Source organism: Micromonospora sp. NPDC049004, assembly GCF_040649315.1.
Lineage (GTDB): Bacteria > Actinomycetota > Actinomycetes > Mycobacteriales > Micromonosporaceae > Micromonospora.
The window spans coordinates 462,018-518,496 of the sequence record NZ_JBEZFG010000001.1; the positions used below are offsets into that span (position 1 = coordinate 462,018).

The window sequence follows — 56,479 nt, forward strand, 5'->3', positions numbered from 1 at the left end:
GCCCGCCCCTCGCGCCATCTTGCCTCACGGACGGGGGTTGACGACACGCCAGGTCGGTTCTAGCGTTCGGCTGAGTTGCGGAAATATTCCGGAAATTGCGGGGGGCGCCATGCACACGGACCTGCCCGAGGCGCAGCTACGCGAGTACCGCGGCGTGGTGCGGGACCCGGCCGACTTCGACGAGTTCTGGGCCGACACCCTGGCGCAGGCCCGCGACGCCACCTGGCCGGTCCGGCTCGAACCCGTGGTGACCGGCCTGAAAGCCATCGACGTGTACGACGTGACGTTCCCCGGGTTCGCCGGTCAGCCCGTCCGGGCCTGGCTGCGGGTGCCGCACGGCGCCGGCACGGCGCTGCCGACCGTCGTGCAGTACGTGGGCTACGGCGGCGGGCGCGGACACGCGCTGGAGAACCTGCTCTGGGCGTCGGCCGGGTTCGCCCATCTGCAGATGGACACCCGGGGGCAGGGCTCGGGCTGGAGCCGGGGCGTCACGGCGGACCCGGGCGCCGCCGGCCCGGAGGCGCCCGGCGTGGCGACGCGGGGCATCGCCGATCCCCGCACCTACTACTACCGACGGTTGATCGCCGACGCGGTCCGGGCGGTGGACGCGGCCCGGACCCTGCCGATGGTCGACCCGACCCGGGTGGCGGTGCTCGGGCACAGCCAGGGTGGCGCGCTGGCGCTCGCGGCCGGCGCGTTGGCGCGCGGTGTGCGGGCCGTGGTCGCCCTCGTGCCGTTCCTCTGCGACATTCCGCGTGCCGTGGTGGTCACCGACGCCCACCCCTACCGGGAGATCCGCGACTACCTGGCGATCCACCGGGACGCCGAGGAGCGCGTGTTGTCCACCCTGTCGTACGTCGACGGCGTCAACTTCGCCCGACGCTGCCGCCGGCCGGCCCGCTACTCGGTGGCGTTGATGGACGACATCGTGCCGCCGTCGGGGGTCTACGCCGCCCACAACGCCCACGCCGGGGCGACGGAGCTGTCGGTGTGGCGGTACAACGGCCACGAGGCCGGCGGGATCGACGACGACGAGGCGGCCCTGCGCTTCCTCGGCGCGCACCTGGTCGAAACCCCCGACCCGGCGCCGGCCATTGCCGATCCGGCTCCGGTCCCGGCCGGCGGTTGAACGGGCTCGCCGCGGCCGGCTGTTGATCCGGCGCGCGGCACCTGCCGCTGCTGATAGACAGGACGGGTGCGCAGGTCAGGGTGGGTGAGCGGCGGCGTCGTGCTGGCGCTCGTCGCGGTGCTCGGCGGCTGCTCGCATCCGCAGCCGCGTCCGGGCCCGGCGGCCCCGCTCCCGCCGACGGCGAGCCCCGTACCGTCGTCGGTGACCCCGACCCCGACCCCGACCCCGACCCCGACGGCGACCGGCGGGTTGCCGGGCTTCGTGGTGCTGACCGACGTCGACCCGCGCATCCACGCCGACATCCGCTACGCCACGGCGCACAACTTCGTGGGCCGGCCGATCGCCGGCTACCCCGAGCCGCTGTGCCTGCTCACCCGCCAGGCGGCCGAGGCGCTGCGCCGGGTCCAGGACGCCGCGCTGGCCGGCGGCCACAGCCTCAAGGTGTACGACTGCTACCGCCCGCAACCGGCGGTCGACGACTTCGTCGCCTGGTCGAAGCGCCCCGGCGAGCAGCAAACCAAGGCCGAGTTCTATCCGGACCTGGCCAAGGACCGGCTCTTCGCCGACGGTTACATCGGAGCGCCGACCGCCCACAGCCGGGGCAGCACGCTGGACCTCACGCTCGTCGACGAGCCACCCGCCGACCAGCCCGCGTACGTCCCGGGGCAGCGGTTGGTCCCGTGCACCGCGCCGGCGGGACGGCGCTTCGCCGACAACAGCATCGACATGGGCACCGGGTTCGACTGTTTCGACGTCCGGGCGCACACCGACGATGCGCACGTCACCGGCACGGCACGGGACAACCGGCAGTTGCTGCGACGGTTGATGACCGCCGCCGGGTTCGTCAACTACGACCGCGAGTGGTGGCACTACAGCCTCCGCGACGATCCGCACCCGCGCACGTACTTCGCCGCGCCGGTGGCCCGCTCCTCGGTCGGCTGACGCGTGGCCCGACACCACCGCCGGCGGCACCGTCCGGCATGATCACGTCAATGACCACCGAACGGATCGGCCCCCCGCTCACCGGCGACGAGCGCGAGACGCTGCGCGCCTTCCTCGACTTCCACCGGGCGACGCTGGCCCTCAAGTGCGCCGGCCTCACCGACGAGGAGTTGCGCCGGCGGTCCATGCCGCCGTCCACGCTGTCCCTGCTGGGCCTGGTCCGGCACATGGCGGAGGTGGAACGTGCGTGGTTCCGACGGGTCATCGACGGCGAGGACATCCCCCTGGTCTGGTCGGAGACCGGCGACTTCCAGCAGGCGTACGACGCCAGCGCTTCCACCCGGGCCGAAGCGTTCGACGCCTGGGAGCGCGAGGTCGAGCACGCCCGCCGGATCGAGCGGGCAGCCGCGTCGCTCGACGTGACCGGCCACAACGCCCGCTCCGGCGAGACCGTGTCGCTGCGCCTGGTCATGCTGCACCTGATCCACGAGTACGCCCGGCACAACGGGCACGCCGACCTGCTGCGCGAAGGTGTCGACGGCACCGTCGGCGTCTGAGGGGCGCGTCAGGTCCAGTAGAGGATGCGGCAGGCCGGGACCCGGGCGGTCAGCTCGTCGGTGAACCAGCTCCGCAGCTCGGCCATCGTGTCGCGGGGGTAGACGTACTTCACCGCGCCGAACCTGCCGTGTTTGCGGCTGCGGGCCTCCTCGTCCATCTCCAGACGGGTGCGCGGGTACCAGCCGAGCAGCACCTCCTTGCTGCCCGGTGTGAACCGGTGGGTGATCAGCTCGGCGGTCAGGTCCAGCTCCGGGACCCCGTCGACCGCCGCGCGGACCTGGTCCAGCAGCTCGCCGTAGCGTTCCCGCCAGTCGGGCAACGCGATGATCGGCGCGATGGTCAGCCCGACGGGGTAGCCGTCGAGCGCGAGCCGGCGCAGCGCGGCGAGCCGGTCCGGCACCCGCGCCGTGCCGCCCTCGAACCGTTCGCTGACCGGGGCGCAGTTGACGCTGAACCGGACCCGGGTGCGGCCGTGGTGGGGCAGCCCGACGAAGGTGTCCACGTCGGCGTACTTGGTGGTCCAGCGCAACTGCACGGGCGCGTCCCACTCGGCGAAGTGCTGCACCGCCCGCCGCCAGCTGCCGGTCAGGTGTTCCAGCGCGAGGGGGTCGGTGTAGCAGGACGCCTCGAAGGTGGTGCCCTCGTCGGCGCGGCGCGCGTTGCGGCTGGTCACGGTGCCGCGCCCGGCGTACGGGGCCAAGCCGGCCAGGATGTCGTCGAGGTCCGCGTACACCCGGGTCACCGGCGGGCCGGAGAGCGAACCGGCGAGGTAGCAGTACTGACAGTGCGCGGGGCAGCCCTCGGCGAGATCGACGCGCCAGTCGGCGCTGGGGGCGATGGGTTGCAGGACGCGCCGCGACGGCGGGCTCACGACGATCGCCATGGTCGCCTTGGCGCGGGCGTACGTCTCGGAGTCGGTCTGCCCCCGTACGCCGGTGAGCCGGTTCGACCGCAGCCGTTCCACCTCGATGCCCAGCGCCCGCACCCGGTCGACGATCCGCTGCCCGTGCGGGTGTTCCAGGGCGGCCGGGGTGGCCACCACCCGGCCCGGGGTCCAGCGGCGTGCCGGTTTCGCAGGCGGGGCGAGCCCGGTCAGGTCCCGGGTCGGCACCCGCTCGCCGCTGGCGTCGTGCGGCGCGGCGGGCAGGTCCACGGCGAGCGGCCGGTCGACGTCGACGGCGTCCGGGCTGGTCATCCGGCCGGGGTACCCGCTGCCGCAGGAATCCCACCCGATCGGGCCGGCGGCGATTGACGCACTGGGCGGCACGGCATAACCTTTCGTCTATCTGTAAACCTTGTGAACAGATAGTTCACGTCGACGCGGCGGCGCGCGTCCCGACCGAAGGGACGATCAGGTGATCGCAGAACTTCCCTCCCGTACCAGAAGGATCCTGTCGGTTTTCGTCGCCCTCGTCGTCGCCGTGACCGCCGGCCTCGGCCTCGGCGTCGCGCGCAGCGCGCAGGCCGCGCCGACGTTCAAGGTTCTGGCCTTCTACAACGGCACCTGGGACGCCGCGCACATCGACTTCGACCGGGACGCGCGCGCCTGGTTCCCGCAGGCCGCCGCCCAGTACGGCTTCTCCTGGGAGGCCACCACCAACTGGGGCCTCTTGAACACCGCGAACCTGGCCCAGTACAAGGTCATCATGTTCCTCGACGACGCGCCGCCCGCCGCGCAGCGGCCTGCCTTCCAGCAGTACATGCAGAACGGTGGGGCGTGGATGGGCTTCCACGTCAGCGCGTTCACCACCGACCCGTCGAGCTGGAGCTGGTACTACAACACCTTCCTCGGTTCGGGCTCGTTCCAGACCAACACCTGGGGACCGACCCGCGTCACGATGCGCGCCGACAACCGCACCCACCCGGCCACCCAGGGGCTCCCGGCGACCTTCGCGTCGTCGATCAGCGAGTGGTACTCCTGGAGCAACGACCTGCGCCAGAACCCGGACATCGACATCCTGGCCTCCGTCGACCCGTCCAGCTTCCCGGTCGGCACGGACCCCAACCAGTCCTGGTACGGCGGCTACTACCCGCTCGTGTGGAGCAACAAGCGCTACAAGATGCTGTACGCCAACTTCGGGCACAACGCGATGAACTACAGCACCAACACCGGGCTGTCCTCCACCTTCGACAGCCCGCAGCAGAACAAGCTGCTGATCGACGGTCTGCACTGGCTCGCCGGCACCGGCACGGCGCCCACCCCGACGCCCACTCCGACGGGCACCGCCGGCCCGATCTCGCCGACCGCCTGGCACACGGTCGTCAACCGGGGCAGCGGCAAGTGCGTGGACGCGCGGGCCGCCGGCACCGCCAACGGCACGGCCATCCAGCAGTACGCCTGCAACAACAGCGCCGCCCAGCAGTACCAGTTCGCCCCGACCAGCGGCGGCTACCTGCGCGTCAACAACCGCGGCAACAGCGCCCAGGTGCTCGACGTGACCGATCGGTCGACCGCCGACTCGGCGCCCATCCAGCTCTGGTCCTACAGCGGCGGCAACAACCAGCAGTGGCGGGCCGAGTCCGAGGGCGGCGGCTACTACCGGCTGGTCAACCGCAACAGCGGCAAGTGCCTGGACGTGCCGGGAGCCTCCACCGCGGACAGCGTCCAGCTCATCCAGTACACCTGCAACGGCACGGCGGCGCAGTCCTTCCGGCTGGTGCCTGTGTCATAGCGTCGTCGTACCCTCTGCGCCATGGCGATTCCCGACCTGGTGCCGATCGCGCACGAGCCCGACTACCGCACCAGCACCATCGGTCGGTACGACAAGGGTCAGTTCTTCGGCTCCGTCACCGCCACCCTCAGCGACGGTGGCGGAGCCGACGACGACTGGTACCGCCACAAGCGGTGGTACGCGGTGCTGCACCGGTTCGACGCCGACGGCGTGCACACCGACTCCGACATCTGGTTCGCCGGCACCAGCGAGACCGAGGACGCCTCCATCGACCGGGCCAGGGCTCGCCTCGCCGAGTGGCTGGACGCGCTGCCCGGCCGCGTCTTCGCAGACATCGCCATCGGGCCGTTCCAGATCGAGGTCGACGGGCACACCTTCGGGCTGGTCGACTGGTCCGAGGAGTACGACGGCGACGACCACGCTGAGTTCCTCCCCGACGACCTCGGGTTCGATCCGCCCTGGGACGGCTGCTACGACACCTGAGCCCCGCTCGGCGGCCCGCCCCCACGCCCCCTGGTGCGTGCCCTGTCGAGCTGCCCCACGAACGGGGCAGGCAAGCGAGCGCACGTGTCGGTGTCGTGACCGCCGTCGACCGTGGGCGTGACCGCCGTCGGTCGTTTGCGGTGTCGCGACCGCCGCGGGCGGTGCTTCCTCCGGCTGGCCTCGGTGGAAGCACTGCCCCATCTACCTCCGCCTGGCCTCGGTGGGAAGCACCGCCCCATTTACGGGGCAGCTCGACAGGTCGCGAGAGTGACCCCCGGGGCCAGACCACGGCCAGTCGCGCGGGCGCAATATCCTTTGCGGACAGCTCCTGCCCCGCCTACCGTCATGCGCAGTACGGCCGAGCACACCCCGGGGAGCACGCCATGTCGCAACGCACAGCCACCGACGCCACCTGGCGCAGGCCAGGTAGCGGCGCCGGTGCCGCGTTGCGGTCCGCCGCGTCGTACGACTGTCTCGGCCGGCCCGCGCAGGGGCGACCCCAGGATCGGTGCCAGGGGCGGCGACTTCGCTGACGCCACACGCGTCAGGCGTGGCCGCCCACCCCCTGCGGGTTGGCGGCCCTTTTCCTATCCGACGAACTCTCGCGCCTATTCATGGTGGCGCACGATCATTTCCGGTCATCATCAACGATTGGTGCCGGTCTGAAACAAGGAGACCACGATGGGATTCACCCCCCTCGCCGGCACTCGGGCGCCCGTCCGGGTCTGGACCGACCCGTACGCCATCGAACCGCAGGCCGCGAAGCAGCTGCGCAACATCGGCGCGCTGCCCTGGGTGCAGGGCGTCGCCGTCATGCCCGACGTGCACTTCGGCAAGGGCGCCACGGTCGGCTCGGTGATCGCCATGCGACAGGCCGTCTCGCCGGCCGCGGTCGGCGTCGACATCGGCTGCGGCATGTCGGCGGTGCGTACCTCGCTGACCGCCGCCGATCTGCCGGACGACCTGGCCGGGCTGCGCTCCGCGATCGAGGCCACCATCCCGGTGGGTTTCGCCCAGCGGCAGGAGGCGGTCAACCCGCGCCGGGTCCGTGGCCTGGAGCAGGCCGGTTGGGACGACTTCTGGAGTCGGTTCGCCAGCCTGGACCGGCGGGTGGCGCAGCTGGAGACCCGGGCCCAGCGGCAGCTCGGGACGCTCGGCGGCGGCAACCACTTCATCGAAGTCTGCCTGGAGCAGGGCGGCGCCGACGAGGGCCGGGTCTGGCTGATGCTGCACTCCGGGTCGCGCAACATCGGCAAGGAGCTGGCCGAACGGCACATCGGAGTGGCCCGCAAGCTGCCGCACAACGTCGACCTGCCCGACCGGGACCTGGCGGTGTTCCTCGCCGGAACGCCCGAGATGGACGCGTACCGGCGGGACCTGTGGTGGGCGCAGGAGTACGCGCGGCGCAACCGGGCCGTCATGCTGGCCCTGCTCTGCACTGTGGTGCGCGAGCACTTCCCGCAGGTCGGCTACGACGAGCCCATCAGCTGCCACCACAACTACGTGTCCGAGGAGAGCTACGACGGGGTGGAGGTGCTGGTCACCCGCAAGGGCGCGATCCGGGCCGGCCGGGGCGACCTGGGCATCATCCCCGGGTCGATGGGCACCGGGTCGTACATCGTGCGGGGCCGGGGCAACCCGGACGCGTACTGCTCGGCGTCGCACGGCGCCGGCCGTCGGATGTCGCGGGCGCAGGCCAAGCGGACGTTCAGCACCGACGACCTGGCGGCGCAGACCGCCGGCGTGGAGTGCCGCAAGGACGCCGGGGTGGTCGACGAGATCCCCGGCGCGTACAAGGACATCACCGAGGTGATGGCCCAGCAGGAGGACCTGGTCGAGGTGGTCGCGCACCTCAAGCAGGTCGTCTGCGTCAAGGGCTGACGGGGTACGCGCGGGCCGGGAGCACCGGCCCGCGCGGCGTCCCGTTCTAGAAGCCGACGAAGACCCGGCGCAGGTCTTCCAGGGTCAGCAGCGAACCTGTCACCTGCACCCCGTCCGGCGTGTAGCGCGGCCCGAGCCGGCCGGTCACCAGCCGCAGCCACGCCTCGGCCGGCAGGGACAGCTCGCCGTCGGACTGCTCCGGCGCGTCGGTGAGCGTGATCTGCTCACCCAGTCGCAGCCCGAACGTGCGCTCCGGGTCCCGCAGCCGAACCAGCAGGGTGGCCTCCCGGCCGGCCAGCTCCTGCGGCCGGCTCGTCCAGCCCAGCATGCCGCCGATCTGCTCGATCAGCAGCGGCACCGCCTCCGGCGTCACCGCCGCGTACTGGTTGAACGCCACCTCGGTGTCCCACTGGTGCAGAGCGAACTCGCTGAGCCGGAACCGGGCGGCGGTGGCCACGTCCACCGGCTCCGGCAGGAAACCGAGGTTGATCCGCAACGTCGAGCGGGTGTCGGCGTCCAGCGCCTCGTACGCCTCGACCAGCCGCTGGTTGGACTCCAGGAAGCCGGCCGCGTGCTCCTCGGGGGACATGGCGTCCCAGCGCTGCCAGACGGTGCGGTTGAAGTCGCCGTCCGGGGTGGGCTTGCCCTCGATGGCGGCGGTCAGACCGGCGAGGCCGATCTCCGCGCCGCTGCCGAGGTGACTCAGCACCTGGGAGACCTGCCACTCGCTGGCACCCGAGGGGCGGCGCAGGTCGTCTTCCTTGAGGTCGCGCACGAGCGCGGCAAGCTCCTCGTGGCCCGCCCGTAGCGCGTTGATGATCTGGTCGGCAGCCGTGGACATGTGTCTCCTCAACGGATCTTCGACGATGGTCGGGACGCTACCGGACGAGTGTGCCGGCCGGGCCGCTCCCCGGTCAGGAGCGGCCCGGCCGGCCGTGTCGTCCGGCTCAGCCCATGTGCACTGTGTTGCCGGTGGGGATGTCCTCCTTGCGCACCTTCACCAGGACCAGGGTGGCCAGCCCGGCGAGCACGATCAGCGCCGCGCCCCAGGCGAACGCCACGCGGTAGCCGTGCACGAGCGCCTCGACCTGGGTGATCGGGTTCGGTGCCCGGCCGACCAGGTACGCGGCCACCGCGCTGGTGTAGAAGGTGTTCAGCAGGGCGGTGCCCAACGAGCCACCGATCTGCTGCGTCGCGTTCAGCGTCGCGCTGGCCGCGCCGGCGTCGTGCTCCGGCACCCCGACCAGCGCGAGGCTGGACAGCGGCACGAAGGTGAAGCCGAGGCCCATGCCGAGGATGACCTGGGCGGGCAGCAGGAGGGTGAGGAACGAGGTGTCCACGTCGATCTGGGTGAGCGTCAGCATCGCCACGGCGGCGAGCACGGCGCCGCCGACCATCAGCGGCTTGGCGCCCACCTTCGGCATGAGCTGGCTGGCACCACCCGCGGCGATCAGCACGCCCGCGGTGACCGGCAGCGACGCGAGCCCCGCCTCGAGGGGCTTGTACTGCAGGACCACCTGGAAGTAGAAGGTGAGGAAGAGGAACGCGCCGAACAGGCCGGCGCCGATCAGCGTGGAGGCCAGGTACGCCCCGCCCCGGTTGCGGTCCAGGATGATCCGCAGCGGCAGCAGCGGGTGGTTGGAGCGCAGCTCGATCATCACGAAGGCGGCCAGCAGCACCACACCGGCGGCGATGAAGCCGAGCGTCGCGGTGGCGTCCCAACCGTCCTCGGCGGCCTTGGTGAAGCCGTACACCAGGGAGACCAGGCCGGCGGTGACGACTACCGCGCCGGGCACGTCGTAGCGGGTGTTGCCGTGCGCCCGGCTCTCGGGCACCAGCGGGAGAGCGAAGGCGATCGCGATGGCGGCGACCGGGATGTTGACAAGCAGGCACCAGCGCCAGTCGGCGTACTCGGTCAGCACGCCGCCGAGCAGCAGCCCGACCGCGGACCCACCGCCGGCGATCGCGCCGTACACGGCGAACGCCTTGGCCCGCTCCGTGGCCTCGGTGAACAGCACCGTGAGCAGCGCCAGCGCGGCCGGGGCGAGCAGCGCGCCGAAGGCGCCCTGCAACGCGCGGGCGGCGAAGAGCATCTCGCCGGTGGTGGCCAGACCGCCCAGCGCGGACGCCAGCGCGAAGCCGACCATGCCGACGATGAACGTGCGCTTGCGACCCCAGTAGTCGGCGATCCGGCCGCCGAGCAGGAGCAGACCACCGAAGGCCAGCGTGTACGCGGTGATCACCCACTGCCGGTTCGCGTCGGTGATCCCCAGGTCCGACTGGGCCTGAGGGAGCGCGATGTTCACGATCGTGGCGTCCAGGACGACCATCAGCTGTGAGACCGCGATGACCGCCAGCGCGATCCAACGCCGCGGGTGCGGCGTGCCTGTCGACGTCCCGGCGCCGGGTGCGCCGGGGGCTGTCGAGGTGGTTCCGGGCATGGTGAAGCCTTCCGTGGTGCGGATGTCGATGGATCAGGCCTGGGACGGGCGGTCGTGCTGGTAGCGGAGCACCGGGATCAGCACCTGGTCGACGACCTGGATGAGGAACGAGTCGTCGGCGGGCAGGCCGTGCGCGACGACGCGGGACATGGTGAGCGCGGGCGCCAGGTCGTGGAACAACTCCCGTTCACCGGCATCCGGGGGGATCTCCCCACGGGCGGCGGCGCGGACGAGAATGGCGGTGCTGGCCACCCGCCCGGCGGGCAGCACCTGGTGGCGTACCAGGCGTTCCAGCTCCGGGCTGGTCCGCATGGCGAACGTCAGCGCCTGCATCAGGTCGCAGTCGGCGACGCAGATGGCGGCGGTGGCACGCAGCAGTTCGATCAGGTCGCCCCGCAGCGAGCCGGTGTCGGGTGGGCTGTGCACGCCGACCTGACGGTCGCGCAGGGCGGCGACCACCAGCTCGGCCTTGCCGTCCCACCGCCGGTAGATGGTGGCCTTGCTCACGTGTGCGCGGGCGGCGACGGCGTCGATGGTCATCCGGTCGTAGCCGACCTCGCGCAGCAGGTCGATCACCACGGCGAACAGGTCGCTGGACGTGCAGCGCGCGGCCCGAGCGGCCGGCACCCCGACGCCCGCGCTCACCTGCCGACCATCCAACACTCGACGACCCCCCGCGAAACGATGTCGTACTGACCCTAGTTCGTTGCTGGCCGTTCCTGCAGGCTTTTATGAGCTGCGTCGCACCCGGTGGACGAAACGATTACGTTTCCGCCGCACTGCGGGCGGATGAACCCCGTGGTCAGCTCCCGCTGGGGGCGAGGATCACCGGCACGGCCACGGTGTTGACCCGGGCGCCGTCGCGCGCGGAGACCTCGTACACCTCGATCGTGCCGTGCTGCTCCCGGGCCGTCCGCCAACCGACCACCAGCCGGTACGCGCCCCGGCAGCCACTGCCGCAGCTGGCGGTGCCGAAGCCGGTGGCCACCTCCCGGCCGGCGGCGTCCAACACCCGGATGCTCACCGTGGCCTCGAACACGTCGGCAGTGCCGGTGACGGTGAGCGGGGCGCTGACCCGGTCGCCGACGCTCGGGGCGGTGACCACGATCGGCGCGAGCAGGTCCGGATAGTCGGCCCGGCCCAGCGCCGCGCCGCTGCCGAAGCGGACCAACCGGACGGTGGGGAACTGGGTGAGCGTCCACACCACCTGCGCCTCGCGCAGCCGCCGACGCTGCGCCGCGTCGTCGCCGGACGCGACGGGACCGAGCGTCGCCACGCCGTCGGTGATCCGGGTGACCTCGACACCGGCCGGCACCAGGGTGACCATCCCGGTGGCGGCCTCGGCCGGCGTGGGCCCGGCGGCCAGTTCGGTGAGCGCGAGCCGGGACGTCGTGACGGTGGCCGGCCGGGTGCGCCGGGTGGGGACGAGCAGGCCGTTTCGCACGTACCACAGCTCGATCGTCACCGGGTCCGACCGGTGGGTGGCGGTGGCCGTCGGTGCCGGCGGCCGCGGCGCGGTGCGGGTGGCCGCCGGCGATGACGGTGATCCGGGCGGCGGGGTGGGCGCGGGGCTCGGGCGTCCGGCGGGCGGCGCGCTCGGCGGCGGCGCGGTGGGCGCCGCGCCCAGGACGCCGGAGCGGGGCGTGCCGCACCCGCCGACCAGGAGCACCGCGACCAGCACGGGCACGCCGACCGCGCGCCAACCGCCGTGCCAGCGCGCCCGGACCGCGCCGCGCCAGCGCGCCCGGACCGCGCCGCGCCGGTTCACCCGGCACCGCCCGTCGGGTCGGCGGTCGCCGCTTCGGCGTCCTCGTCGGGGCTCTTCGCGGGGAGTGGCACGCCGCCGGTCGGCCCGGGCGGGCCGTGGGCCGGCAACTCCAGACGGAACCGGGCACCTGCGCCCGGCGCGCTGCGGACGCTCAGCACCCCACCGAGCAGGGCGGCGTGTTCCCGGGCGATGGCCAGGCCGAGGCCACTGCCCGGCGCGGAGCGCGAGGCGTCGACCTTGTGGAACCTGTCGAACACGTGCGCCAGGTGCTCGGCGGGGATGCCCGGCCCCTGGTCGGTGACGTCGAAGACGACGAGCGCGCCCGCCCCGGTCACGGTCGCCCGGATCTCGCCGCCGCCGTGCTCGACCGCGTTGGTGACCAGGTTGGCCAGGACACGCTCCAGGCGACGCGGGTCCGTGCGCAGCGCGACCGGGTCGCCGGTGACCAGCACACGGTCCGACCAGCCGCGCGCCGCGACGATCGTGCGCAACAGCGCCGGCGCGTCCACCGGCTCGACGTTCGGCAGTTCCCGACCGGCGTCCAGCCGCGAGACCTCCATCAGGTCCTCGACCAGGCGGCGCAGCCGGACCACGTCGTCCACCAGCAGCCGCGCGGCCGGCCGGGCGTCGTCGGGCAGCCGGTCCAGCTGCTCGCGCAGCAGCGACGCCGCGGCCACCAGGGCGGTCACCGGGGTACGCAGCTCGTGCGCCACATCGGCGGTGAACCGCCGCTCCCGGGCCTGGGCGGCCGACAGGGCGGCGATCTTCGATTCCAGCGCCTCGGCCATCTCGTTGAACGACGCCGCCCAGACGCTGAACTCGTCGCGCCCGTGGACCGGCAGGCGGGTGGCGAGCAGCCCTTCGGTGAGTGCCCGGGCGGCGCGGCTGGCCCGACCCACCGGCTCCAGGGTGCGGCGGGCCAGGAGATGGCCCACCCCGGCGGCGACCAGCACGACGAGCACCCAGCCGGCCAGCAGCGCGGTGCGTACCTCACCCAGATCGGTGGCGATGTCGTCCTCCACGGTGATCACGTACAGCTCCGCGGTCGAGCCGGGGATGCGTCCGCCGACCACCAGCAGCCGGGGTCGCTGCTCCGGTGCCGAGCGCTGGTAGGCGAGCTGCCCGTCGGCGACCGAGGCCCGCAGTCGCGTGCCCAGGGCGGGGGCGTACGCGGGATGGGAGGCACGGGTCGGGCCGTCGACGAGGACGACGTGCCGCCCGCTGCCCTCGAAGCTGGCGAGCAGTTCGGTGCCGCGTTGCTCGGTCAGGGGCAGGAACTCACCGGCGAGCAGGAGTTGGTAGCGCGCGTCGGCGGCGGCCTGGCGCAGCGAGGCGTCCAGCCAGGACTGCCGCAGCACCACTGCCGCCCCACCGGCGAGCAGGCCGGCGGACACCCCGGCGACCAGCACGAACGCGATCGTCAGCCGGCGCCGCAGGCGGCCCGGCGCCACCGCTCGTCCGGCCATCGCCGACCTCCCGTCAGAGCGTGGACAGCTTGTAGCCGGCGCCGCGTACCGTGCGGATGCGCAGTGGGTGCGCCGGGTCGTCCTCGACCTTGGCGCGCAGGCGCTGCACCGCCACGTCGACGAGCCGCGAGTCGCCCAGGAAACGGTGGTCCCAGACCAGGTCCAGCAGCAGTTCGCGGGTGAAGACCTGGCCGGGCCGTCGGGCCAGCTCCAGCAGCAGACGGAACTCGGTGGCGGTCAGGGTCACCTCCCGTCCACCGCGGCGTACGACGAAGCCGCCCGGATCGATCTCCAGGTCGCCGACGGCGATGGTGGGTGACCCGGCCGGAGCGCTCGCCCGTCGCAGCACCGAGCGGACCCGCGCCACCAGCTCCGGCAGGTCGAAGGGTTTGCGCAGGTAGTCGTCGGCCCCGCATTCGAGGCCGACCACCACGTCGAGCGTGTCGGTGCGGGCGGTCAGCATGAGGATCGGCACCTGGCTCGTTCGCCGGATCTCCCGGCAGACCTCCAGGCCGTCCAGGCCGGGCAGCATGACGTCGAGCACGATCGCGTCGACCGGGTGTGCCCGCCAGGCCATGAGCGCCTGCCGCCCGTCGACGGCGGTGTCGACCCGGAAGCCGGCGCGACGCAGACCGAGGGCGGTGACCTCCCGGATGGAGGCGTCGTCCTCGACCACCAGCACGCGGCCCTCCACCACTTGAGGGTAGACCCGTCGCGACGCTGCGCAGCCCTGGCGAAACGGTCGGTGTCGGCGGCCCGGTCGGTCCCGGTGCGGCATCGGTCGCCCTCGACCTCCGGCAAGTGATCCTCGATCTTGGCTCCGGCTACCATCGGGTCGCCAACCGCACCAACGCGATGGTCGTCGATGGCCGATCCGCACCGGGCCGTCGCCACCGCGTGACCAGTTCACCTGAGAGGACACGACGTGCAACGTCATGGCTGCGTGATCCGGCTCCGTCCGGAGCACCGGGAGACCTACCTGCGCCTACACGCCGAGGTCTGGCCGGGCGTCGAGAAGACGCTGCGCGAGGCGAACTTCCGCAACTACACCATCTTCCTGCACGGCGACCTGCTCTTCGGCTACTACGAGTACGTCGGCGACGACTATGAGGCCGACCTGCGGTACATCGCCGCCGACCCGAAGACGCAGGAGTGGTGGACGTTGACCGACCCGTGCCAGGAATCGCTCGCCGAACCCGGCTCGGGGGACTGGTGGGCCCCGATGCGGGAGGTCTGGCACCTGACCGACGAGGCGACCGGGGAGGCGCCCGAGCAGACCCCGGCGGGCTAGCCCTCCGTGGTCGGGTGCGGCATCCCCTGCTCCTGCGTGACCCGGATGATCGTCTTGCCGGGGGTGCGGCGCTGACGGACGAACGCCGAAGCCGCCTCGGAGAGCGGCCGGACGGCGCTGACGATGGGCTTGAGCCGCCCGGCCCGGACGCGGTCGGCGAGGTCGGCCAGCCGGACGCGATCGGGTTCGACGACGAAGAAGATGGCACGCCCGCCCTTCGGCTGGACGGTGGGCGGCATGGCGATGGTGACGAGGGTACCGCCGGGGCGTACCAGTTCGGTCGACCGCCGGAGGATCTCGCCGCCGATGACGTCGAGCACCACGTCCACCTCGCCGACGTCCCGCAGGTCGTCGGCGTCCAGGTCGACGAAGGCCCGCGCGCCGAGGCTGAGGGCCAGATCGCGGTCGTCGGCCCGGCCGGTGCCGATCACGTGCGCGCCCACCTCCCGCGCGAGTTGGATGGCGATCGTGCCGACGCCGCCCGCCGCGCCGTGGATGAGGACGGTCTGGCCGGTCGTGAGGTGGGCGTGGTCGAACAGCGCCTGCCATGCCGTCAGGCCGGAGATGGGCAGCGCCGCGGCCACGGTGTGGTCGATGTCGGCCGCGAGCGGAGCGAGGTTGCGAGCCTCCACCGCGGTGTATTCGGCAAGCGATCCGTCGCGCGCCCAGTCGGTCAGTCCGAACACCCGCTGGCCCACGGTGAGGCCGGTGGTTCCGTAGCCGAGCCCGACCACGACCCCGGACACCTCGTGCCCGGGGACGCTGGGCGTCCGGTCGCGGCCGGCGCGATCGGTCCACGTCGCCGGCCAGTCGAGCTCGCCGGGGGTGAAACCCGCGGCGTGCACACGCACGATGACGTCGTTCTCCGCGGCGTGAGGGTAGGGCAGGTCGGTGAGGGTGAGCCCGCCGACGCCCGCGTCACGGTCGCGCACGGTGATCGCTTGCATGGTCCATACCTTTCAAGAGAATGTCGTCGCTGTCGCCCGGCGGTGTGGGCTCAGCGCCGGGTCCGACAAGTGACGCCGACCGCGTGAGCCCGCGTCCGGTCAGCTCGGCCAGGGTGAGCCGGTGATGCGCTCGACAGTCGTCACGCGCTCAAGGCCGGGGATGAAGTGTTCGAGGATGTCGGAGTTCACGGTGCCGTTCGTGGTGTCGGGGCGGTTCTTCAGCCCGTCGAACTGCGCTTGGAGGAACTCGTTCTTGAAGTCCCCACGGGGATGAACGGCGAGGATCTCGTCCAACTGGTCGCGGTCCAGCCCGTCCAGGCCGAGGCCGAGCACGTCGGTCAGGACACCGAGGTAGGTGGTGGCGATCTCCGGGCCCATCCGGTCGGGGATGCCCGGTGTGGTGTGCAGCGCGATCGCGGTCCAGACGGTCTCGGCGGCGGCCGTGGAGAACCCCCGCTCCAGGAGGAATGCGCGCGCGTGGTCGGCGCCGTCGACCTCGAAGCGCTGTTCGACGTCGGAGAACGGTGTCAGCAGACCGCTGTCGTGGAACATGGACGCCACATAGAGCAGCTCCGGATCCGGTTGCACGCCAAGCCTGCGCGCGTGCGTCAGGCCGAAGAGAAAGACGCGTCGGGAGTGGTGGTAGATGAGCGGTCCGGTCGTCTCCCGGATGTGCCTGGTCGCTTCGGCGACCGCCGCCGTATCGGGAATCTCCAACCCCGCGATGACCTCTGACATGCCCTCTGACCTTCCCGGCGCTGTCCGCTGACGTCCTTGTGGCCTCCATGCTGCCCACCGATCGTCGTGCGGTGCCGCCCTCATCCGGCCAGGAACCACTCACATCCGGACCGGGGCGTCGCGGGGGATCGACCAGAGCGCCGGTCGCCGTTCGATACGTCGCAGATCAGCAGATCACGCCACGGGCGTCCGCACCCGGCGATATCGCAAGGTGAGCGACGCCTCCAGGAGGATCGCCGTCATCTCCGGTCATGGCGTGCTACCAATACCCGGTGTCCCTGCCGCCCCACCGCGTCGCGATCTTCGTCTACGACGGAGTGACGCTGCTGGATGTCGCGGGTCCGGCGGAGGTGTTCAAGGAGGCGAACCGCTTCGGCGCCGACTACCGGATCGTGCTGCTGTCGCCGACCGGCGCGGACGTCACGACGAGCCTCGGGGTGCGGATCGCCGTCGACGGGGCCGTCTCCTCGGAGCCGGCCTTCGACACGCTACTGGTGGCCGGGTCCGACCACTATCCGCGCGCCCATGTTCCCGCCGACCTCGCGGAGGCCGCACGCCGGCCGGCGGCGGTGGCCGGACGGGTCGCATCCATCTGCACCGGGGCGTTCGTCCTGGCCGCCGCCGGCCTCCTGGACGGCAAGCGCGCCACCACGCACTGGAAGGTCGCGCACGAGCTCGCCGCCCGGCATCCGACCAGCCGTGTCGAGCCCGACGCGATCTACGTGCGCGACGGCACCACGTACACCTCGGCGGGGGTGACGGCCGGCATCGACCTGGCGCTCGCTCTCGTCGAGGAGGACCACGGGCCCGACCTGGCGCGCGACGTCGCACGCGCCCTGGTGGTGTACATGCAGCGCGCGGGCGGCCAGTCCCAGTTCTCCGCGCCGCTGCAGGGGCCGCCGCCCCGCTCGCCGGCACTGCGGCGAATCGCCGACCTGGTGACGGCGAACCCCCGCGGGCGCCACACGCTCGGTGAACTCGCCAAACACCTCAACGTCAGCACCCGGCACCTCACCCGGCTCTTTCACGACGAGCTGTCCACGACACCGGCCCGCTACGTGGAGAACATCCGATTCGACCTGGCCCGGGCGCTCCTCGACCAGGGCCACACCGCGACACAGGCCGCGACCCTCGCCGGGTTCCCCAGTTACGAGAGCATGCGTCGGGTCTTCGCCAGGAAGCTGTCGATCAGCCCCGCCGCCTACCAACGACAGTTCAGCACGGCTCGCCGCCCCCACGCGGGTTAGTGCCCGGCACCGACGGGGCTGCGGACGATCCCGCCTGGCCGCCCGCCTCGGACGGGCGGACGGCCAGGCGAACCACCCCACCGGCTCCGCTCACCACTGGTGGGCGACGTCCAGCACGATACGACTGTGTGTGCCGGGGCCGGCGAGCGTGAACGTGCGGAACGGCAACCGGGCCCGTACGCCTACCGCGAAGGTGCTGTAGCCCTCGAAACTGCCGCCGAAGACGACGTCGCGCAGCGTTGCGCAGCGCAGCAGGTTCGCGACGTGCTCGCCGACCGCGTAGGGCACGGTGCCCTGGTGTTCGGCGTCGTACGCCGGGGCCCGCAGCGAGACCCGCAGCAGCGCGCCCCCGGCGGTGTACGGGCTCAGCGCCAGCCCTTCGCCCTCGGTCCATGCTTCGCCGTAGCCGACCGCGTAACCGTCGACCGGGCCGGCGAACTCGAACACCACCCGGTCGTAGCAGTCGTGCTGCCCGGTCCGTACGTCGACCAGCGGGGCGTCGCTCAGCGCGCCGGCCGACTTCTCCGCGCTGCCCCAGGTGATCCCGCAGGACGCCGACCCGGTAGTGGTGCCGGCCGCGGTGCTGCTGCCCGCGCTGGCGACCAGGCCGGCGAGGACGACCGCCAACGCGGTGAGAGTGCTCCTGATCCTCATGGTGATCTCTCCACTCGATGCCGGGGCCACGTCGCGGCGGCGTTGCCGGTGACCCTCTGCCGTCACCGTCGTCGTGCCACGGCACGCGAGCTTCGCCGCGGCGTAACCACCGGGTAACAGTGGCCGACGGCCGGCCGTCACCGCCCCGGCGTGGCCGTGTCACCCACGCCGTCCCGCAACGCGGTACTGTGCCTGGCAGTCGACACTTTCGAGGTGGACCCGTGCCTACCGTCGTCGTCCTCGCGCTGACCCTCGCCCTCGCGCCCGCGCCGTCCCCGTCGGCCACCTCGGGCCCGGTCGGCGACCTCCTCGGCGGCGTCGGCCGGATCGTCGACGATCTCCTCGACGGCCGTCGGGCGCCGAGCGCGACACCGACGCCGACGCCGGGCGTCACCCCCACCGCGACGTCCGCGCCGACCCGGCCGCCAGCGACCGCCGACCCGAGCCCGACCGCGCCGGGTGCGACCGCCGCGCCCGCCGGGACGTCGGCCGGTGTCCGGGCTCCGGCCGCACCCGGCCGCCCGGCCGGTGGCTCCGGCGCCGACGCCCGCGATGCCGCCGGGCCCGTGCGTACCGTCGACACCCCGGCGCCCGAGGTCCCGCCGGCGCTCGCCAGCCCCGCCCGCCGTGGCTGGCCGCCGGTTTCCTACCTGCTGGTCGCGGCCGTCCTGGCGGTGCTGGCACTGCTGCTCCTGCGTCGCCGCGCGTCCGACCCCACGACCGTTGCAGCGTCGGATCCCGGTCCCGCGCCGGATCCCGACCCGAGGCCGGAACCCGACCCCGGGCCGGACAATGTCCGCCGCCTGCCGACCAGCCTCAACGCCATCTACGAGCTGGGTCGGCTGGACGAGCGGCTTGAGCAGGAACGCGGCCGCCGCACCTGACGTACGGCGGCGGCCCGGTCGTCGGGTTCACGGCGCCGCGTAGGCGCCCTCGCGTCGGGGGATCCCGTCGTCGTACGCCCCGATCGGCCCGCGGTAGCGGACCGTGCCGTTCGGGTACGGCCAGGCCCCGGCGCGGCACCCGTGCAGGCCCAACGTCTGCTGCTGCATCACCGGCGCCGGCCGGCCCCGCCCCGGGCAGCGCTCGTGACCGAACCCGAGTTTGTGCCCCACCTCGTGATTGACCATGTACTGCCGATAGGTGGCCAGGCTCGCGCCGTAGTTCGGAACCCCCATGACCCAGCGCGCCACGTTCAGGACCACCCGGGCACCGTTGCGGCACGACGTGTAGCCGTCCGGCACGTCCTGGCAGAGCGTGTCGCGGGTGCCCGGGGTCGCCAGGTAGATCGTGAAGTCGACGGGTTCGTTCGCGCCGACCCGGCGCAGCCGCCACGTCCCGTCCGCCGTCCACCCGCGTGGGTCGTTCAACGTCGCGGAGATCGCCGTGGCGATGTCGCCCGCCCGCAGGCCGCGGATGTCGCGCTCCACGGCGACCCGGTAGCGCAGCAGGCTGCCGGTGCTCCCGCCTCCACCCGTCGTCTCGGCTGCGGCCACCGACCAGCGGTTGCTGCCGGTGGCGGGATAGCTGACCGGCACCACAGTGGGCGTCGCCGCCTCGACACCGCCGCTGCCGGCCACTCCCGCCGTCCGTCCCGTCGCGGCCGGTGCTGGCGAGGACAGGCCGGCGGGGTCCGGTCCGCTCGCGGCGCCACCGGCCGATCCGTTCCCGGCGGCCGGCCGGCCACACCCGGTGACCAGCGCCACGACCAGCAGCAACACCACCGGGGACAGATGTCCCCGACGGGTAGCCTTCGTCGACATGTTTCTCTCCCCTCGCGTGCCGGTCCACGGCGACGCGGGAGAGAAGACGGGTGAGCCCGCCGGAAGGTTGACGTCGCGAGGACTCAACCTTCGCGGGCCCTCGCCCGTCTGAAAAGGGTGTGGCACGGGGGAGGGTTCGCGGTGGCGCGGGGTGACGCGGAGTTCGTCGAGTTCGCGCGCGCGGCGTCCGCGCGACTGGTGCACGCCGCGTTCCTGATGACCGGCGACCACCACCAGGCCGAGGACGCCGCGCAGACCGCGCTGGTGCGCACCTACGCGTCGTGGTCGCGGATCCACGACGACGACGCCTACGGGTACGCGCGTCGCACCCTCGTCAATCACCTGGTGGATCGGTGGCGGCGGCCGATGCGGGAGTACCCCACCGAGGAGGTGCCGGAACAGCGGCGCGGCGACGTGGCCGACGACGTGACCACCAGGGCCTGGCTGGTCACCATCCTCGGCGCGCTCAGCCCTCGCGAGCGTGCCATCGTCGTGCTGCGCTACTACTTCGACCTGCCGGAGGCGCAGGTGGCCCGGGAACTCGCCGTATCGGTGGGCACCGTCAAGAGCACCAGCTCGCGAGCCCTGGAGAAGTTGCGCACGGCGGCGCCGCGCACGGCCGACGAGGAGGCGCGTCGATGAGCGAGCTGGATCGGCTCCGTGACGCCATGCGGGCGACCGAGCGCCCCGACGCCACGCTCGACCTGGAAACCGTCATGCGTGCGGGCCGTCGGCTGCGGATCCGTCGACGGGTCGCCGGGGGCGCCGCGGCGACGGTCGTAGCGGGACTGGTCGGCGTCGCAGTGGTGGCGCTCAGCGCCCCCGGGCCAGGCGGTCCGGCGTCGACAGGTCCCGCACCGTCGGTCGCCGAGGCTCCGCCCTCCGCCGCCGCCTCGGCCTCGGCGTCGACGGCGAAAGAGCCCACGCCGCCGCCGACGGTGGCCCGCGGCGTGCCGGGTCCGAAGCCCCTGGGCCAGGTGATCGACACGGGAGTACAGCAGGGCACCGACCGTCGGGTCTACTACGTCGTCTCGGTGTCGGTGCCCGGCGTGCCCAAGGTGACCATCGGGTTGGCCGCCGGCCGTCGCGCCCCGGACGGCACGTTGCGCACGGACATCCTGGTCAACGATGTCGCCGGCGCCGACCGCCGGCCCGGGTTCCACCAGATCGGCTACGACGAGCGCTCGTCGGACGCGCCGGTGCCCACCTTCGGCTACTTCGTCGGCCCCGCCGAGCGGATCATCGGCACGGTGGACGGTCGGCAGGTCGATGCCCGGATGGCGCGCTGGAGCATGGACAAGCAGGTGGTGATCTTCTGGTTCGACCCGGCCACGCTCACTCCGGGGGAGCGCCTGGACGGCATCATCGCCCGTGACCGCGCGGGCCGTCGGCTCTGAGGCCCTGGCGGCGGTGACTCAGGCCGGGTCGGTCAGCGTCCGCTCGATGGTCACCGTCGTCCCCTCGCCGGTGGAGACCAGCCGCACGTCGCCGTACGCGTTCATCAACAGCGCGCCCCGGCCCCGGTCCATGGCCGGCCGACGGTCCCGCCAGGTGCCGAAGTCGCGCACCGAGATCCGGATCCGGTCGTCGCCCACCTGGAGCCGGACCCGCACCTCGGGGCGGCTGGGGCGTTGTGCGTGCTCGACGGCGTTGTTCATCGCCTCGGACGCGGCGAGCAGCAGATCCTCCACCACGTCCGGGTGGACGTCCAGCTCGTCCAACGCCAGCCGGACGTCCCGGCGCAGGGCAGCAGCCGAGGTGGGCACGGACGGGTACGTCCACTCCGCCGCCAGGATGTCGCCGAGCCCGTCGCCGGCCGCGTCGACCACCGACCCGCCGGCCGGCTCCCCACCAGCCGTTGCGGTGGTGGCGCGTGCGGTGGGCTCCGCCACCGGCGGGGCGGGCGCGACGGCGGTGGCCCCGGTGGATCGCGTCGACATCGGGGCGTCGAGCGCGCTCGGGCTGTCGTCGGCGGTCGTCGCGGTGGCGTCGTCGCCGGACGGGTCGGTGCGGGCGCGGCGGATGGCGGCCCGGATGCGGGCGATCAACTCCGCGGCGGCGAACGGCTTCACCAGGTAGTCGTCGGCGCCGAGGCTGAGGCCGACCACGCTGGCCTCCTCGCCGGCCCGGGCGGAGAGCACCAGCACCGGCAGCGCCCGGGTCGCCGGGTCGGCGCGCAGTCGGCGTACCAGGTCGAAGCCGTCCAGCACCGGCATCATCACGTCGGTGAGCAGGAGGTCCGGCGGCTCCCGGTGGATCGCGTCGAGGGCCTGCCGACCGTCGGTGACCGACCGGACGCGCCAGCCCTGACCGGCGAGCAGCCGACTCAGGTACGCGCGCATGTCGCTGTTGTCGTCGGCCACCAGGATCCGGGCACCGGCCAACTCGTCGGCGGCCGAGCCGGACGCCGCGGCGGGCTCGGCGATGCTGCCGCCCGGGTCGGCCAGCCATCCCGCCGCCTCCGACACGGCGGCGCGGGCCACGTCGCCCCGGCCGTTCGCTGCTGGCCCGGTCGTCACCGCGCGTCGGGCCGCCGACCACGGCAGGGCCACCGTGAAGGCGGTGCCGACACCCACCTGGCTGGTCACCCGGACCTCGCCGCCCTCCAGCCGGGTCAGCTCGTGGACCAGGGCCAGGCCGATGCCGGTGCCCTCGTGGCTGCGCGAGCGCGCGCCCTGCACCCGGTGGAAGCGTTCGAAGAGCTTTGGCAGGTCCGCCTCGGCGATCCCGATGCCGGTGTCGGCGACGGTGAGGCGTACCTCGTCGTGGTCGGCGTCCACGGCGACCCGGATGCGGCCGATGAACGTGTACTTCAGGGCGTTGGACAGCAGATTGGTGACGATGCGTTCCCAGTTGACCGGGTCGAGGGTGACCGGCCGGGGCAGTGGCGGGCAGTCGACCTCCAGAGCCAGGCCGGCCCGCTCGACGGCGGCCCGGAAGACGCTTGCCAGCTCCGCGGTGAGCGCGGCGAGGTCGACTTCGCGGGCGTCGCTGCGAGCCCGGCCGGCCTCCAGGCTGGAGAAGGTGAGCAGGCTGTTGACCAGGGTCAACAGTCGGGTGGCGTTGCGCCAGGCGGTCTCCACCCGCTCCCGCTGCCCGGGCGCCAGCGGCGCGGCGGTGTCGGCGAGCGCGTCGGCGAGCGGCCCGAGCATGAGGGTCAACGGCGTACGGAACTCGTGGCTGACGTTGGTGAAGAAGGTGGTCTTCACCCGGTCCAGTTCGGCCAGCGTCTCGGCCCGGCGGCGCTCCTGCTCGTACTCCTTGGCGTTGCGTACCGCCATGGAGACCTGTTGGGTCAGCAGTTGGTAGAAGGAGCGGTACGCCTCGTCCAGTTCCCGGTTGGGGCTGACGCCGGCCAGCAGGACGCCGAGCGGTTGGTCCTCGGCGGCCGAGGGCAGCGGCAGTGCCAGCGCGGCGGCTGTGGGATCGCCCCACGGGCCGGCGGGCAGGGTCAGCCGGTCCGCGACGCCGGTCACGTCGGTGGGGCGACCCTGCGCAGCGTCCGGGAGCGCCCAGGCGCGGGCCGCCGGGCCCGGGTCGGCCAGGTCGACGACGTCCGGCAGCGCCCCGGTCACCGCGGGGTGACCCGGGTCACCGCCCGCGCAGGCCGTCCGGCGCAGCACCGCGCCGTCGCGCAGGTAGATCGCCGCGAACGGCACGTCCAGCGGGTGGGCGCCGATCGCGTCGATCAGCCGGGCGCAGGTGGCGTCGACGTCGACGGTGCGCCCGTCGCCGCGCAGGCTCAGGTCGCGTAGCAGCCGCAGTCGCCGTTCGCCGACGACCTGCTCGGTGACCTCGCTGCACACCGTCAGCACGCCGACGGTGCGGCCGTCGTCGTCGCGGGCGGGGGCGTGCGAGACGCTGAAGTACGCCTCCTCGCGGTAGCCGGCGCGCTCCAGCAGCAGTTGCAGAGCGGGCACCCAGCTGGCCACGCCGGTCGTCATGGCCTGCTGGATGAGGGGGGCGAGGACGTCCCAGCCCTCGGCCAGGGTCACCCGTACGTCGTCGCCGAGCGCGGCGGGGTGTTTGTCGCCGATCAGGGCGGAGTACGCGTCGTTGTAGAGCTGGGAGAGGCGGTCGCCCCAGAGCAGGAGCATGGGGTAGCGGGAGGAGAGCACCACCCGCACGGCGGCCCGCAGGCTCTGCGGCCAGCCCGACACCGCCCCGAGCGGGGTGTCGGCCCAGTCCAGCTCGGCCATCAGCCGTCCGGTGTCACCGCCGTCGTCGAACAGGTCGGTGCGGGGTCGTGTCACGCTCGACCCGCCGTCATCGCTAAGCCCCCCGTTCCGGGCCCGACGACCCCTGCTGGCGTTACCTACCCATCCTGACACCTCTACTCACCTGTGCCGTCGTCGGTACCCACCGTCTAACGGGTGGGGGTTCGGGACGAACGACCGATGTCACAGACATAGATCTCTGTCAGTGTCTCGGTAATCTCTCCAACCCCCGAGGAGCCCCCATGAGAGGCAGAACGCTGAGCGCGGCAATCGCGCTCACCGTGTTCGCCGGGATGACGGTGACGCTGGCCGCCCAGCCGGTGAGCGCGTCACCCTCCGCCCCGACGACAGCGGCCCGGCCGATCGCCGCGTCCGCAGCCGTCCTGGCGGCGCCGGACATCTCCGTCACCAACGTCCAGGCGCACCTGACCCAGCTCAACTCCATCGCCAGCAGCAACGGCGGCAACCGGCGGGCCGGCTCGGCCGGCTACACCGCCTCGGTCAGCTACGTGAAGAGCAAGCTCCAGGCCGCCGGCTACACCGTCAGCGAGCAGACCTGCTCCAGCTGCACGTACCCCTCGAACAACCTCATCGCCGAGTGGTCCGGCGGCCCGACCGACCAGGTGGTGATGTTCGGCGCCCACCTCGACAGCGTCTCGGCCGGCCCGGGCATCAACGACAACGGCTCCGGCTCCGCCACCCTGCTGGAGAACGCGCTGGTCCTCGCCGCGCAGAACCCGACCATGACGAAGAAGGTCCGGTTCGCCTGGTGGACCGACGAGGAGCAGGGTCTCAACGGCTCCCGGTTCTACGTGAACTCGCTCAGCGCGACGCAGCGCGGCTACATCAAGGGCTACTACAACTTCGACATGGTCGGCTCGACCAACGGCGGCTACTTCATCAACCGGGTCACCTCCACGACGGCGGCGCCGCTGAAGGCGTACTGGGACTCGCTGGGGCTGCAGCCGGAGGAGAACGTCGAGGGTCAGGGCCGCTCCGACGACTACTACTTCCAGCAGGCCGGCATCCCCACCTCCGGCTACGCCGCGGGCGCGAGCGCCCGTAAGACCAGCACCCAGGCGGCCAAGTGGGGCGGCACGGCCAACGCCGCCTACGACTCGTGCTACCACCGTTCCTGCGACACCACCGCCAACGTCAGCGCCACGGTGCTGAACCGGGCCGCGGACGGCGTCGCGTACGCGCTGTGGCAGCTCGCCGTGGGCGGCGGCACCCCGACCAACGACTTCTCCGTCGCGGTCAGCCCCACGACGCGGACCGTGGCCCGGGGCGCCAGCACCACCGCGACGGTCACCACCGCCACCACCGCCGGCTCGGCGCAGTCGGTGAGCCTCTCCGCCTCCGGGGCGCCCAGCGGGGTGAGCGTGTCGTTCAGCCCGTCCTCGGTGACCTCCGGCGGCTCGGCCACGATGACCCTGAGCGCCTCGGCCAGCGCGGCCACCGGCACCTTCACGATCACGGTCACCGGCACCGGCTCGGTCACCCGCACCGCCAGCCTCACGTTGACGGTGACCGGCACCGGCGGCTGTTCCGGCGGGCAGGTGATCGGCAACGGTGGCTTCGAGAGCGGCAGCACGCCGTGGACCGCGTCCTCCGGCGTGATCACCAATTCCAGCAGCCAGCCGGCCCGGACCGGGTCGTACAAGGCGTGGCTCGACGGGTACGGCAGCACGCGTACCGACACCCTGTCCCAGTCGGTGACCGTGCCGGCCGGCTGCGCCAGCTACACGCTGTCGTTCTGGCTGCACATCGACACCGCCGAGACCACCGGCTCCACGGCGTACGACAAGCTGACCGTGCAGGTGGGCTCGACCACCCTGGCGACGTACTCGAACCTCAACGCCGCCTCCGGTTACGTCCAGCGCACGTTCAACGTGGCCGGGTTCGCCGGGCAGACGGTGACCCTGAAGTTCACCGGCACCGAGGACTCGTCGCTGCAGACCAGCTTCGTGATCGACGACGTGACCCTGCAGGCCAGCTGAGGGCGTACCCGTCGGAAAGGGCCGCCGCCGGATGCTCCCGGCGGCGGCCCGTCGCGTTCCAGGTCAGGGGAGCTGCGGGTAGAGCGCGGCGACACCGCCGGCGAGCCCGGCCTGCACCTGCCGGCTGACGTCGTCGGTGACGATCTCGTACGCGTCGGCCTCGATGCCGTCGACGGCGAGCCGGGCGATCACCGCCGGGTCCGACTTGGCGCCGGTGATGGTCGCCGCCATCTCGGTGTCCATGTAGCCGACGTGCAGGCCGGCGACCCGGACGCCCCGCTCGGCGAGCTGGAGGCGCAGCGCGTTGGTCATCGCCCACTCGGCGGACTTCGCGGCGCCGTACGCCCCGTGCAGGGGGAAATTCACCCAGGACAGCACGGAGAGCACGTTGAGGACCGTTCCGCCACCGTTGCCGGCGATGACCGGGGCGAAGGACCGGATCATCGACAGGTTGCCGAGGTAGTGCGTCTCCAGCTCCAGCCGGATCTGGTCCAGGTCGCCCTCCAGCAGGTCGGCCCGGCTGTCGATGCCGGCGTTGTTGACCAGCAGGTTCACGTCGCCGGCGAGCGTCGCGGCGGCGGCCACCGAGTCGGGGTCGGTGATGTCCAGCCGGACCGGCGTCACGCCGGGCAGGTCGACGGAGTCGGGGTTGCGGGCCGCGGCGTACACCGTCGCGCCGCGCGCGACGAGTTCGGCGGCGAGGTGTCGGCCGAAGCCGCGGTTGGCGCCGGTGACGAGGGCGGTGCTTGCGGCGATCTTCATGGGAGTGCTCCAGGTTCGGTCGATGCGGCACGACGGCGTTCGCCGACCGGAACGCTATCCGGCTGACTTCTGCTGAGCAAAGTCAGCTACGTCACCGCGCGCCCTCCTCGGATCGGGAATACGACCCGGACGCGGGCACGACCGCGGCGGTGACGACTCGTATCCTTTGCGCGAACCTCCGCACGAGCCGAGAAGGGAGACGGTGTGAGCAACCAGGCCGAGACGTTGGAGTTCCAGGCCGAGGCGCGTCAGCTCCTCCAGCTGGTGGTCCACTCGATCTATTCGAACAAGGACGTCTTCCTGCGGGAACTCATCTCGAACGCGTCCGACGCCCTGGACAAGCTGCGGCTGGCGACGCTCGTCGACAAGGATCTCGTCGCCGACACCGATGACCTGCACGTCGCCATCGAGGTCGACCGGGACGCCCGCACGCTCACCGTGCGGGACAACGGCATCGGGATGACCCGCGACGAGGTGGTCCGGCTGATCGGCACGATCGCCAAGTCCGGCACCGCCGAGCTGCTGCGCCAGCTGCGCGAGTCCGCCGACGCCCGCGCCTCGCAGGACCTGATCGGGCAGTTCGGCGTCGGCTTCTACGCCGCGTTCATGGTCGCCGACCGGGTCACCCTGCTGACCCGCAAGGCCGGCGAGACCGGCGGCACCCGCTGGGAGTCCACCGGCGAGGGCACCTACTCGATCGAGACCGTCGAGGAGGCGCCGCAGGGCACCGCGGTGACCCTGCACCTCAAGCCGGCCGACACCGAGGACAACCTGCACGACTACACCGCCGAGTGGACCATCCGCGAGATCGTCAAGCGCTACTCCGACTTCATCGCGTGGCCGATCCGGATGACCGTCGAGCGTCCCGGCGCCGAGGGCGAGGCGGCCACCAGCGAGGTGCAGACCCTCAACTCGATGAAGGCGCTCTGGGCGCGGCCCCGCGACGAGGTCGACGCCGCCGAGTACAACGAGTTCTACAAGCACGTCAGCCACGACTGGGCCGACCCGCTCGAGGTCGTGCACATGAAGGGCGAGGGCACCTTCGAGTACGAGGCGCTGCTGTTCCTGCCCAGCCACGCCCCGCTGGACCTGTTCTCCCCGCAGGGCCGTCGCGGCGTGCAGCTCTACGTCAAGCGCGTGTTCATCATGGACGACTGCGAGGCGCTGGTCCCCACCTACCTGCGCTTCGTCAAGGGCGTCGTCGACGCGCACGACCTGTCGCTGAACATCTCCCGCGAGATCCTTCAGCAGGACCGGCAGATCCAGATCGTGCGCCGCCGCCTGGTCCGCAAGGTCCTCGCCACGGTCAAGGACCTCAAGGCCAACCACCCCGAGCGCTACCGCACCTTCTGGACCGAGTTCGGCGCGGTGGTCAAGGAAGGGCTGATCGACGACACCGACAACCGGGACTCCCTGCTGGAGATCCTGTCGGTCGCCTCCACGCACGACGCGGCGGAGCCCACCGACCTGGCCGGCTACGTCTCGCGCATGAAGGACGGCCAGAGCGACATCTGGTACGCCACCGGCGACTCCCGGGCCACCATCGAGAACTCTCCGCACCTGGAGGCGTTCCGGGCCAAGGGCCACGAGGTGCTGCTGCTCACCGACCCGGTCGACGAGGTGTGGGTCGAGCGGGTCGGCGAGTACGACGGCCGGCCGCTGCGCTCGATCGCCAAGGGCCAGGTCGACCTGGACACCGACGAGGAGAAGCAGCAGGCCGAGGCCGAGCGCGAGCAGCAGCGGCAGGAGTTCGCCGCGCTGGTGGAGTGGCTGGGCACGACCCTCGCCGACAGCGTTCGGGAGGTCCGTCTGTCGTCGCGGCTGACCACCTCACCGGCCTGCGTGGTGGGCGACGCGCACGACCTCACCCCGACGCTGGAGAAGATGTACCGGGCGATGGGGCACGACGTCCCCTCGGCCAAGCGCATCCTGGAGATCAACCCCGGTCACCCGCTGGTCACCGGTCTGCGCAAGGCCCACGAGCAGGGCGACTCCACCGAAACCCTGACCGAGACCGCCGAGCTGCTGTACGGCCTGGCGGTGCTCGCCGAGGGCGGTGAGCTGGCGGACCCGGCCCGGTTCACCCGTACGCTCGCCGACCGGCTGGCCCGCACCCTGTAAGCCTTCTCGCGAACTGCCTCGCCTCGTCGATCATGGAGCTGTGGTGGGTGACAAAGCGCCCATCACAGTGCCTGACAGGCACCATGACTCCATGATCGACGAGGTCGACAGACCTGACGTCGCCACTGGTCAGCGGCCGGGGATCACCAGGCCGGACTCGTAGGCGATCATGACGGCCTGGGCGCGGTCACGCAGATTCAGTTTGGCGAGCAGGTTGCCGACGTGGGTCTTCACCGTGTGCTCGCTCAGGTGGTGGTGCGCGGCGATTTCGGCGTTGGACAGACCGGCCGCGATCAGGCGCAGCACGTCCGTCTCGCGGGCGGTCAGGGCGGTCACCGCGGCGGCGAGCGCCGGGTCCGGGTGGCCGCGCCGGTGTAGTTCGCCGATCACCCGGGCGGTGACGCCGGGGGCGAGCAGCGCATCGCCGGCGGCGACCACCCGGACGGCGTTGACCAGGTCGGCTCGTGGGGCGTCCTTGAGCAGGAAGCCGCTGGCACCGGCACGCAGGGCCGCGTACAGGTAGTCGTCGGTGTCGAACATGGTCAGGGCGAGGACCCGGCTCGGGGTGAGTGAGCAGACGTGCCGGGTCGCGGCGACGCCGTCGAGCACGGGCATCCGCATGTCCATCAGGACGACGTCGGGAAGGTGATCGAGGGTGGCCCGCACGGCGGCGGCGCCGTCGGCGGCCTCGGCGACCACCTCGATGTCCGGCTCGGCACCGAGGATCGTGGCGAATCCGGCCCGGAACAGGTCCTGATCATCGGCGAGCACGACGCGCAGCATCAGACGGCCGCGGGTGCGGAGAGGGGCAGGGTGGCGGTGACGGTGAAGCCGTGGCTGTCGGAGGCCGGGCCGGTGCGCAGGGTCCCGCCGCAGGCCCGGGCGCGCTCGCGCATGCCGACTATCCCGTATCCGGGCACCCCGGCGCCGAAAGCCCGGTTGCCGCGACCGTCGTCGGTGATCGACACGGTCAGGGCGTCCGCGCTGTAGCTCAGCAGGATGCGCACCGAGCGGGCCTCGGCGTGCCGGACCACATTGGTCAGGGACTCCTGCACGATCCGGTAGGCGGCGATCCCGACGTCCGCGGGCGGCTCGAACGGCCACCCGAGGGCACCACCAACCGGCGGACCGGAAGTGACCTCGGACCGCGGTCCGGCGACGGATCCGAACGGCGGGGGCGAGACGGTGAGGACGGCGTCGAGTCCGGTGGCGCGGACGCGTTCGACGAGGACGGGCAGGTGGGCGAGGCCCGGCTGGTCGAGGGACTGGTCGGCGGGTTCGTGCAGGCTGCCGACCGCGCGGCGGAGCTGGACGACCGCGTCCCTGCCGGTGGCCGCGATCGTGGCGAACGCGGCGTCGGCGCGGTCCGGGTGGGGGCGGACCAGAAGTGGTCCCGCCTCCGCTTGGACGATCATGACGCCGACCGCGTGGGTGAGGATGTCGTGCAGGTCGCGGGCGATGCGGGCGCGTTCGCGCAGCACTGCCGCCGCACGTTCACCGGCGACGCGACGATCGCGTTCGGCGAGGGCCATGGCCTGGGTACGGCGGGCACGGGCGCTGGTGCCCAGTGCGTACGAGAAGCTGTAGGCGACCACCAGGTACCGCAGCACCTCCACGTCCGGGTGTGGATAGAGCAGCGAGAACAGCAGGCCGCCGGCGGTGAGCAGGATGCCGAGCAGGCGGATCGGCAGGGCGGCCCGGGCCGCGAACGTGTAGAGGCAGACGAGCGGGCCGACCGGCAACAGCGGGGGTGCGCCGAGCGAGGCGGAGACGGTCGTGGCGAGGCCCACGGCGGCGGCGACCGTCAGCAGTGCGCGGTCACGCCACAGCACCGGGACCGAGGACGCGACCGCGAGCGGCAGCACCCACCAGGCACGTGGCCCGCCGGCCAGGGTGGGCAGCACGGTTGCGGCAACGGCGGCAACGGTGACGGCGAGATTGACGTACCGCTTCACGTCGGCAGTATGGTCCGGCCCGGCGCTGCCGCGCCTCCCTCCACAGGACCAGATCACCTCCACTTCGTACGGCGATCCGCCCCGGCCGATCCCGCCGCACGATCGACGCATGACGACGATCATCGCCGCGCTCCTGAGTGGACTGCTCTGGCTCGGTGGCTCCGGGCTGCACCCGGTTGCCGCGCTGACCTGGCTCGCCCCGATCCCGCTGATCCTCGCTTCGGTGCGGGTACGCCCGAGGACCGCGCTCTGGGCGACGATTCTCGCCTGGTCGATCGGCCAACTCGGCATTGTCGGGTACTACCTCGGCACCCTGCGACTACCGGTCCCCGCCGTCGGCGGCGTGTTCCTGCTCGGCCTCGGCCTGGCGGCCGGCACGGTCCTGCTCGCCCGGACACTCCTGCTGCGCGGACGAACCGTGACCGCCGTTCTCACCGTGCCGTCACTGTGGGTGCTGGGCGAGTACGCCGCGTCCCGCCTGTTGCCGCACGGCGCGTGGTGGAGCCTCGCCTACACGCAGGCGGACGTCCGCCCGGTCATCCAGCTGTCCGCGCTCACCGGCGTGTGGGGCGTCACCTACCTGCTGCTCGCCGTCCCGGTCGCCCTCGCCGCCCTGCTCAGAAGCCTGCGACCCACCCGCACTCCCCGGCTCGGCGGCCCACGCCCCGCCCTCACCTGCCTGCTCGCCCTCCTGCTCGGCACCGGCGGATGGTCGGCCTGGTCACTGAGCCGCTCCCCGGACCCGGCCGAGCCGCTGGCCGTGGGCCTCGTCGCGTTGCGACAGTCCGAGGACGGGCTCCCGATCGACGAACCGTCCGGGCGTGACCTGCTCGCCCGGTACGTTCCGCGGGTCTCGGGCCTGGCCGCGCGCGGGGCGCGGATCGTCGTGCTGCCGGAGAAGGTCTTCGCCGTGACGGACGCCACCCTGCCCCTGCTCGTCGACGCGCTCCAGCAGACCGAGGCCCGGGTCGTCGTCGGCGCGGTGCTGCGGCGGGCCGGGACCGCGAGCAACGTGGCGCTGGTGCTGGACCCGAGCGGAACGATCAGGACGTACGAGAAGCAGCATCTGATCCCGGGCCTGGAGGACTGGCTGACGCCGGGCGACGACGAAATGATCGTGGACGGGCGGTTCGGCGTGGCGATCTGCAAGGACCTCGACTATCCCGGTCTGGTCCGGCGGTATCGGGCGCAGGGCGCCTCGGTGCTGCTCGTCCCCGGCCTGGATTTCACCTCCGACGGCTGGCTGCACAGCCGGATGGCCCTCGTCCGCGGCGTGGAGAACGGGCTCACCGTGGTCCGCGCCGCCGCGTTCGGCCGGGTGACCGTCACCGACCCGGGCGGCAGGGTCCTGGGCGAGGCGACCGCCGGTGACGCGGAACTGCTGGTCACGGCCGCTCCGACGACCGGGTCAGGCACTGTCTATTCGCGGACGGGCGACTGGTTTCCGATCCTGTCCGTGGTGTTGTTCGTCGTCTGCGTCGGCGGGGTGGTGGGCCGGCCGAGCGGCGGGCCCCGCCGACGGGTCACGACCCGCCGGTGGCCGTGAGCCGTTGACGGATCCGCTCCGCGTCCGGGTGCCCGAGGTCGTCGAGGAGGCCCAACGCCGTCCGCCAGCTCCGGGCCGCCCCGACCGGGTCGCCGGCATCGACCTGCGCCTCGGCCAGGTGCCCCAACGTGTCCGCCTCGTAGTACCGGTCCCGGAACTCCCGGTACAGCTCAACCGCGTGCCGGTACGCGATCACCGCCTCCGCGGGTCGTCCGGCGCGGTGCTGCGCGTAGCCGAGGGTGTCCCAGGTGGGCGCCTGGCCGTGCCGGTCGTCGAACTCGCGCAGCAGCTCCAGCGCCTGCTGACACGCCCGCACCGCGGCGTCGTGCGCCCCGAGCTGGGCCTGATACCAGCCGACCGCGTTCAACGCCATCGCCTGCCCGTAGCGGTGGCCCGCCTCGCGGTACAGCGCCAACGCCGCCTCGGCATGCTCGACCACCTCGGCACGCCGACCCTCCCGGTCGGCCACCTCGGCGAGGTCGAGGCAGGTGTGCCCCTGGTTGGCCGGGTCGCCCAGCTCGCGGAACAGCTCCAGCGCCCGCTGGAGCTGCCCGGGCGCCTCGTCGAGCCGGCCCAGGCGGGCGTGCGCCCGGGCCAGGCTGCGGTGCGCGTGCGCCTGCCCGTCCGGGTCTCCGCTGCGGCGTGCGGCCGCCAGCGCCGTACGTTGCACCGCCAACTGGTCGTGCCAACCGCCCTGCCGGTCCAGGAAGCTGGTCAGGCTCCAGGCCAGCTGCCAGGCGTGTCGGTCGAACCCGCTGGCGGCGCACCGTTCGACAAGCGCGATCAACACGTCGCGCTCGCGGGTGAACCAGGCCACGGCCTCGTCATGGTCGCCGAACTTCTCCGGCCGGACGCCGCCGGCGGCCGGGGCGAGGGTGATCGGATCCCAGTGCGGGTGCAGCAGCACCGACGCGCCGTGCGCGCTGTGCAGGTAGTGGTCGAAGAGCCGGCCGCGCGCCTCGGCCCGGTCGCCGGCCGGATCGTGTTCGGCGGACAGTTCGGCCGCGAAGGCCCGCAACAGGTCGTGCATCGCGTACCGGTCCGGGCCGCGCTCCAACACCAGATGCGCGTCGGCCAGCTCGGCGAACGCCGCCTGCACGGCCCGTCGACCGCCGCCGGCGAGACTGACCGCCGCCGCCGTACTCACCGTCACGTCCGTACTTCCCCCGACCAGCCGGAACAGCCGCGCGCTCGACGTCGACAACAGCCGGTACGACCAGGACAGCGCCGCCCGCACGCTGCTGTCGTGCTCTCCGGTGTCCAGGCCGTCCAGCCGGCCGTCGGCCCGGAGTTGCGCGCCCAACTCGGTCAGGGGCAGCTGGGGCCGGACCACCGCCCGGGCCGCGACCACGACCAGGGCCAGCGGCAGCCGGTCGCAGAGTCGGACCAGCTCGTCGACGGCGGCCCGTTCGTCCTTCGCCCGCGCCCCGATCCGCGCGAGGAGCAGAGCCTGCGCGTCCTCGGCGGTGAGCAGATCCAGCACCACCGCCTCCGCGCCCTCGGTGGCCACCAACCCGGTGAGCCGATCCCGGCTGGTCACCAGCACCAGGCAGCCGGGCGCACCCGGCAGCAGCGGCCGGACCTGCGCCGCGTCCCGGGCGTTGTCGAGCAGCACCAGCATCCGCCGACCGGCGAGCAGGCTCCGGTACAGCGCCGTCTGTGCCTGCTCGTCCGCCGGCACCTCCCGCGGCGGCACCCCGAGCGCGGCCAGGAAACCCCGCACCACCTGTTCGGCGCTGCGCACCACACCGCTGTGGCTGTAGCCCTGCAGGTTGGCGTAGAGCTGCCCGTCGGGGAAGTGCCCGGCGGCCCGGTGCGCCCAGTGCACGGCGAGCGCCGTCTTGCCCACCCCGCCCGCTCCGGAGAGCACCGCCAGTGGGACCGCCCCGGGTTGCGCCTCGGCGGACGACCGCAGCGCGTCCAGACGTGCCAACTCCGGACCGCGCCCGGCAAAACCCCGGACATCCGACGGCAACTGCGCCGGGACCGGGCGGTCCGGGTGGGGCCTGTTGACGAGGCCCGCTCCGGCGGGGGCGCTGGACGGCCCGGGAGCCGGCGCGGTGACCTCACCGCGCAGGATGGCCTGGTGCAGCTGGCGAAGCTCGACGCCCGGGTCCGCGCCGAGCGCGTCGGCGAGACGGTCCCGCAGCCGGGCGTAGTACGCCAGCGCCTGTGCGCCGCGACCGGCCGCGGCCAGCGCGTGCAGCAGCACGGCGGCGACCGGTTCGTCCAGGGGGTGGTCGTCGGCGAGCCGGGTCAGCGGGTCGATGACCGGGTCCGGCTCGCCCCGCCGCAGCAGGGCGCGGGCCCACTGCACCGCGGTGTCGGTGTGCCGGCGGTGCCAGTCCTGCCGGACCCGCGCCGCCCACTCGCCGGTCAGCCCGGCCAGGGGTTCGCCGCGCCACAGCTCCAGCGCCCGGCGCAACAGCTCCACCCGCTCGGGATCGTCGTCACCCAGCCGATCGGCCCGGTGCCGCAGCGAGTCGAAGTGCTGACCGTCCACTGTCTCCGGTGGCTGGTCCAGCAGGTACCCGCCGGAGCGTCGAACCAGAGCGTCCGGTGCGCCCGCGTCGGCCAGCACACGGCGGAGCCGGGCGAGGTAGACGTGCAGGTTGTGGCGGGCCCTGGGCGGTGGCGCGTCGCCCCAGACCCGGTCCACAAGCGACTCCACGTGGACCGGTCGGCCGACATCGACCGCCAGCGCGGCCAGGACGGCGCGCTGGCGGGCTGCTCCGGCGTCGACCAGGCGGCCGTCCGCCCAGACCTCGACCGGCCCGAGGACCCGAATCTCCATGAACCGCCGCTCGCCGCGCCGCCAGTCGGACAATCCGCCGACGAGCGGCCGGATTGAGGTTCCGGCAGGAATTCGTCGACCTGCCGCGCAGATCATGGTGGCACAGCGGCATCGATCAACGCGATGTCGGCAATTCGACTCACGGCCCGTCCGGTCGTGACGACACCGGAGGTCACCATCGTGCGAAGTGCTCTGCGAAGGTTCACGTCCGCCCTGCTCGGCGTGGTTGCCGTGGGCGCCACGCTCGCCGTCGCCCCGAGCCCGGCCCAGGCCAACTACGCCTGCCCCTCGGGTCTGCTCTGCCTGTACGCCGGGACCAACTTCAGTGGGGACATCTTCCTGCTCGACGGGCCGTACAACGGCTGCAACGACGTCCCGCTGCCCTCGTACTTCCGCAACCGGACCCAGTCGATCATCAACAACCGGCCGTCGGGCACCGTCTCCACCTTCTGGGACAACGCCAACGCCACCGGCCTGCTCGGCTACCAGCACGCCTACGGCTACCGGGCGAACCTGGCGTACGACACGGCCGCGATCGGGGGGAGTTGGAACCAGCGGATCGAGGCGGTCCGCGTCTGCTGAGCCGCGGACCGAACCGGGCAGGGGGGTGCACGACGGCGCCGGCCGGAATCCCACGGGGGACTCCGACCGGCGCCGTCAGGCGGCTCAGCCCGGGTAGTAGCAGACGTTCGGGATGACCGCCCCGCCGTTGACCCCGAAGATCGCGAAGCCCATGTACGCCCGGGTCTGCGGGCCGTACTCGCCGTCCTCGGCGATGTTCGCGTACACGATGTCCTGGTTGATGCGGTGCTGGGCGTACCGGACGGCCTCGCGGGTCTTCGAGCCGTAGTTGCCGTCGAGGGAGAGCGACTGCGAGTAGCAGTTGTTCAGCGCCTCCTGAAGCACCAGCACGGCCGAGTTCGAGTGGCCGTAGGTGAGATAGCACTGCTTGTTCCCGGTCTGCCAACCGATGGTCGGCACGTGCATGTCCGCGCCGCCCGGATAGCCGCCGACCCGGTAGAAGGTCAGGCTGGTGCAGGGGCTGGACGCCTGTGCGGCGGTCGGTGCGAGCAGGGTCAGGCCGGCGCTGGCCAGGACGGTCACGAGGGTGGCGGCGGCGCTGCGGCGGCCGATGCGGCTCCGGTGGATCGACATGCTCTCCTCCTGGGAAGGTGACCGGGATCGACCCGGTGTGCCTTCGAGCATCGCGGCCGCCGATCTACGGTTTCCTGCCCGAACGTCAATTCGCAAGGAGCGCGCACGAGGAGGGCGGCGCCACCCGCCCACCGGTGTGGGCCGCGCCCTCGGTCCCAGCCGGGGCGGTCTACTCCGCTCTCGGTCACGACACCCGGTCCTCCGCTTCGCCCGGACACGTCGAACTGCTCCGTCGCATCACCTCCGGGCTGCGTACGGACGGTGACATCCGGGCCTGATCGGAATCGGTCCATCATGGTCGGTGCACAGCCGCGCGTCGTCCGCAACCGCTGGCAGAGGCGCCCCGCGTGCACCGGTGAACAAGTTCACAAGCGTTGGGCGAGGGTCACCGACCGTGCCTACCGTCGGTCGAGTCCACCACCGTGGACACCACGACCGGCAACGCCAAATCCTGCCCCCGGTCGTCGGATACCGGAACCCCGGGCAGGAGCGGGGGACCCACGTTCCTCGGTGCATGTCACCTCGGGGTGAAGCCGCCACCGCGCGGCCGGGCTCCTCGGCCCGAACCCGACAGCTCACCTCGCCGGCGTGGAGGAACCACACATGACGTCTGTCTACACGCCCCGTCATCGACGGGTCACCACCCGCCGCGTCGCCGTCGGCACCCTGGCCGTCGGCGCGGTCACCGGCGCCGTCGCCCTCTTCGGGCCCGCGGCCCCGGCCCAGGCCGGTGTCAACTGGGACGCGATCGCCCAGTGCGAGTCCGGCGGCAACTGGAAGATCAACACCGGTAACGGCTACTACGGCGGCCTGCAGTTCTCCCAGGGCACCTGGGCCGGCTACGGCGGCAAGAAGTACGCCGCCCGCGCCGACCTGGCCAGCCGCGGCGAGCAGATCGCCATCGCCGAGAAGGTGCTCGACGGGCAGGGCATCGGCGCGTGGCCGACCTGTGGCCGCAAGGGTGGCTCGTCGGGCTCCGCCGCGAAGTCCTCGAAGTCCACCGCCGGGAAGGACCGGTCCACCGCGCCGAAGGACCGGTCGTCGCGCGGCGACCAGCCGGCGACCCGCAACCACGAGCGCACCGCCCCCGCGGCCGGCGGCGACACGTACGTCGTCAAGCCGGGGGACACCCTGTCGGAGATCGCCGACAGCCACCACCAGGCGGGCGGCTGGGAGGCCCTGTACGAGCGCAACCGGCAGCTGATCGGCGCCGACGCCGGCCTGATCTTCCCGGGTCAGCGGCTCGCCCTCTGACGTACGACACACGAACGCTCGGCCGGGTCACCGGCCGAGCGTTCGGTCGTTCGTCGGGCGCTGATCGCCTCTGAGCACCGTGTGTCGTCGCGGCTACGCCGCGGGGGCGGAGGCCCTCGACTCCCGGCGCGACGCCACCGCGTTGGCGCTGCGGTCCCACCGGCCGGCGGGTGCCGCGGCCTCGCCGGGCCAGCCCGTGCCGGCGTCGTCGCCGCCGATGGTCATCTCGACCGCGCCGGGGGTCCTGCGGGCCAGCCGGAGCGACTGCTCGGCACCCGCGCGGGCCGAGCACGGCCAGGACTGGCCGGCGCACTGGAGGTTGCGGCAGTGGCCCTCGTCGTCGGGCTCGTGGGCACTCAGCACGTCGACCGCCAACTGCCAGAGCAGGGGGTCGGTCACGTCGTGCGGGCGTTCGGCGTGCCGGCTCGGTCGGTTGCTGGTGTCGTCGGACATGGTGGCCCCCCTCGTCAGGCTGTTCCCCCCAAGGGTCACCCGTGAGCCGCCGGCTAAACCGTCGACCTGCTGTGATGTGTCTCCGGTCGCAGCTGGCCGGCCCCCCACACGGGGCTCAGTCCGGCAATAGCGGCATCTCGACACCCGGGTCCCGGCCGAGGAGTACCGCCCGGGTGAGTGCCGCCGAGCCGAACCGGTCGCGTACCGCGTCCACCGCGGCGTCCAGGTCGGCCGCGGTGTCGACGTCGAAGGGCAGCTCCGGCTGCACCGGGTTGTCGTCGAGGTTGCCGACCGAGACGCCGATCAGGGTGGCTCCGCGGCGCTCGATCTCCGGCAGCGCGGCCCGCAGCAACGCCCGCGCGGCGCCCAGCAGCGCCGTGGTGTCCGCGGTCGCCTTGCCGACGGTGTGCGAGCGGGTGGCCCGGGTGTAGTCGCCGAAGCGCAGCCGCAGCACCACCGTGCGCCCGGACCGCCCGGCCGCCCGCATCCGCCGGCTGACCCGGTCGACCAGGCCCGCCAGGATGGCGTCCAGCTCGGCGGGGGCGTGCGGCGTACGACTCAACGCGTGCTGCGCGCCCATCGAGCCCCGGCGGCGGCCCACCTGCACCGACCGGGGGTCCCGGTTGTGGGCCAGGGCGTGCAGATGCCGGCCGGCGCCCGCCCCGAGCAGGGACACCAGCGCGGCCTCGCCGAGCCGGGCCACCTCCCCGACGGTACGGATCCGGCGCTCCCGCAGTTTCGCCGCCGTGACCGGGCCGACGCCCCACAGCCGTTCCACCGGCAGCGGGTGCAGGAACTCCACCTCGGCGTCGGGCGCGACGACCAGCAGCCCGTCCGGTTTCGCCACCCCGCTGGCCACCTTCGCCAGGAACTTCGTCCGGGCCACGCCCACCGTGATCGGCAGGTGGACCCGGTCGCGGACCTCCCGGCGCAGCCGCTCGGCGATGTCGGCCGGTGCGCCGACGAGCCGCCGCAGACCGCCCACGTCCAGGAACGCCTCGTCGATGGAGAGCCCTTCGACCAGCGGGGTGGTCTGCCGGAAGATCTCGAACACCGCCCGGCTGGCCTGCGTGTACGCCGCCATCCGGGGCGGCACCACTATCGCGTCCGGGCACAGCCTGCGGGCCTGCTGGCCACCCATCGCGCTGCGGACGCCCCGCGCCTTCGCCTCGTAGCTGGCGGCGAGCACCACACCACCGCCGACGATCACCGGCCGCCCTCGCAGGCGCGGGTCGTCGCGCTGCTCGACCGACGCGTAGAAGGCGTCCAGGTCGGCGTGCAGGATGTGGGCGCCGCTCGACACGTACACATGTTCGCACGACGTCCGGTGATCGCGGCGGTGAGCTGGGGGAACGCGCGATCAGTCGAGGCAGAACTCGTTGCCCTCGGGGTCGGCGAGCACGAGGTGACCGGCGCCGAGCGGGGGAGCGGGTTCGTGCCGTGCGAGGCGGGTGGCGCCGCGGGCGACGAGCCGTTCGGCCTCCGCCTCCAGGGCCGCCATCCGCTCGTCACCCGTGAGCCCGGGGGCGGCCCGCACATCGAGGTGTACGCGATTCTTGGCCTGCTTGCCCTCCGGCACGCGCTGGAAGAACAGGCGCGGCCCCGCGCCCTTGGGATCGACCACCGCCGACGCGTCGTTGCGCCGCTCCGGCGGCACACCCATCGCGTCCAGCGCGGCGTCCCACGAGTCGAAGTCGCCGGGCGGTCCCTGCAACTCGTAGTCGAGGGCCGCGGCCCAGAACGCCGCCAGGCTGGCCGGGTCGGCGGCGTCGAACGTTATCTGCACCTCGCGGGCCATGACAGCTCCCTCTTTCCTGGTCTGGCTGGTCATGCCGCCACCCTCTCGCTGATGGCGGACAGGGTCGTTCCGCTATTCGTGCAACGATCGGCGGGTGACTGTGGAGGCGACGACGGAGCGGGTGCTGCGGACGCTGGCCCTGTTGCAGCGGCGGCCGTCGTGGACGGCCACCGAGCTCGCCGCCGAGCTGGGTGTCACCGACCGCTGTGTGCGCCGCGACGTGCAACGCCTGCGCGCCCTCGGGTATCCCGTCCAGGCTTCGTTTGGCGTCGGCGGCGGCTACCGGCTCGGCGCGGGCACCCGGCTGCCGCCGCTGCTCCTGGACGACGAGGAGGCGATCGCCACGGCGGTCTCCCTGCGACTGGCGTCGGGAGGCACTGTCGCCGGGGCGGGCGAGGCGGCCCTGCGGGCACTCACGAAACTGGACCAGGTGATGCCGGCGCGGCTGCGCGCCGAGGTGCGGGCGGTGCACGGCTGGACGGAGACGCTCATCGGCCCGGTGGTCGAGATCGACGCGGAGCTGCTGGTGACCCTCGCCCGGGCCTGTCGGGACGCGGTGCGGGTGCGGTTCCGCTACGCCGGACGCGACGGCGGTGAACGGGAGCGGACGGTCGAGCCGGTCCGGATGGTCACCACCGGCCGTCGTTGGTACCTGATGGCCTGGGACGTCGATCGTGACGACTGGCGGACGTTCCGCCTGGACCGGATGCGGGCCACTGTGGCGACGACCTGGCGCTTTGCGGCGCGCGAACATCCGGATCCGATCGCCTTCGTGCAGCGGTCGGTGACCGACGCGCCCTACCGGCATCTCGCCCGGGTGCGGGTGCACGCTCCGCCCGAACGCGTGCGGGAGGTGGTGCCGCCGCAGGTGGGGCGCGTGGAGGCCGACCGCGACGGGTGGTGCGTGCTCGTCGTCGGCGGCGACAGCCTGGACTGGCTCGCCGCGCACATCGCCCGCCTGAGTTACGAGGTGGAGGTGCTGGAGCCCGTCGAACTGCGCGAGGCCGCCGCCCGGCTCGCCCGCCGCCTGGCGGCGCTGGCCGGGCCGGCGTCGGAGCCCACCGTGTAACGCCGCAACGACACCGGGCTGCCGTCCGGGGCGGCCCACGATGCCGTGCTCGTGCCCGTGCACCGCCAGCCGGTGCGCTCGTAGAGGGCGACGGCCGCGGCGCCGTCGGCGACCACGTCGAGCACCAGACGCACCCCGCGCGCGTCCGCCCAGCGCCGGGCCCGGGCCAGCAGAGCGCTGCCCAGCGCCAGCCCGCGGGCGGCCGGCGCCACGAACAGGCGGGCCACCTTGGCCGCCGGCTCGGGGTGCGGCTCGTCCGCCGGGTCGGGCAGGCGGTGCACCGCGACGTGTCCGACGATCGTTCCAGCGGCGTCGACGGCGACCCAGGCGCGCGCCGGGTGCGGCTCGCGCAGCCAGCGGTGCGGGTCGGCCGGCCAGTTCAGCGGATAGCTGTCGACCCGGTGGACGTCGGCGAGCGCCGCGACGCAGCCGTCGAGGTCGGCGGCTCGCCGGCGGCGGATGCGCGGTGGGTTCACAGGTCGTCGAAGGGGCTGGCGTAGCGGAACTCGCCCCGGATGGTCTCGCGCCACGCGGTCAGCGGCCGAGCCATGAAGTACTGCGGACCCCACGGCTGTGGCGGTGTGACGCCCAGCTCGACGGCAGGCCGGAAGCCGAACCGTGGGTAGTAGCCGGGATGCCCGAGCAGCACCACGAGCGGTTCGTCTCGGGCGTCGGCCGCGCCGAGCACCGCGTGCATCAACGCCGTGCCGACGCCGCGACGCTGCCACGCGGGAAGCACGCCGAGCGGCCCCAGGCCCAACGCGACCGGCTCACCGGCCACCCGCCCGCGGGTGGCCACCACGTGCCCCACCACCAGGCCGTCCGAATCGACCGCCACCAGGGAGTACGCGGGCAGCCAACCCTCGTCGGTCCGCAGCGCGTCGACAAGCGTCGCCTCGACCGGCGGTGTGTCGACCTTCGGTGCGTCGACTGGCGTCGCATCCACTTGGGATGTGTCGTTCGTGGTCTTGGCGAAGGCGGCGGCATGCACCGCGCGGATGGCGTCGACGTCGGTGGGGGTTTCACGTCTGATCAGCACCGCGCCACGATACGGGTGTCGCCGGCAGCGGCTCCAGGAGTTATCGGTCGACGACCGCCGATGACGGATGCCCCGACCCGTCGATGCCGGACCTGCCCGGCCCCGCGACCGTCGTGCCAGCCGACGCGACATCGCCCCCGCACCGCACGCCCCGCCGCACCCCGCCGCGTCCCGTTCCGAGGCGGCCCCCGCGGCCCCGCCGCCTCCCGCTCCGGGGGCGACGCGCGCGGCCCCGCCTCGCTCCGCTCCGGGGGCGAGGCACGCGACCTGCGCGGCCCCGCTCCGCCCGGCTCGTGAGGCGCCGCGCGCGACGCCGCGCGGCTCGTTACGGCGGCCGGTCGACATGATGCGGAAGAGCGGTATTCCTGTGAGTCATAAATATGACGCACAGGAATGCCGCTCGTCGGAGTCATGGCCGCCCAGAGCAGAGGCCGCGTCTGCTCCGTCGCCCTGACCCGTCGCCCACGGCCCGTCGCCCACGGCCCGTCGCCCACGGCCCGTCGCCCACGGCCCGTCGCCCACGGCCCGTCGCCCACGGCCCGTCGCCCACGGCCCGTCGCCCTGAGCCGCCGTCCTGAGCCGCCATCCAGAGCCGTCGTCCAGGGCCGCCGCCCTCAGCCCATGGCGGTCGCCGACGGAGGGGCGCTGCCACCCCGGGGCGACTCCGGGGTCATCAGCCGGATGATCTCCTTCTGGTCGGCCGGCGAGGGCATGCCCCAGTGCGGTTGGTAGCCGTACACCTCGTGCAGTGGGGCCGAGCCGGTGCGGCCGTCCAGGATCTCCACGGCGTCCGTGCCGATCAGGCCGGGGTGTTCGACGCCGCACGCCTCGGCGACCTTGGTCAGGTCCCGGCGCAGGGTCCGCAGGTAGTTGGCCGCCCGGACGGACTTGAGCGTCGGGTCGAGGCCCCGGGCCAGCCACGCGTTCTGCGTCGCCACCCCGGTGGGGCAGGTGTCGGTGTGGCACTTCTGCGCCTGGATGCAGCCGATCGACAGCATCGCCTCCCGACCCACGTTGACCATGTCGCAGCCGAGCGCGAACGCCACGATGGCGTTGTCCGGAAGGCCGAGCTTGCCGCTGCCGATGAACACCACCTGCTCGTGCAGGTCGTGTTCGGCGAAGACCTTGTACACCCGGGAGAAGCCGTGCTGGAACGGGAGCGACACCGAGTCGGTGAAGATCAGCGGCGCGGCGCCGGTGCCGCCCTCGCCGCCGTCGACAGTGACGAAGTCGACGCCCCGACCGGTGTCCCGCATCAGGCTGGCCAGTTCCTCCCAGAAGGTGAGGTCGCCGACCGCCGACTTGATGCCGACGGGCAGGCCGGTCTCGGCGGCCAGCAGCTCCACCCAGTCGAGCAGGCTGTCACAGTCGGAAAACTCGGCGTGCCGCGACGGGCTCACGCAGTCCTGCCCGGCTGGGATGCCCCGGGTGGCGGCGATCTCGGCGGACACCTTCGCCCCGGGCAGCAGGCCGCCGAGGCTCGGCTTGGCGCCCTGGCTCAGCTTGATCTCCAACGCCCGGACGGGGGCGCCGGCGACCAGGTCCTTCAGCCGGTCGAGGCTGAAGCGGCCGTGCTCGTCGCGGCAGCCGAAGTACGCCGTGCCGAGTTGGAAGATCAGCTCCCCACCGTTGCGGTGGTACGGCGACAGGCCACCCTCGCCGGTGTTCTGCAGGCACCCGGCGAGAGCTGCCCCCTTGTTCAGGGCGGTGATGGCGTTGCCCGAAAGCGAGCCGAAGCTCATCCCGGAGATGTTGACCACCGACTCCGGTCGGAACGCGCGTGCCCGGTCCCGCGCCGCGCCCAGCACCTTCGCGCACGGCAGCTGGACGTCGTGCCCGGCTGTCGGCGACGACGGCGGCACGGCCCGGCCGAACGTGCGGTGCTTGATGATCGGGTAGCCGGGCGTGTGCTCGATGTCGTTGTCCGTGCCGAAGCCGAAGTAGTTGTTCTCCTGCTTCGCCGACGCGTACACCCAGCGACGCTGGTCGCGGGTGAACGGGCGTTCCTCGTTGTTGCCAGCCACGATGTACTGCCGAAGCTCCGGCCCGATGGCCTCCAGCAGGTACCGGGCTCGGCCGAGCACCGGGAAGTTGCGCAGCAGCGCGTGGTCACGCTGGATCAGATCCCGCGCGGCGAGCGCCGCGACGGCGGCGGCTACGGCGGGTACGGCTCGACGGGCCCAAGTCATGCCGGGCAACCTTTCCGCCTGAGCCCTCGGCCAAACCGGCACGTCGCCGACAATGCGCTGCTCAGGCCCCGGGTGCGCGCTGGTGGCCAGCGTGCGCCCCGCGGTGGAGGCGGCACGGGGATCACCAGGTGCCGCCTCCGACCCAGGGTCAGTGGTGCATGAACGACTGACGGACCGTGCCGCCGACGATCGCGCACCACGTGCTCGTGCTGAGCTTGCCGTTGCGGGGCAGGCCGTGCAGCGCCTGCAGGTCCTGCACGGCCCCGCGGGTGGCGTGGTCGTACGCCCCGGTGACGGTGACCGCGTACCCCTTGGTCGCGAGGATCTCCTGCACGGCCGTGACCGGCGCTCCGGCGGCGTGCTGGTCCAGCTCCGGCGCGAGGGTCTCCCAGGTCGGCGTGGTGAGCGTGGCGTCCACGTCCACGGCGATGCCATTGCGGGCCTGCCAGTCCTGCACGGCGGCCACGGTCGCGGCGTCGAACGTGCCGCTGACCGTCACGGCGTAGCCCCGGTAGGCCAGCAGGTGCTGCACCACCCGGACCGACGGCGAGTTGACGAACCGCCACAGGTCCGGCCAGCGGCGGGCCGGCACGTCGCCCAGCTTGGTGCCGAGGGCCGCGTGGACCCGCCGCCGCAGGTCCGGGAACTGCCGGTAGAACGCCGCGCCCGGGCACTCGGTGGTGCGGAAGTCCCAGTGGCCGAAGATGTCGAACGCGTGCAGCCCGTACTGCCGGCAGATCGCGACGCAGAGCTTGACCAGCGAGTCGGTCAGCGCCTCCGGCGGGGTTTCGGTGACGTAGGTGCCCTCGTTCTCGATGCCGATGGCCCGGCCGTTCTCGCCCGGGCAGTGCGCCGAGATCATCTGGCGGTCGCCCGCTTCGAGGCGTTCCAGGCTGCCCCGGCGGCCCTCCAGCACGTAGCCGCCGCGGCTCACCGTGAAGTGCTGGCCGGTGTCCGACCAGCCGTTGCCGTCCATGTGCAGGTCCTGGCAGTCGTGGGCCAGCTTGACCGCCTGCTCGCGGGAGTAGTCGGTGACGTTCGGGAACGCCATGTGATGCACGATGATCTTGTTGGTGGGGATGGCGCTGACCGACAGCAAGTCCTTCGGCGGGCGGGCGGCCCACTCGTCGCAGCTGATGATCCAGTCCAGGTCGGTGCCGGGAGCGGCCTGCGCCGCGCCCGAAAAGGCGAGTTCGCTTCCGACGACGGCGACCGTGGCCGCGCCGAGACCGGCACGCAGCAGCGTTCGGCGGTCCACTTCGGAATGGTCGACGTGCATGACATCTCCTCCTGCGGCCGACGGCGGGGGGATGAAAAGTAGCTCCAGTGGCCGCACGCACTCCGGAGAATATTGCCAAGACTCGTCCGTGCGCTAGACCCTGCGCAGCGGGAGCGGCGTTTCCCCGACCGCTGGTGGGGGTAGGTCGGGGACCTACCATCCCGGCTGCTCCGCATGGAGGAACGACCCTATGAGTGACAACGTCAGCGACGCGGTGGGCGACGCCCTTCGCTCGGTGATGCTCTTCCTGCCCAAGGCCGTCGCCTTCCTGGCGATCCTGGTGGCCGGTTGGCTGATCGCCAAGGCCGTACTGAAAATCGTGGAGAAGGTCCTCGAACGCGTGGGCTTCGACCGCGCCGTCGAGCGCGGCGGCATCCGCCGGGCCCTGAGCCGCTCCCGGTACGACGCCAGCGACATCGTCGCGAAGCTCGTCTACTACGCGGTGCTGCTGCTCACCCTGCAACTCGCCTTCGGCATCTGGGGGCCCAACCCGATCTCCGACCTGATCACGGCCGTGGTCGCGTGGTTGCCCCGCGCCTTCGTCGCGATCGTCATCGTCGTAGTCGCCGCCGCCATCGCCAACGCTGTCAAGGACATCATCAGCGGGGCGCTGGGCGGGCTCTCGTACGGTCGGGTGCTGGCCGGTACCGCCTCGGTGTTCATCCTCGGCCTGGGCGTCATCGCGGCGCTGAACCAGATCGGTGTGGCCACCGCGGTCACCACCCCGGTGCTGATCGCGGTGCTGGCCACTGTGGGCGGCATCCTCGTCGTCGGCGTCGGTGGCGGCCTGATCCGTCCGATGCAGAGTCGCTGGGAGGCGTGGCTGACCCGCGCCGAGCAGGAGTCGCAGCTGATCGCCACGCACACCCGCGCCTACCGGGCCAGTCGCCGCGACGCCGAGGCCGAACTGGCCCGTGCGACGGCCGCCCGCGCCGACGCGGACGCGACCCAGGTGACGACGCGGCCGTCCGACCCGGAGGCCACGCAGGTGGTGACCCGTCCCGCCGACGTGGACGCGACCCAGGTGACGACGCGGCCCTCCGACCCGGAGGCCACGCAGGTGGTGACCCGCCCCTCCGACACGGACGCGGACGCGACGCAGGTGGTGCGGCCGTCGACCGACGACACCACGCAGGTGGTCGCCCGCCCGAGCGACCCGGACACCACGCAGGTCGTGGATCCCCACCGCGACGCCGACACGACCCAGGTGATCAGCGGCGGGGTTCCGGGCCAGCGCACCAGCGACGACAGCGAGACCACGACGGTCATCCCGCCGGTGGATCCCCACCGGCGCTGACCCTCGGCGGGACGACGGGGCGGGATCCACGCGGATCCCGCCCCGCTCACGTCGCGCGCCGGACGCCGAAAGCGCTGGCCGGCACCGTCACGCCGGTCTACCATCGCCGGCATGACCTGGCGACATTGATCCAACGCCTTCGGCCGCACCCGTGGACCGCCACGGGCACCGCACGTCCGGTGTCCGTCTCCACTCCCACGGGAAGGCCCCATGATCCACCTCGCCTCGCGCGTGCCCGACCCGGCGGTCCGCCGGCTGTCGGTGACCCTCTACGCGTACGCGTTCCTCAGTGACCTCGTCCTGCTCTACCCGCTGTACGTGGTGCTCTTCGCCGACACCGGCCTGTCGGTGGGGCAGATCTCGTCCCTGTTCGTCATCTGGTCGGCCGCCGGCATCCTGTTCGAGGTGCCGTCCGGCGCGTGGGCCGACGTGGTGTCGCGTCGGCTGCTGCTGTGCCTCGCCCCGCTGGTGACCGCGGCCGGCTACGCGCTGTGGGTGCTGCTCCCGTCGTACCCGGCCTTCGCGGTCGGGTTCCTGTTGTGGGGCGCTGGCGGGGCGCTGGTGTCCGGCGCCCTGGAGGCGCTGGTCTGGACCGAACTGGACCGGCTCGGCGCCGTCGGTCGGTACGCCCGGGTGCTCGGTCGGGCCCGGACGGCGGGTGTGCTGGGCGTGGTGGTCACCGGGGTGCTCGCCGGCCCGGTGCTCGCCGTCGGCGGGTACCCGGCGGTCGGCGCGGCCAGCGTGCTCGCCTGCCTGCTCGCCGCCGCCGTCGCGGCCCGGTTCCCCGAGCACCGCACGCCGCCCGGCCCGGCACCGTCGCACCCCGCGCACGACCCGCCGCCGGCCACGCCGCCCGTCGCCGTGCCGCCCGGCGGCCACGCGCCCGACGCCCTGCTGCCCGTCGCCGTGCTGCCCGGCGGCCACGCGCCCGATCCGGCGACACCTGACGACGACGGCGACCTGACCTGGTGGGGCACGCTGCGGGCCGGTGTGACGCAGGTCCGCACACGGCCCCCCGTGCGGGCGGCCGTGCTGCTGGTCGCTGTGGTGGCCGCCGACTGGGGCGCGCTGGACGAGTACACGCCGCTGCTGGCCGTGGACACCGGCGTCGGCGCGCAGGCCGTGCCGCTGCTGCTCCTGCTGCTGTGGGCCGGCGTGACCGTCGGTGGGCTGCTCGCCCCGGCGGGAGAGCGGCTGGGCCGCCGGGGTTACGCCGCGCTGCTCGGCCTGGTCGCCGTCGCGCTGGCCGGGGGCGCGCTGGTCCGGCACCCGGCCGGCTTCGCGCTGCTCGCGGTGGCGTTCGGCGCCGCGCAGCTGGCCACCGTGCTGGCCGACGCGCGGTTGCAGGCCCGGATCACCGGCACCAGCCGGGCCACCGTCACCTCACTGGCCGGGATGGCCACCGACGTGCTGATCATCGGGACGTACGCCGGTTACGGTCTCGTCGCCACGGCGGCCGGCAACGCGGTGGCGTTCGCGGCGGTGGCCGGGGCGTACGTCGTCGTGGCGCTGGCGCTGCTGGCCCGCCGGCGACACCCCGGACCGACACCGTGACGGCGGGGTTCCCGGCGGCGGGCGCAGTGGCCACCGCCGGGGACCCGCTCAGCCGGCGAGGTGCAGGAACGACCACTGGTGGCCGTCGAGGTCACGGAATCCGCGCATGTACATCGGCCCGTTGGTGATCCCCGCCCCGAGGGACTCGCCGCCGGCCACCACCGCCCGGTCGACCAACTCGTCGACCCGCTCGCGGCTCTCGGCCGACAAGCCCACGATGACCTCCCGGCTGGTCGTCGGGTCCGTGACGGGCACCCGCGTGTACCCCTCGAAGGCCGAGCGGACGTGCAGCATCAGCCGGGTGGTGTCGGAGACGGTGATCATCATGCTGTCCCCGTCCGGTGTGGCCTGGTCGCTGGTGAAGCCGAGCGCCCGGTAGAACTCGGTCGCGACGGTCAGGTCACGCACCGGCAGGTTGACGAAGGTCATGGTCATCGGGTGTCTCCATTCGACTCGAGCAGCACCTTCAACGCGGTGAGCCGTTCCCGCCAGTACGCCTTGAACTCGGCGGCCTGCTCGGCTCCGATCAACTTCTCGTGCAGGACGGTGACCCGCGTCTTCGACTCGCCGACCGGGTCGAAGCCGACGACGATGCGGGTGGGACCGCCGGCCCAGTCGGCCCGGAAGCTGCGCGGCGCGGTGGCGGTGCGGACCCGCACCTCGACGTCGGGCAGCCAACGGGCGCGTACCGTCTCGTCGGCGACGGCCTCGAACAACCGCGCCGCCGGCGCCGCCACCGTCCGGCTGGCGCTGGCCTCGAAGCCGCCGTCGCGTCGTTGGCCTGGCGAGCGCAGGCCGCGTGCCTGCTCGTACCCGACGGTGATGGTCTGCGCCCACCAGCCCGGCACCTCGTGCCCGGCCGTCAGGTGACGGGCGATCTCGGTGTGTGTCCGCTCGGCGGCGGACGCGGCGTCGAGCACGGCGAACCAGTCCGCCCAGCCCCGGCCGGTCCGGTCGCGCAGGAGATCATCGGCGATCCGCTCGGTCTGCGCGGCGGCGGCTGGTGCCGAGGACGCGCCGGCGGGCCGTTCGGTCTGTGCGGCGGTGGACACCGGCGCGGCGGCTCGGTTGATCAGCTGCCGGCGGGCCGTGGTGTAGCTTTCGCCGGTCTTTGCCATCCGGGCGCGGACCCGGGTCTTGAACGATCGCTGGTCGGTCATCACATGCTCCCGGTCAACGGCACGGTCACCGGGACCCACGCTCCCGCCGACCCCGCCGGAGTGGGGCATGTGGCACCACGTCCCGAGGGCTCCAGGGCCCCCTTTGCCTCCGCGTGGCCGGCGGCGTGAGCGCCGGGAGGGAGGTGCGGCGCAGGACCACGCCGCCGTCATCGTACGCCCCGACCGGCCGTCCGCGCAGCCGTCAGGGCTGGTCGCCGTCGAGGTAGACCCACCGGCCGTCCTCGCGGACGAACCGGCTGTGTTCGGTAAGCGTGCCCGGTCGGCCCGCCTCGCGGTAGTGGGCGTGGAACGTCACAGTGCCGGTGGCGTCGAGCAGGCCCCCGCGTTCGGTCTCGACGATCTCCAGGCGGGTCCACCGCTGCCCCGGGGTCAGCTCCAGCCGGGCGGGTCGGGTCGACGAGTGCCAACTGCGCACCAGGTAGGCGGCGTCGCCGAGAGCGAAGGCGCTGAACCGGGAACGCATCAGCGCCTCGGCCGTCGGCGCCTGGGCGGTGCCGCCGTGGACCGGCGAGCAGCAGTCGGCGTACGCCTGGCCGGAGCCGCACGGGCAGAGCCGTCCGCTCGTCGCGTTCGCCCGCCGGCCGCCCCTGCCCTTGCCCATCCCGCCATCCTGCCGCACCGCCGGGCGGGCGACCCGAGCGGCCGGCCGTCAGCGGTCCAGCGCCACCGGCAGGGGCACCGGCCGTTTCGCGACCCGGTCGTCCCCGGACGACCGGCCGCGCAGGTGCCGGGCCACCCAGGGCAGCAGGTGCCGGCGGGCCCAGGCCAACTCGGCGCCGAGCACCTCGGCGCGACGGCGCAGCGGCGCCGGCGGCAGCGGCGCCGTCCAGGAGTCGTCGAACCCGGGCAGCCCCGCGGTGTACGCCAGCGCGGCGGCGATCCGCGCGTGCCCGGCGCTGTTGGCGTGCAGCCGGTCGTCGCTCCACAGCCGCGGATCCGAGGCGACGGGATGGGCCCCCAGGTCCAGCAGCGTGGCCCCGGTCTGCGCGGTGGCCGCGCGCAGGGCCGCGTTGAGCGCCAGCATCCGGCCCCGCAGCGGCCGGGCCAGCGGCATCACCGGCGCCGGGTCCGGCATGGTGAAGGTCAGGACTGTGGCACCCTGCCCGACGAGCGCCCGCTGCATCGCCGCGACGTCCTCGGCGACCTGGTCCGCGTCGAAGGAGGGGCGCAGCACGTCGTTCATGCCGGCGACCACGGTGGCCAGGTCGGGCGCGAGATCGAGGGCCGGCTGGAGCTGTTCGGCGCGGATCCGGGCGGTGGTCCGGCCACGGATGGCCAGGTTCGCGTACTCCAGCCCGCCCTGGGCGCGCGCCACCGCCAGGGCGAACCGGTCGGCCCAGCCCCGGTAGCCGCCGTCGCCGTCCGGATCGTCGAGCCCTTCGGTGGTGCTGTCGCCGATCGCCACGTACCGCTGCCACATCACGCGGGCGAGGTTAGCCCCCGCCCGAACGGTGGCCGACGGGAGAGGCTCCGCGCCCTCCCGACCCGGGCGCCGATCTTGCACTTACTGTCCCCGCATTGCCGGCAAAGGGTGCGTATCGGCGACAGAAAGTGCAAGATCGCGGGGGAAGGGGTCAGAGCCAGCCGGAGCGGCGGAACAGGCGGTACAGGGCGAGGGCCGCCGCCGCCATCAGGGCCAGCGCCCCGGCGTACCCGTAGCGCCAGGCCAGCTCGGGCATGTGGTCGAAGTTCATGCCGTAGAGGCCGGCGATACCGGTCTGGGCGGCCGCGATGGCCGCCCACGCGGCGATCTTGCGCATGTCGTTGTTCTGCTCGACGGCGAGCTGCGCTAGGCGGGACTGGACGATCGAGGTGAGTAGATCGTCGTATGCGGCCACCCGGTCCACCGCCCGGGCCAGGCGACCGTCCACGTCCACGAACCAGCGGTGCAGGGCGCGCGGCGGCCCGTCGGCCCCCGGGTCGAGCAGCATCCGCACGGGCGTCTGCAGGGGCAGCACGGCCCGCTTGAACTCCACCACCTCCCGCTTGAGCTGGTAGACGTGCTGGATGTCGACCGAGCGGTCGCGGGCGAACACCGCCTCCTCGACCCGCTCCAGGTCGCGCTCCACGTGCCCGGCAACCTCCAGGTACGTGTCGACCATGCGGGCACAGACCGCGTACGCCACCGCCCAGGGGCCGGCGGCCAGCAGCTCCGGTCGGCGCTCGATGTCGGCGCGGACGTCGCGCAGGGCCCCGGCGGCACCGTGCCGCACGGTGACGGCGAACCGGTCACCGAGCAGCACCATCACGTCGCCGGTGTCGATCACCTCGGAGGTGTCGGTCAGCTCGGCGTGCTCCACGTACCCGGCGGTGCGCAGCACCAGCAGGGTGACCGGCCCGTGCCGCTGCACGGTGGGCCGGTGCCCGTCGGCGAGCGCCTGCTCGACGGTCAGCTCGTCGAGGCCGAAGGTACGGCCCACGGCGGCGAGCACCGCCGGCCCCGGCTCGTGCAGCCCGAGCCAGACGAAGGCGTCGCGGCCCCGCCGGGCACGGGCGTACGCGTCGTCGTAGTGCGGCCGTCCCGGCTCCCGTCGACCCTTGACGTAGACGGCGCAGTCGACCACGGCATCCGGATTGGACCGGCGGGGCGAGGGAACCTCTCCGCCGGGGCGGCCGAGCAGTCGGCGGGCCAGGGCGCGTACGCCCCGACCGGCCCGGTCCCGTACCGCTCGCTGATCCACGACGCGCCCCCTCCCGCGCACCGTCACGGCCACGGTGCTCGCAGGGCATGGTGCCACCGCATTCTGCCCAGCGGCGTCCGGCCCACGACAGCGGGGTGGGTTGGCGCTCGGCGAGATCCTCCAACCCTGCCTTGACGGTCGCCGGTGAACCGACGATGTGGTGGTTGAAGCACTCCGTCACGTGTTGCTCCTGAGCGGGTATCCAACCGATGCGCGGTGCGGCTTCCGCTTCTTGCGGCGACATCAGATGCCCTGGCCCTTTCTCCTGCCGGTGGCCGGGCAGGTCGCAACCGTCGTCACCGGCCGTGTGCCGCATCTCCGACCCGGGACTGTGCCCGCTCCGCGAACACCTGGGCGGCGATCGTGTAGCTGTCGAAGGCACGAGCCACGCCCGCATAGACGGCGATCTGAATGAACGCCTCGACGATCTCCTCGGGCGTTACCCCGTTGTTGAGGGCGATGCGCAGCTGGCCACGTAGCGGCTCGAGGATCCCTAGCGAGGCTGTGATAGTGACGGACACCAGAGCCCGCATACGGGTGTCCAGGATTTCGCTGCGTGGCCAGGCGTCACCGAACGCGTGCTCGGTGGCGATCTGCTTGAAGTCGGCGGCGTTCGACGGCTCGCCCTCGCCTGCGGTGAGGAACTGCTCGAGCCGGAACCCCAGCATCTTCTCCGCTGTGTCGAGGGCGCGGGCGTAGTCGGAGCTGTCCGGCATGATGCCTCCTAGACCTATTTGGACCGCGTCAGGCGGTGCGGGTGGCGAAGACGACGATGTTGTCCACGTAGTTGCCGGTCCCGGCGTCGAACCGGCCGCCGCAGGTGATCAGGCGCAGCCCGGCGGCGTCCGACGGGCCGTAGACCAGGCCGCTGGGGAAGCGGTCCTTGGGGTACGCGTGGACGTTGTCCACTGTGAACGTGGTGACCCGCGCGTCGGCGCGGGTGACCTGGATCTCCTGGCCGGCGCGCAGTCGACCCAGGTCGAAGAAGACCGCCGGGCCGGCCGGGGAGTCGACGTGTCCCACCAGGACGGCGTTGCCGGTCTCTCCGGGGCTGACCCCGTGCCGGTACCAGCCGGCGAGGGTCGGCTTGTCCAGCGGGGGGACTTCCAGCACCCCGGCGGCGTCCACGCCGACGGGGACGATCTCCGCGCGTACACCGATGGCCGGAATCTGGACCCGGACGGGCGCGGCGCGGGAGAGCGGCGCCAGGTCCGGCGCGGGCCGGGTGTGTGTCGGTGCGTTCGCCGGCGGGCGTGGGGGCCGCGCCGGCTCGGCGGTGAGGCCGACGGTGATCAGCCCCAGCCCGGACACGCCGAGCAGGGCGACCACCGCCGGCAGGGTCCGTCGCCTCCACACGTGCCGACCTCCGTAGGGATCGTCGGATGCCCGTGCCGGTGTCACCGGCACGGGCATCCGTCCTCAGGGATGGAGCGCGTCGCCGGTCAGGCGACGGTGGACACCGGACGACGCCGGCGGAACAGGACCACCGCGCCCGCGGCGGCGGTGCCGAGCAGGGTGCCTCCGGCGGCGAGGGCGCCGGCGTCGCGGCCGTCGCGGTTGTCGCCGCCCGAGCCGGCCGGTGCGCCCCCGATCGGGGTGACGGTGAACGTGGCGCTGCCCGCCGAACTGCCGTCGCCGCAGGTAGCGGCCACCGTGTACGTGCCGAGGGTGAACCCGGCGGTGAACAGTTCGGCGCTGAGCCCGCCGCCGGCGGCGGCGGTGGTGGATCGGACGTTCTGGTCGCGGTTGGGTCCGGTGACCCGGAAGATGACGTCACCCGACTTCGGGTTGCAGGTCGTCGCGGTGAGTACGACGGTTCCCCCGACCGGGGTGGTGGCCGGTGACACGACGGTGTCGGCCAGTGCGGCGCCCGGCAGCAGGAGCGTGCCGAGGCCCACGCCGAGCGCCGCCGAGCAGAGTGCTGTTGAGACCTTCATACGCGTCTTCCCTCACTTTTCGTCCGCTGACTGCGTGGGACGTCGTTCGGGTGGCCAACTCCGTGACTAGCACCGGTGTGCCCAACACTAGGTTGGTTGGGACCTCGATCAGGTGAAAATGAGAAACCTTCGTTGCCGTCACGTGTCCACCCGAAGGCGGGGGAGAGCAGCGCTTAGGCCTCGACGGCCTTCAGGGTGCCGGTGCTCCGGTCGATGTCCGCTCGGGCCGGGCTGTCGTCGCTGAGCCGATGGCGAGGTATGGCCGGCGACGGAGGAAATGCCCGCCGGCCGGCTCAGCCGGCCCGCTCGGCCGGGGCCGGTTCGGGCATGGGATCGCCGGTCTCCAGGAGGGTCTTGAGGCTGGCCAGCAGCTCCGGCCAGCCGCCGCTGCCGTCGAGTTGACCGCTGATCGCCCGGTGCATCTCGCTGTCCGGGGAGAAGTCGTCGTGGATGACTGTCAACCGGACGGCCGAGGGGCCGTGCGGCTCGATCTCGAAGGTCACCGTCGAGCGGCGCTCGCCGAGCCGAGCGGCCAGCTCCTCGGCGGACCAGCCGAAGTGCTCGGCGTGCTCGGGTTGAAAGCCGTGCCAGCTGTAGGAGAGGCGGCGGTACGGCTCGGCGACCAGCACCCGCTGGCCGAGATCGCGCGGCTCGCCCTCCGGCGCGTCCTGCCACAGCACCGGTGACCCGACCTGCCAGTCGGACACCAGTGCGACCCCACCCCAGTAGCGGCGGGTGAACGCGGGCTCCGTGAGCGCGGCCCACAGTCGCTGCGGGGTGGTGGTGACGTATGTCGTGTAGACGAACGTGGGGCTTGCCATGGGCTGTTCCTCCAATGCTGTGCTCAGGTCGGCGAGCGCGGCCGCCCGCTGCCGGTCGTAGCGGCTCAGCCACCGGTCGGCGATGGCGTTGATCGGGGCGGCATTGAGGTGGTGCACCTTTTCCCGGCCCCGCCGGACGGTCGTCACCAGGCCGGCTGCCTCCAGCACCGACAAGTGCTTGCTGACCGCCTGCCGGGTCGTCGGCAACCCGTCGCAGAGCTCTCGCAGGGTCTGGCCGTTGCGTGCGTTGAGCTGGTCGAGCAGCCGCCGCCGGCTGGGATCGGCCAGCGCCCGGAACGCCTCGTCCATTCGCCCTCCCGGAAAGCGCAACCATTCGGTTGCCTGGGGAAGTTAGGCAACCGGACGGTTGCTTGTCAAGCCCGTGCCGCTCCGGGTCGCAAGGCCGGAGCGCCTTGTGCGGCGGCCGGGGCGGTGTGGCAGCGTGGTGCGGTGACCGATTCCGCCCCGCTCGACGTCGATCTCGCGCTGCTCGGCGGCGGGGGCGCCGCCTCGCTGCTGCTCGCCGCGCTGGACCGGCACGGCGTCCGCGACCTGCGGATCGCCGTCGTCGACCCGGTGCGCCGGCGCGGCCAGGACCGCACCTGGGCGTTCTGGGGCGACCCGAGCGCCGACCTCGACCCGCTGCTGAGCGCGAGCTGGCGGCAGGTCGAGGTGGCGACACCCGCGCGGCGCCGCGTCCTGGACCTGACCCCGCTGCGGTACGCCATGCTGCGCTCCGGCCCGGTCTACGACCGGGCTGCCGAGGCCGAGCGTCGGCTGGACGCCATCCGGATCGTCGCGCCGGCCGAGGCGGTGACCGACGACGGCGCCCGGGTGGTCGTGCGCACCGGCGACGGGCGCGTCGTACGGGCCGGCTGGGTGCTCGACTCCCGCCCCCGCCCACCCGCGCGAGCGGGGCGGACGACCTGGTTGCAACATTTCCGCGGCTGGTGGCTGGAGTCCGAGCGCCCGGCGTTCGACCCGCGGCGGGCGGTGCTCATGGACTTTCGCACCCCGCAGCCCGCCCGGGGCGTCTCCTTCGGCTACGTGCTGCCGGTCAGCGACCGCTACGCCCTGGTCGAGTACACCGAGTTCTCACCCGGTCTGCTCACCGACGCCGGGTACGACAGGGCGCTGGCCGACTACCGCGACCTACTGGGGCTCGACCCGGCGGGGCTGCGTGTGCGCGAGGTGGAGAACGGGGTGATCCCGATGACCGACGCGCCGTTTGCCGCCCGACCGTCGGCCCGCATCGTCCGCCTCGGCACGGCCGGCGGCGCGACCCGCCCCTCCACCGGCTTCACCTTCTCCGCCATGTACCGCCAGGCCGACCAGGTGGCCCGCGCGCTCGCCGCCGGTCAGCCGCCGGTGCCCAGGCCCGCGTACCCGGCCCGGCA

53 protein-coding genes and 1 riboswitch (1 of these 54 running past the window's edge) are annotated in these 56,479 nt (G+C 72.9%); of the genes, 20 read left to right on the forward strand and 33 right to left on the reverse strand.

Annotated elements, in window-relative coordinates:
* The first annotated feature begins 109 nt into the window (after positions 1–109).
* The 3 genes from AB0B97_RS01935 to AB0B97_RS01945 all read left to right on the forward strand — a co-directional run bounded on the left by AB0B97_RS01935 (position 110) and on the right by AB0B97_RS01945 (position 2,628).
* On the forward strand, positions 110–1,129 hold the full coding sequence (locus tag AB0B97_RS01935; RefSeq protein ID WP_357489844.1) for an acetylxylan esterase: 1,020 nt from the start codon (positions 110–112) through the stop codon (positions 1,127–1,129).
* 84 nt (positions 1,130–1,213) lie between these two features.
* Positions 1,214–2,071 carry a M15 family metallopeptidase gene (locus AB0B97_RS01940; protein WP_357489846.1) on the forward strand — a complete coding sequence of 286 codons (858 nt, stop codon included), beginning with the start codon at positions 1,214–1,216 and terminating at the stop codon, positions 2,069–2,071.
* 50 nt (positions 2,072–2,121) lie between these two features.
* Positions 2,122–2,628 (forward strand): DinB family protein, encoded by a 507-nt coding sequence (locus AB0B97_RS01945; protein WP_357489848.1) that lies wholly within the window; start codon positions 2,122–2,124, stop codon positions 2,626–2,628.
* 8 nt (positions 2,629–2,636) lie between these two features.
* Here the strand turns inward: AB0B97_RS01945 and AB0B97_RS01950 are convergent, their stop codons facing one another.
* Entirely contained in the window at positions 2,637–3,824 is a 1,188-nt protein-coding gene (locus AB0B97_RS01950) for a spore photoproduct lyase family protein (protein WP_357489850.1), read from the reverse strand.
* Positions 3,825–3,984: 160 nt separating this feature from the next.
* On the opposite strand from AB0B97_RS01950, the gene AB0B97_RS01955 reads away from it, so the two are divergent.
* From AB0B97_RS01955 to AB0B97_RS01965, 3 genes are all read left to right on the forward strand, one after another.
* Positions 3,985–5,301, forward strand: coding sequence for an RICIN domain-containing protein (locus AB0B97_RS01955; protein WP_357489852.1), 1,317 nt, complete (start codon positions 3,985–3,987; stop codon positions 5,299–5,301).
* Between the two features lie 21 nt (positions 5,302–5,322).
* On the forward strand, positions 5,323–5,784 hold the full coding sequence (locus AB0B97_RS01960; protein WP_357489854.1) for a hypothetical protein: 462 nt from the start codon (positions 5,323–5,325) through the stop codon (positions 5,782–5,784).
* Between the two features lie 681 nt (positions 5,785–6,465).
* Positions 6,466–7,665, forward strand: coding sequence for an RtcB family protein (locus AB0B97_RS01965; RefSeq protein ID WP_234588207.1), 1,200 nt, complete (start codon positions 6,466–6,468; stop codon positions 7,663–7,665).
* 46 nt (positions 7,666–7,711) lie between these two features.
* Here the strand turns inward: AB0B97_RS01965 and AB0B97_RS01970 are convergent, their stop codons facing one another.
* From AB0B97_RS01970 to AB0B97_RS01995, 6 genes are all read right to left on the reverse strand, one after another.
* Entirely contained in the window at positions 7,712–8,506 is a 795-nt protein-coding gene (locus AB0B97_RS01970) for a maleylpyruvate isomerase family mycothiol-dependent enzyme (RefSeq protein ID WP_357489856.1), read from the reverse strand.
* Between the two features lie 106 nt (positions 8,507–8,612).
* Positions 8,613–10,106, reverse strand: coding sequence for an MFS transporter (locus tag AB0B97_RS01975; RefSeq protein WP_234588210.1), 1,494 nt, complete (start codon positions 10,104–10,106; stop codon positions 8,613–8,615).
* A 33-nt stretch (positions 10,107–10,139) separates the two neighbouring features.
* Positions 10,140–10,751 (reverse strand): TetR/AcrR family transcriptional regulator, encoded by a 612-nt coding sequence (locus tag AB0B97_RS01980; protein WP_357489858.1) that lies wholly within the window; start codon positions 10,749–10,751, stop codon positions 10,140–10,142.
* A 157-nt stretch (positions 10,752–10,908) separates the two neighbouring features.
* The gene (locus AB0B97_RS01985; RefSeq protein ID WP_357489860.1) at positions 10,909–11,874 is read right to left on the reverse strand and encodes a Gmad2 immunoglobulin-like domain-containing protein; all 966 of its coding nucleotides are present in this window, start codon (positions 11,872–11,874) and stop codon (positions 10,909–10,911) included.
* The gene (locus AB0B97_RS01990) at positions 11,871–13,340 is read right to left on the reverse strand and encodes a HAMP domain-containing sensor histidine kinase (protein WP_357489862.1); all 1,470 of its coding nucleotides are present in this window, start codon (positions 13,338–13,340) and stop codon (positions 11,871–11,873) included. The genes AB0B97_RS01985 and AB0B97_RS01990 overlap by 4 nt, the downstream gene beginning before the upstream one ends.
* Before the next feature lie 13 nt (positions 13,341–13,353).
* Positions 13,354–14,034 carry a response regulator transcription factor gene (locus tag AB0B97_RS01995; protein ID WP_357489864.1) on the reverse strand — a complete coding sequence of 227 codons (681 nt, stop codon included), beginning with the start codon at positions 14,032–14,034 and terminating at the stop codon, positions 13,354–13,356.
* A 231-nt stretch (positions 14,035–14,265) separates the two neighbouring features.
* Here AB0B97_RS01995 and AB0B97_RS02000 point away from each other — a divergent pair, with 231 nt between their 5' ends.
* Positions 14,266–14,631, forward strand: coding sequence for an L-rhamnose mutarotase (locus AB0B97_RS02000; protein ID WP_357489866.1), 366 nt, complete (start codon positions 14,266–14,268; stop codon positions 14,629–14,631).
* Here the strand turns inward: AB0B97_RS02000 and AB0B97_RS02005 are convergent.
* Both AB0B97_RS02005 and AB0B97_RS02010 read right to left on the reverse strand, forming a co-directional pair.
* Positions 14,628–15,578, reverse strand: coding sequence for an NADP-dependent oxidoreductase (locus tag AB0B97_RS02005; RefSeq protein WP_357489868.1), 951 nt, complete (start codon positions 15,576–15,578; stop codon positions 14,628–14,630). The two genes, AB0B97_RS02000 and AB0B97_RS02005, sit on opposite strands and share 4 nt — an antisense overlap.
* 99 nt (positions 15,579–15,677) lie before the next feature.
* Positions 15,678–16,316, reverse strand: coding sequence for an HD domain-containing protein (locus AB0B97_RS02010; RefSeq protein WP_357489870.1), 639 nt, complete (start codon positions 16,314–16,316; stop codon positions 15,678–15,680).
* A 272-nt stretch (positions 16,317–16,588) separates the two neighbouring features.
* Between AB0B97_RS02010 and AB0B97_RS02015 the strand changes: the two genes are divergently transcribed.
* On the forward strand, positions 16,589–17,563 hold the full coding sequence (locus AB0B97_RS02015; protein ID WP_234591542.1) for a GlxA family transcriptional regulator: 975 nt from the start codon (positions 16,589–16,591) through the stop codon (positions 17,561–17,563).
* Between the two features lie 90 nt (positions 17,564–17,653).
* Here the strand turns inward: AB0B97_RS02015 and AB0B97_RS02020 are convergent, their stop codons facing one another.
* Positions 17,654–18,217, reverse strand: coding sequence for a hypothetical protein (locus tag AB0B97_RS02020; protein ID WP_357489872.1), 564 nt, complete (start codon positions 18,215–18,217; stop codon positions 17,654–17,656).
* 221 nt (positions 18,218–18,438) lie between these two features.
* Between AB0B97_RS02020 and AB0B97_RS02025 the strand changes: the two genes are divergently transcribed.
* Positions 18,439–19,101, forward strand: a complete 663-nt coding sequence (locus tag AB0B97_RS02025; RefSeq protein WP_357489874.1) for a hypothetical protein — start codon at positions 18,439–18,441, stop codon at positions 19,099–19,101.
* 27 nt (positions 19,102–19,128) lie between these two features.
* Here AB0B97_RS02025 and AB0B97_RS02030 read toward each other — a convergent pair whose 3' ends face one another.
* Positions 19,129–19,980 (reverse strand): DUF3152 domain-containing protein, encoded by an 852-nt coding sequence (locus AB0B97_RS02030; RefSeq protein WP_357489876.1) that lies wholly within the window; start codon positions 19,978–19,980, stop codon positions 19,129–19,131.
* Between the two features lie 141 nt (positions 19,981–20,121).
* Between AB0B97_RS02030 and AB0B97_RS02035 the strand changes: the two genes are divergently transcribed.
* Together AB0B97_RS02035 and AB0B97_RS02040 are read left to right on the forward strand one after the other, a co-directional pair.
* Entirely contained in the window at positions 20,122–20,622 is a 501-nt protein-coding gene (locus tag AB0B97_RS02035) for a SigE family RNA polymerase sigma factor (protein ID WP_234589143.1), read from the forward strand.
* Positions 20,619–21,377, forward strand: a complete 759-nt coding sequence (locus AB0B97_RS02040; RefSeq protein ID WP_357489879.1) for a hypothetical protein — start codon at positions 20,619–20,621, stop codon at positions 21,375–21,377. The genes AB0B97_RS02035 and AB0B97_RS02040 overlap by 4 nt, the downstream gene beginning before the upstream one ends.
* An 18-nt stretch (positions 21,378–21,395) precedes the next feature.
* Here the strand turns inward: AB0B97_RS02040 and AB0B97_RS02045 are convergent, their stop codons facing one another.
* The gene (locus tag AB0B97_RS02045) at positions 21,396–24,233 is read right to left on the reverse strand and encodes an ATP-binding protein (protein WP_357489881.1); all 2,838 of its coding nucleotides are present in this window, start codon (positions 24,231–24,233) and stop codon (positions 21,396–21,398) included.
* Positions 24,234–24,439: 206 nt separating this feature from the next.
* Here AB0B97_RS02045 and AB0B97_RS02050 point away from each other — a divergent pair, with 206 nt between their 5' ends.
* The gene (locus tag AB0B97_RS02050) at positions 24,440–26,197 is read left to right on the forward strand and encodes a M28 family peptidase (RefSeq protein ID WP_357489883.1); all 1,758 of its coding nucleotides are present in this window, start codon (positions 24,440–24,442) and stop codon (positions 26,195–26,197) included.
* 63 nt (positions 26,198–26,260) lie between these two features.
* Here the strand turns inward: AB0B97_RS02050 and AB0B97_RS02055 are convergent, their stop codons facing one another.
* Entirely contained in the window at positions 26,261–26,959 is a 699-nt protein-coding gene (locus AB0B97_RS02055) for an SDR family oxidoreductase (RefSeq protein WP_234589150.1), read from the reverse strand.
* Between the two features lie 204 nt (positions 26,960–27,163).
* Here AB0B97_RS02055 and htpG point away from each other — a divergent pair, with 204 nt between their 5' ends.
* Complete coding sequence (gene htpG, locus AB0B97_RS02060) at positions 27,164–29,080, forward strand: molecular chaperone HtpG (protein WP_357489885.1); 1,917 nt, start codon at positions 27,164–27,166, stop codon at positions 29,078–29,080.
* Positions 29,081–29,209: 129 nt separating this feature from the next.
* Here the strand turns inward: htpG and AB0B97_RS02065 are convergent, their stop codons facing one another.
* Together AB0B97_RS02065 and AB0B97_RS02070 are read right to left on the reverse strand one after the other, a co-directional pair.
* Positions 29,210–29,863 (reverse strand): response regulator transcription factor, encoded by a 654-nt coding sequence (locus tag AB0B97_RS02065; protein ID WP_234589153.1) that lies wholly within the window; start codon positions 29,861–29,863, stop codon positions 29,210–29,212.
* Entirely contained in the window at positions 29,863–31,035 is a 1,173-nt protein-coding gene (locus AB0B97_RS02070) for a histidine kinase (protein WP_357489887.1), read from the reverse strand. Before AB0B97_RS02070 ends, AB0B97_RS02065 begins: the two co-directional genes overlap by 1 nt.
* Before the next feature lie 109 nt (positions 31,036–31,144).
* On the opposite strand from AB0B97_RS02070, the gene AB0B97_RS02075 reads away from it, so the two are divergent.
* Positions 31,145–32,581 (forward strand): nitrilase-related carbon-nitrogen hydrolase, encoded by a 1,437-nt coding sequence (locus AB0B97_RS02075; RefSeq protein WP_357489889.1) that lies wholly within the window; start codon positions 31,145–31,147, stop codon positions 32,579–32,581.
* Here the strand turns inward: AB0B97_RS02075 and AB0B97_RS02080 are convergent.
* On the reverse strand, positions 32,559–35,375 hold the full coding sequence (locus AB0B97_RS02080) for a BTAD domain-containing putative transcriptional regulator (RefSeq protein ID WP_357489891.1): 2,817 nt from the start codon (positions 35,373–35,375) through the stop codon (positions 32,559–32,561). The genes AB0B97_RS02075 and AB0B97_RS02080 overlap by 23 nt on opposite strands.
* 180 nt (positions 35,376–35,555) lie before the next feature.
* Here AB0B97_RS02080 and AB0B97_RS02085 point away from each other — a divergent pair, with 180 nt between their 5' ends.
* Positions 35,556–35,957, forward strand: coding sequence for a peptidase inhibitor family I36 protein (locus tag AB0B97_RS02085; protein WP_234589170.1), 402 nt, complete (start codon positions 35,556–35,558; stop codon positions 35,955–35,957).
* A gap of 84 nt (positions 35,958–36,041) precedes the next feature.
* Here AB0B97_RS02085 and AB0B97_RS02090 read toward each other — a convergent pair whose 3' ends face one another.
* Complete coding sequence (locus AB0B97_RS02090) at positions 36,042–36,530, reverse strand: peptidoglycan-binding domain-containing protein (RefSeq protein WP_357489893.1); 489 nt, start codon at positions 36,528–36,530, stop codon at positions 36,042–36,044.
* A 459-nt stretch (positions 36,531–36,989) separates the two neighbouring features.
* A riboswitch (cyclic di-AMP (ydaO/yuaA leader) is annotated at positions 36,990–37,134 on the forward strand.
* Here AB0B97_RS02090 and AB0B97_RS02095 point away from each other — a divergent pair.
* Entirely contained in the window at positions 37,134–37,784 is a 651-nt protein-coding gene (locus AB0B97_RS02095) for a transglycosylase family protein (protein ID WP_357489895.1), read from the forward strand. It overlaps the preceding riboswitch by 1 nt.
* Before the next feature lie 93 nt (positions 37,785–37,877).
* Here AB0B97_RS02095 and AB0B97_RS02100 read toward each other — a convergent pair whose 3' ends face one another.
* The 3 genes from AB0B97_RS02100 to AB0B97_RS02110 all read right to left on the reverse strand — a co-directional run bounded on the left by AB0B97_RS02100 (position 37,878) and on the right by AB0B97_RS02110 (position 40,035).
* A complete protein-coding gene (locus AB0B97_RS02100; protein WP_234589180.1) occupies positions 37,878–38,237 on the reverse strand; it encodes a hypothetical protein in 360 nt (119 codons plus the stop codon).
* A 115-nt stretch (positions 38,238–38,352) separates the two neighbouring features.
* A complete protein-coding gene (gene dinB, locus AB0B97_RS02105; RefSeq protein ID WP_357489897.1) occupies positions 38,353–39,540 on the reverse strand; it encodes a DNA polymerase IV in 1,188 nt (395 codons plus the stop codon).
* A 57-nt stretch (positions 39,541–39,597) separates the two neighbouring features.
* Entirely contained in the window at positions 39,598–40,035 is a 438-nt protein-coding gene (locus tag AB0B97_RS02110) for a VOC family protein (RefSeq protein WP_234589190.1), read from the reverse strand.
* Between the two features lie 94 nt (positions 40,036–40,129).
* On the opposite strand from AB0B97_RS02110, the gene AB0B97_RS02115 reads away from it, so the two are divergent.
* Positions 40,130–41,104 carry a YafY family protein gene (locus AB0B97_RS02115; RefSeq protein WP_357489899.1) on the forward strand — a complete coding sequence of 325 codons (975 nt, stop codon included), beginning with the start codon at positions 40,130–40,132 and terminating at the stop codon, positions 41,102–41,104.
* On the opposite strand, the gene AB0B97_RS02120 is transcribed toward AB0B97_RS02115, so the two are convergent.
* The 4 genes from AB0B97_RS02120 to AB0B97_RS02135 form a co-directional block, all read right to left on the reverse strand.
* Complete coding sequence (locus AB0B97_RS02120; RefSeq protein ID WP_357489901.1) at positions 40,999–41,580, reverse strand: GNAT family N-acetyltransferase; 582 nt, start codon at positions 41,578–41,580, stop codon at positions 40,999–41,001. The two genes, AB0B97_RS02115 and AB0B97_RS02120, sit on opposite strands and share 106 nt — an antisense overlap.
* Positions 41,577–42,143, reverse strand: a complete 567-nt coding sequence (locus AB0B97_RS02125) for an N-acetyltransferase (RefSeq protein WP_357489903.1) — start codon at positions 42,141–42,143, stop codon at positions 41,577–41,579. Before AB0B97_RS02125 ends, AB0B97_RS02120 begins: the two co-directional genes overlap by 4 nt.
* A gap of 614 nt (positions 42,144–42,757) precedes the next feature.
* Positions 42,758–44,332 (reverse strand): FMN-binding glutamate synthase family protein, encoded by a 1,575-nt coding sequence (locus AB0B97_RS02130; protein WP_357489905.1) that lies wholly within the window; start codon positions 44,330–44,332, stop codon positions 42,758–42,760.
* A 148-nt stretch (positions 44,333–44,480) separates the two neighbouring features.
* The gene (locus AB0B97_RS02135; protein ID WP_357489907.1) at positions 44,481–45,590 is read right to left on the reverse strand and encodes an N-acetylmuramoyl-L-alanine amidase; all 1,110 of its coding nucleotides are present in this window, start codon (positions 45,588–45,590) and stop codon (positions 44,481–44,483) included.
* Positions 45,591–45,801: 211 nt separating this feature from the next.
* On the opposite strand from AB0B97_RS02135, the gene AB0B97_RS02140 reads away from it, so the two are divergent.
* Positions 45,802–46,908, forward strand: a complete 1,107-nt coding sequence (locus tag AB0B97_RS02140) for a hypothetical protein (protein WP_357489909.1) — start codon at positions 45,802–45,804, stop codon at positions 46,906–46,908.
* Positions 46,909–47,118: 210 nt separating this feature from the next.
* The gene (locus AB0B97_RS02145) at positions 47,119–48,462 is read left to right on the forward strand and encodes an MFS transporter (protein ID WP_357489911.1); all 1,344 of its coding nucleotides are present in this window, start codon (positions 47,119–47,121) and stop codon (positions 48,460–48,462) included.
* A gap of 48 nt (positions 48,463–48,510) precedes the next feature.
* Here AB0B97_RS02145 and AB0B97_RS02150 read toward each other — a convergent pair whose 3' ends face one another.
* The 9 genes from AB0B97_RS02150 to AB0B97_RS02190 form a co-directional block, all read right to left on the reverse strand.
* Entirely contained in the window at positions 48,511–48,897 is a 387-nt protein-coding gene (locus tag AB0B97_RS02150) for a VOC family protein (RefSeq protein WP_234591605.1), read from the reverse strand.
* Complete coding sequence (locus AB0B97_RS02155; protein ID WP_357489914.1) at positions 48,894–49,622, reverse strand: hypothetical protein; 729 nt, start codon at positions 49,620–49,622, stop codon at positions 48,894–48,896. The genes AB0B97_RS02150 and AB0B97_RS02155 overlap by 4 nt, the downstream gene beginning before the upstream one ends.
* A gap of 202 nt (positions 49,623–49,824) precedes the next feature.
* Positions 49,825–50,244: a YchJ family protein gene (locus AB0B97_RS02160; protein ID WP_357489916.1), complete on the reverse strand. Its 420-nt coding sequence runs from the start codon at positions 50,242–50,244 to the stop codon at positions 49,825–49,827.
* Positions 50,245–50,292: 48 nt separating this feature from the next.
* Entirely contained in the window at positions 50,293–51,063 is a 771-nt protein-coding gene (locus AB0B97_RS02165) for an SGNH/GDSL hydrolase family protein (protein WP_357490593.1), read from the reverse strand.
* A 154-nt stretch (positions 51,064–51,217) separates the two neighbouring features.
* Positions 51,218–52,324: a magnesium and cobalt transport protein CorA gene (locus AB0B97_RS02170; RefSeq protein ID WP_357489918.1), complete on the reverse strand. Its 1,107-nt coding sequence runs from the start codon at positions 52,322–52,324 to the stop codon at positions 51,218–51,220.
* A gap of 296 nt (positions 52,325–52,620) precedes the next feature.
* Entirely contained in the window at positions 52,621–53,040 is a 420-nt protein-coding gene (locus AB0B97_RS02175) for a carboxymuconolactone decarboxylase family protein (protein WP_357489920.1), read from the reverse strand.
* Between the two features lie 28 nt (positions 53,041–53,068).
* Positions 53,069–53,680, reverse strand: a complete 612-nt coding sequence (locus AB0B97_RS02180; protein WP_357489922.1) for a class F sortase — start codon at positions 53,678–53,680, stop codon at positions 53,069–53,071.
* An 86-nt stretch (positions 53,681–53,766) separates the two neighbouring features.
* Positions 53,767–54,261: a hypothetical protein gene (locus AB0B97_RS02185; RefSeq protein ID WP_234591483.1), complete on the reverse strand. Its 495-nt coding sequence runs from the start codon at positions 54,259–54,261 to the stop codon at positions 53,767–53,769.
* A 293-nt stretch (positions 54,262–54,554) separates the two neighbouring features.
* Complete coding sequence (locus AB0B97_RS02190; RefSeq protein WP_357489925.1) at positions 54,555–55,391, reverse strand: metalloregulator ArsR/SmtB family transcription factor; 837 nt, start codon at positions 55,389–55,391, stop codon at positions 54,555–54,557.
* Positions 55,392–55,532: 141 nt separating this feature from the next.
* Here AB0B97_RS02190 and AB0B97_RS02195 point away from each other — a divergent pair, with 141 nt between their 5' ends.
* On the forward strand, positions 55,533–56,479 hold the 5' portion of the coding sequence (locus tag AB0B97_RS02195) for a lycopene cyclase family protein (RefSeq protein WP_357489927.1). It continues 307 nt past the right edge of the window; only the first 947 of its 1,254 coding nucleotides appear in the window; its start codon is at positions 55,533–55,535; the stop codon falls past the right edge of the window.

Excerpts from the sequence above, each read along its gene's own strand:
- AB0B97_RS01935 (WP_357489844.1), top strand. The coding sequence starts at position 110 with ATGCACACGGACCTGCCCGAGGCGCAGCTACGCGAGTACCGCGGCGTG.
- AB0B97_RS01945 (WP_357489848.1), top strand. The coding sequence starts at position 2,122 with ATGACCACCGAACGGATCGGCCCCCCGCTCACCGGCGACGAGCGCGAG.
- AB0B97_RS01950 (WP_357489850.1), bottom strand. The coding sequence starts at position 3,824 with ATGACCAGCCCGGACGCCGTCGACGTCGACCGGCCGCTCGCCGTGGAC.
- AB0B97_RS01960 (WP_357489854.1), top strand. The coding sequence starts at position 5,323 with ATGGCGATTCCCGACCTGGTGCCGATCGCGCACGAGCCCGACTACCGC.
- AB0B97_RS01965 (WP_234588207.1), top strand. The coding sequence starts at position 6,466 with ATGGGATTCACCCCCCTCGCCGGCACTCGGGCGCCCGTCCGGGTCTGG.
- AB0B97_RS01970 (WP_357489856.1), bottom strand. The coding sequence starts at position 8,506 with ATGTCCACGGCTGCCGACCAGATCATCAACGCGCTACGGGCGGGCCAC.
- AB0B97_RS01975 (WP_234588210.1), bottom strand. The coding sequence starts at position 10,106 with ATGCCCGGAACCACCTCGACAGCCCCCGGCGCACCCGGCGCCGGGACG.
- AB0B97_RS01990 (WP_357489862.1), bottom strand. The coding sequence starts at position 13,340 with ATGGCCGGACGAGCGGTGGCGCCGGGCCGCCTGCGGCGCCGGCTGACG.
- AB0B97_RS02005 (WP_357489868.1), bottom strand. The coding sequence starts at position 15,578 with ATGCAAGCGATCACCGTGCGCGACCGTGACGCGGGCGTCGGCGGGCTC.
- AB0B97_RS02010 (WP_357489870.1), bottom strand. The coding sequence starts at position 16,316 with ATGTCAGAGGTCATCGCGGGGTTGGAGATTCCCGATACGGCGGCGGTC.
- AB0B97_RS02020 (WP_357489872.1), bottom strand. The coding sequence starts at position 18,217 with ATGAGGATCAGGAGCACTCTCACCGCGTTGGCGGTCGTCCTCGCCGGC.
- AB0B97_RS02030 (WP_357489876.1), bottom strand. The coding sequence starts at position 19,980 with ATGTCGACGAAGGCTACCCGTCGGGGACATCTGTCCCCGGTGGTGTTG.
- AB0B97_RS02040 (WP_357489879.1), top strand. The coding sequence starts at position 20,619 with ATGAGCGAGCTGGATCGGCTCCGTGACGCCATGCGGGCGACCGAGCGC.
- AB0B97_RS02050 (WP_357489883.1), top strand. The coding sequence starts at position 24,440 with ATGAGAGGCAGAACGCTGAGCGCGGCAATCGCGCTCACCGTGTTCGCC.
- AB0B97_RS02055 (WP_234589150.1), bottom strand. The coding sequence starts at position 26,959 with ATGAAGATCGCCGCAAGCACCGCCCTCGTCACCGGCGCCAACCGCGGC.
- AB0B97_RS02065 (WP_234589153.1), bottom strand. The coding sequence starts at position 29,863 with ATGCTGCGCGTCGTGCTCGCCGATGATCAGGACCTGTTCCGGGCCGGA.
- AB0B97_RS02075 (WP_357489889.1), top strand. The coding sequence starts at position 31,145 with ATGACGACGATCATCGCCGCGCTCCTGAGTGGACTGCTCTGGCTCGGT.
- AB0B97_RS02080 (WP_357489891.1), bottom strand. The coding sequence starts at position 35,375 with ATGGAGATTCGGGTCCTCGGGCCGGTCGAGGTCTGGGCGGACGGCCGC.
- AB0B97_RS02090 (WP_357489893.1), bottom strand. The coding sequence starts at position 36,530 with ATGTCGATCCACCGGAGCCGCATCGGCCGCCGCAGCGCCGCCGCCACC.
- AB0B97_RS02095 (WP_357489895.1), top strand. The coding sequence starts at position 37,134 with ATGACGTCTGTCTACACGCCCCGTCATCGACGGGTCACCACCCGCCGC.
- AB0B97_RS02100 (WP_234589180.1), bottom strand. The coding sequence starts at position 38,237 with ATGTCCGACGACACCAGCAACCGACCGAGCCGGCACGCCGAACGCCCG.
- AB0B97_RS02110 (WP_234589190.1), bottom strand. The coding sequence starts at position 40,035 with ATGGCCCGCGAGGTGCAGATAACGTTCGACGCCGCCGACCCGGCCAGC.
- AB0B97_RS02130 (WP_357489905.1), bottom strand. The coding sequence starts at position 44,332 with ATGACTTGGGCCCGTCGAGCCGTACCCGCCGTAGCCGCCGCCGTCGCG.
- AB0B97_RS02140 (WP_357489909.1), top strand. The coding sequence starts at position 45,802 with ATGAGTGACAACGTCAGCGACGCGGTGGGCGACGCCCTTCGCTCGGTG.
- AB0B97_RS02145 (WP_357489911.1), top strand. The coding sequence starts at position 47,119 with ATGATCCACCTCGCCTCGCGCGTGCCCGACCCGGCGGTCCGCCGGCTG.
- AB0B97_RS02150 (WP_234591605.1), bottom strand. The coding sequence starts at position 48,897 with ATGACCATGACCTTCGTCAACCTGCCGGTGCGTGACCTGACCGTCGCG.
- AB0B97_RS02155 (WP_357489914.1), bottom strand. The coding sequence starts at position 49,622 with ATGACCGACCAGCGATCGTTCAAGACCCGGGTCCGCGCCCGGATGGCA.
- AB0B97_RS02160 (WP_357489916.1), bottom strand. The coding sequence starts at position 50,244 with ATGGGCAAGGGCAGGGGCGGCCGGCGGGCGAACGCGACGAGCGGACGG.
- AB0B97_RS02165 (WP_357490593.1), bottom strand. The coding sequence starts at position 51,063 with ATGTGGCAGCGGTACGTGGCGATCGGCGACAGCACCACCGAAGGGCTC.
- AB0B97_RS02175 (WP_357489920.1), bottom strand. The coding sequence starts at position 53,040 with ATGCCGGACAGCTCCGACTACGCCCGCGCCCTCGACACAGCGGAGAAG.
- AB0B97_RS02185 (WP_234591483.1), bottom strand. The coding sequence starts at position 54,261 with ATGAAGGTCTCAACAGCACTCTGCTCGGCGGCGCTCGGCGTGGGCCTC.
- AB0B97_RS02190 (WP_357489925.1), bottom strand. The coding sequence starts at position 55,391 with ATGGACGAGGCGTTCCGGGCGCTGGCCGATCCCAGCCGGCGGCGGCTG.